At 68.3% G+C, this 55,377-nt stretch carries 52 protein-coding genes and 1 pseudogene (2 of these 53 cut by a window edge); 20 read left to right on the forward strand and 33 right to left on the reverse strand.

The genetic code is table 11. The features are described from left to right. Positions 1-621 (forward strand): annotated as a pseudogene (locus ACF8NF_RS08885) (hypothetical protein); its annotated part reaches 336 nt to the left of the window's first position; the annotation flags it as partial. Positions 622-734: 113 nt separating this feature from the next. Here ACF8NF_RS08885 and ACF8NF_RS08890 read toward each other — a convergent pair. Together ACF8NF_RS08890 and hrpA are read right to left on the reverse strand one after the other, a co-directional pair. After that, a complete protein-coding gene (locus tag ACF8NF_RS08890; protein ID WP_338500411.1) occupies positions 735-1,385 on the reverse strand; it encodes a cysteine hydrolase family protein in 651 nt (216 codons plus the stop codon). Between the two features lie 266 nt (positions 1,386-1,651). After that, positions 1,652-5,740 (reverse strand): ATP-dependent RNA helicase HrpA, encoded by a 4,089-nt coding sequence (gene hrpA / locus ACF8NF_RS08895; RefSeq protein ID WP_343740406.1) that lies wholly within the window; start codon positions 5,738-5,740, stop codon positions 1,652-1,654. Positions 5,741-5,954: 214 nt separating this feature from the next. On the opposite strand from hrpA, the gene ACF8NF_RS08900 reads away from it, so the two are divergent. Then, a complete protein-coding gene (locus tag ACF8NF_RS08900; protein ID WP_343740407.1) occupies positions 5,955-7,121 on the forward strand; it encodes a metallophosphoesterase in 1,167 nt (388 codons plus the stop codon). A 3-nt stretch (positions 7,122-7,124) separates the two neighbouring features. On the opposite strand, the gene ACF8NF_RS08905 is transcribed toward ACF8NF_RS08900, so the two are convergent. The 4 genes from ACF8NF_RS08905 to ACF8NF_RS08920 all read right to left on the reverse strand — a co-directional run bounded on the left by ACF8NF_RS08905 (position 7,125) and on the right by ACF8NF_RS08920 (position 11,251). After that, positions 7,125-7,856, reverse strand: a complete 732-nt coding sequence (locus ACF8NF_RS08905) for an ABC transporter substrate-binding protein (protein ID WP_126312069.1) — start codon at positions 7,854-7,856, stop codon at positions 7,125-7,127. A 90-nt stretch (positions 7,857-7,946) separates the two neighbouring features. Next, a complete protein-coding gene (locus ACF8NF_RS08910; RefSeq protein WP_392450469.1) occupies positions 7,947-9,092 on the reverse strand; it encodes an AAA family ATPase in 1,146 nt (381 codons plus the stop codon). Between the two features lie 35 nt (positions 9,093-9,127). Beyond that, positions 9,128-9,982: an RNA ligase family protein gene (locus tag ACF8NF_RS08915; RefSeq protein ID WP_016448233.1), complete on the reverse strand. Its 855-nt coding sequence runs from the start codon at positions 9,980-9,982 to the stop codon at positions 9,128-9,130. A 411-nt stretch (positions 9,983-10,393) separates the two neighbouring features. Beyond that, positions 10,394-11,251, reverse strand: coding sequence for a LysR family transcriptional regulator (locus tag ACF8NF_RS08920; protein ID WP_392450470.1), 858 nt, complete (start codon positions 11,249-11,251; stop codon positions 10,394-10,396). Positions 11,252-11,366: 115 nt separating this feature from the next. Here ACF8NF_RS08920 and ACF8NF_RS08925 point away from each other — a divergent pair, with 115 nt between their 5' ends. Beyond that, positions 11,367-11,750 carry a tautomerase family protein gene (locus ACF8NF_RS08925; protein WP_016448235.1) on the forward strand — a complete coding sequence of 128 codons (384 nt, stop codon included), beginning with the start codon at positions 11,367-11,369 and terminating at the stop codon, positions 11,748-11,750. A 50-nt stretch (positions 11,751-11,800) separates the two neighbouring features. Here ACF8NF_RS08925 and ACF8NF_RS08930 read toward each other — a convergent pair whose 3' ends face one another. Then, positions 11,801-12,685 carry a LysR family transcriptional regulator gene (locus tag ACF8NF_RS08930; RefSeq protein WP_016448236.1) on the reverse strand — a complete coding sequence of 295 codons (885 nt, stop codon included), beginning with the start codon at positions 12,683-12,685 and terminating at the stop codon, positions 11,801-11,803. 132 nt (positions 12,686-12,817) lie between these two features. On the opposite strand from ACF8NF_RS08930, the gene ACF8NF_RS08935 reads away from it, so the two are divergent. Then, a complete protein-coding gene (locus ACF8NF_RS08935) occupies positions 12,818-13,807 on the forward strand; it encodes a tripartite tricarboxylate transporter substrate binding protein (protein WP_013801719.1) in 990 nt (329 codons plus the stop codon). Between the two features lie 13 nt (positions 13,808-13,820). Further along, the gene (locus ACF8NF_RS08940) at positions 13,821-15,452 is read left to right on the forward strand and encodes a gamma-glutamyltransferase family protein (protein ID WP_288898576.1); all 1,632 of its coding nucleotides are present in this window, start codon (positions 13,821-13,823) and stop codon (positions 15,450-15,452) included. 23 nt (positions 15,453-15,475) lie between these two features. Here ACF8NF_RS08940 and ACF8NF_RS08945 read toward each other — a convergent pair whose 3' ends face one another. Both ACF8NF_RS08945 and ACF8NF_RS08950 read right to left on the reverse strand, forming a co-directional pair. After that, positions 15,476-16,471 carry a tripartite tricarboxylate transporter substrate binding protein gene (locus ACF8NF_RS08945; protein ID WP_392450471.1) on the reverse strand — a complete coding sequence of 332 codons (996 nt, stop codon included), beginning with the start codon at positions 16,469-16,471 and terminating at the stop codon, positions 15,476-15,478. Positions 16,472-16,497: 26 nt separating this feature from the next. Continuing rightward, entirely contained in the window at positions 16,498-17,382 is an 885-nt protein-coding gene (locus ACF8NF_RS08950) for an amidohydrolase family protein (protein ID WP_343740411.1), read from the reverse strand. A 76-nt stretch (positions 17,383-17,458) separates the two neighbouring features. Here ACF8NF_RS08950 and ACF8NF_RS08955 point away from each other — a divergent pair, with 76 nt between their 5' ends. The 4 genes from ACF8NF_RS08955 (at position 17,459) to ACF8NF_RS08970 (ending at position 20,433) form a co-directional block, all read left to right on the forward strand. Next, complete coding sequence (locus ACF8NF_RS08955) at positions 17,459-18,430, forward strand: LysR family transcriptional regulator (RefSeq protein WP_034367441.1); 972 nt, start codon at positions 17,459-17,461, stop codon at positions 18,428-18,430. A gap of 24 nt (positions 18,431-18,454) precedes the next feature. Further along, positions 18,455-18,721 carry an antitoxin gene (locus ACF8NF_RS08960; protein ID WP_016453264.1) on the forward strand — a complete coding sequence of 89 codons (267 nt, stop codon included), beginning with the start codon at positions 18,455-18,457 and terminating at the stop codon, positions 18,719-18,721. After that, the gene (locus tag ACF8NF_RS08965; protein ID WP_034367439.1) at positions 18,718-19,164 is read left to right on the forward strand and encodes a type II toxin-antitoxin system VapC family toxin; all 447 of its coding nucleotides are present in this window, start codon (positions 18,718-18,720) and stop codon (positions 19,162-19,164) included. Before ACF8NF_RS08960 ends, ACF8NF_RS08965 begins: the two co-directional genes overlap by 4 nt. A 63-nt stretch (positions 19,165-19,227) precedes the next feature. Beyond that, a complete protein-coding gene (locus tag ACF8NF_RS08970; RefSeq protein WP_074923495.1) occupies positions 19,228-20,433 on the forward strand; it encodes an MFS transporter in 1,206 nt (401 codons plus the stop codon). Between the two features lie 12 nt (positions 20,434-20,445). On the opposite strand, the gene ACF8NF_RS08975 is transcribed toward ACF8NF_RS08970, so the two are convergent. From ACF8NF_RS08975 to ACF8NF_RS08990, 4 genes are read right to left on the reverse strand one after another with little or no spacing between them, the layout of a single operon-like run. After that, the gene (locus ACF8NF_RS08975; RefSeq protein ID WP_074923494.1) at positions 20,446-21,579 is read right to left on the reverse strand and encodes an ABC transporter permease; all 1,134 of its coding nucleotides are present in this window, start codon (positions 21,577-21,579) and stop codon (positions 20,446-20,448) included. A gap of 1 nt (position 21,580) precedes the next feature. Beyond that, positions 21,581-22,795, reverse strand: coding sequence for an ABC transporter permease (locus tag ACF8NF_RS08980; protein ID WP_017406195.1), 1,215 nt, complete (start codon positions 22,793-22,795; stop codon positions 21,581-21,583). A 13-nt stretch (positions 22,796-22,808) separates the two neighbouring features. Continuing rightward, entirely contained in the window at positions 22,809-23,858 is a 1,050-nt protein-coding gene (locus ACF8NF_RS08985; protein ID WP_074923492.1) for an HlyD family secretion protein, read from the reverse strand. After that, complete coding sequence (locus ACF8NF_RS08990) at positions 23,855-25,306, reverse strand: TolC family protein (protein WP_392450472.1); 1,452 nt, start codon at positions 25,304-25,306, stop codon at positions 23,855-23,857. Before ACF8NF_RS08990 ends, ACF8NF_RS08985 begins: the two co-directional genes overlap by 4 nt. 283 nt (positions 25,307-25,589) lie before the next feature. Between ACF8NF_RS08990 and argA the strand changes: the two genes are divergently transcribed. Further along, on the forward strand, positions 25,590-26,936 hold the full coding sequence (gene argA / locus ACF8NF_RS08995) for an amino-acid N-acetyltransferase (protein ID WP_012206372.1): 1,347 nt from the start codon (positions 25,590-25,592) through the stop codon (positions 26,934-26,936). A gap of 172 nt (positions 26,937-27,108) precedes the next feature. On the opposite strand, the gene bla is transcribed toward argA, so the two are convergent. Continuing rightward, the gene (bla, locus tag ACF8NF_RS09000; protein ID WP_034367430.1) at positions 27,109-28,020 is read right to left on the reverse strand and encodes a class A beta-lactamase; all 912 of its coding nucleotides are present in this window, start codon (positions 28,018-28,020) and stop codon (positions 27,109-27,111) included. A gap of 109 nt (positions 28,021-28,129) precedes the next feature. Between bla and ACF8NF_RS09005 the strand changes: the two genes are divergently transcribed. The 3 genes from ACF8NF_RS09005 to ACF8NF_RS09015 all read left to right on the forward strand — a co-directional run bounded on the left by ACF8NF_RS09005 (position 28,130) and on the right by ACF8NF_RS09015 (position 30,506). Then, entirely contained in the window at positions 28,130-28,987 is an 858-nt protein-coding gene (locus ACF8NF_RS09005) for a LysR family transcriptional regulator (protein ID WP_016448249.1), read from the forward strand. 93 nt (positions 28,988-29,080) lie between these two features. After that, on the forward strand, positions 29,081-29,752 hold the full coding sequence (locus tag ACF8NF_RS09010) for a glutathione S-transferase (RefSeq protein ID WP_016453271.1): 672 nt from the start codon (positions 29,081-29,083) through the stop codon (positions 29,750-29,752). A gap of 106 nt (positions 29,753-29,858) precedes the next feature. Beyond that, entirely contained in the window at positions 29,859-30,506 is a 648-nt protein-coding gene (locus ACF8NF_RS09015) for a LysE family translocator (protein ID WP_013801705.1), read from the forward strand. A 33-nt stretch (positions 30,507-30,539) separates the two neighbouring features. On the opposite strand, the gene ACF8NF_RS09020 is transcribed toward ACF8NF_RS09015, so the two are convergent. From ACF8NF_RS09020 to rpiB, 7 genes are all read right to left on the reverse strand, one after another. Then, positions 30,540-31,496 carry a sugar-binding transcriptional regulator gene (locus ACF8NF_RS09020; protein WP_012206377.1) on the reverse strand — a complete coding sequence of 319 codons (957 nt, stop codon included), beginning with the start codon at positions 31,494-31,496 and terminating at the stop codon, positions 30,540-30,542. A gap of 45 nt (positions 31,497-31,541) precedes the next feature. After that, positions 31,542-32,663, reverse strand: a complete 1,122-nt coding sequence (locus ACF8NF_RS09025) for an erythritol/L-threitol dehydrogenase (RefSeq protein WP_012206378.1) — start codon at positions 32,661-32,663, stop codon at positions 31,542-31,544. Between the two features lie 48 nt (positions 32,664-32,711). Beyond that, entirely contained in the window at positions 32,712-33,692 is a 981-nt protein-coding gene (locus ACF8NF_RS09030) for an ABC transporter permease (protein WP_016448253.1), read from the reverse strand. A gap of 48 nt (positions 33,693-33,740) precedes the next feature. Then, entirely contained in the window at positions 33,741-34,505 is a 765-nt protein-coding gene (locus ACF8NF_RS09035; protein ID WP_209802807.1) for a GolD/DthD family dehydrogenase, read from the reverse strand. Beyond that, the gene (locus ACF8NF_RS09040; RefSeq protein WP_392450473.1) at positions 34,502-35,557 is read right to left on the reverse strand and encodes a substrate-binding domain-containing protein; all 1,056 of its coding nucleotides are present in this window, start codon (positions 35,555-35,557) and stop codon (positions 34,502-34,504) included. Before ACF8NF_RS09040 ends, ACF8NF_RS09035 begins: the two co-directional genes overlap by 4 nt. A 63-nt stretch (positions 35,558-35,620) precedes the next feature. After that, entirely contained in the window at positions 35,621-37,123 is a 1,503-nt protein-coding gene (locus ACF8NF_RS09045; protein WP_392450474.1) for a sugar ABC transporter ATP-binding protein, read from the reverse strand. Positions 37,124-37,125: 2 nt separating this feature from the next. After that, positions 37,126-37,599, reverse strand: coding sequence for a ribose 5-phosphate isomerase B (gene rpiB / locus ACF8NF_RS09050; protein WP_012206383.1), 474 nt, complete (start codon positions 37,597-37,599; stop codon positions 37,126-37,128). A 294-nt stretch (positions 37,600-37,893) separates the two neighbouring features. Between rpiB and dhaL the strand changes: the two genes are divergently transcribed. Continuing rightward, positions 37,894-39,690 carry a dihydroxyacetone kinase subunit DhaL gene (gene dhaL / locus ACF8NF_RS09055; RefSeq protein ID WP_392450475.1) on the forward strand — a complete coding sequence of 599 codons (1,797 nt, stop codon included), beginning with the start codon at positions 37,894-37,896 and terminating at the stop codon, positions 39,688-39,690. Positions 39,691-39,693: 3 nt separating this feature from the next. On the opposite strand, the gene ACF8NF_RS09060 is transcribed toward dhaL, so the two are convergent. The 7 genes from ACF8NF_RS09060 to ACF8NF_RS09090 all read right to left on the reverse strand — a co-directional run bounded on the left by ACF8NF_RS09060 (position 39,694) and on the right by ACF8NF_RS09090 (position 46,276). Beyond that, positions 39,694-40,200, reverse strand: a complete 507-nt coding sequence (locus ACF8NF_RS09060) for a disulfide bond formation protein B (protein ID WP_016453280.1) — start codon at positions 40,198-40,200, stop codon at positions 39,694-39,696. 98 nt (positions 40,201-40,298) lie between these two features. Continuing rightward, positions 40,299-41,426 (reverse strand): sulfate/molybdate ABC transporter ATP-binding protein, encoded by a 1,128-nt coding sequence (locus ACF8NF_RS09065; RefSeq protein ID WP_016448258.1) that lies wholly within the window; start codon positions 41,424-41,426, stop codon positions 40,299-40,301. 36 nt (positions 41,427-41,462) lie between these two features. Further along, positions 41,463-42,461: a sulfate ABC transporter permease subunit CysW gene (gene cysW / locus ACF8NF_RS09070; RefSeq protein WP_016453281.1), complete on the reverse strand. Its 999-nt coding sequence runs from the start codon at positions 42,459-42,461 to the stop codon at positions 41,463-41,465. A 1-nt stretch (position 42,462) separates the two neighbouring features. Next, entirely contained in the window at positions 42,463-43,368 is a 906-nt protein-coding gene (gene cysT / locus ACF8NF_RS09075) for a sulfate ABC transporter permease subunit CysT (protein WP_013801696.1), read from the reverse strand. A 73-nt stretch (positions 43,369-43,441) separates the two neighbouring features. Then, the gene (locus tag ACF8NF_RS09080; protein ID WP_026062880.1) at positions 43,442-44,443 is read right to left on the reverse strand and encodes a sulfate ABC transporter substrate-binding protein; all 1,002 of its coding nucleotides are present in this window, start codon (positions 44,441-44,443) and stop codon (positions 43,442-43,444) included. Positions 44,444-44,600: 157 nt separating this feature from the next. Further along, complete coding sequence (locus tag ACF8NF_RS09085; RefSeq protein WP_016448261.1) at positions 44,601-45,236, reverse strand: alpha/beta hydrolase; 636 nt, start codon at positions 45,234-45,236, stop codon at positions 44,601-44,603. A gap of 110 nt (positions 45,237-45,346) precedes the next feature. Then, entirely contained in the window at positions 45,347-46,276 is a 930-nt protein-coding gene (locus ACF8NF_RS09090; RefSeq protein ID WP_016448262.1) for a LysR family transcriptional regulator, read from the reverse strand. Between the two features lie 175 nt (positions 46,277-46,451). On the opposite strand from ACF8NF_RS09090, the gene ACF8NF_RS09095 reads away from it, so the two are divergent. Next, entirely contained in the window at positions 46,452-47,090 is a 639-nt protein-coding gene (locus ACF8NF_RS09095) for an FMN-dependent NADH-azoreductase (RefSeq protein ID WP_016448263.1), read from the forward strand. A gap of 87 nt (positions 47,091-47,177) precedes the next feature. Here ACF8NF_RS09095 and ACF8NF_RS09100 read toward each other — a convergent pair whose 3' ends face one another. Beyond that, positions 47,178-48,293, reverse strand: coding sequence for a hypothetical protein (locus tag ACF8NF_RS09100; protein WP_026062879.1), 1,116 nt, complete (start codon positions 48,291-48,293; stop codon positions 47,178-47,180). 341 nt (positions 48,294-48,634) lie between these two features. On the opposite strand from ACF8NF_RS09100, the gene ACF8NF_RS09105 reads away from it, so the two are divergent. Further along, complete coding sequence (locus ACF8NF_RS09105; protein ID WP_227472554.1) at positions 48,635-49,039, forward strand: hypothetical protein; 405 nt, start codon at positions 48,635-48,637, stop codon at positions 49,037-49,039. 89 nt (positions 49,040-49,128) lie between these two features. Here the strand turns inward: ACF8NF_RS09105 and ACF8NF_RS09110 are convergent, their stop codons facing one another. The 4 genes from ACF8NF_RS09110 to ACF8NF_RS09125 form a co-directional block, all read right to left on the reverse strand. Continuing rightward, positions 49,129-49,677 carry an NADPH-dependent FMN reductase gene (locus ACF8NF_RS09110; RefSeq protein ID WP_016453285.1) on the reverse strand — a complete coding sequence of 183 codons (549 nt, stop codon included), beginning with the start codon at positions 49,675-49,677 and terminating at the stop codon, positions 49,129-49,131. Positions 49,678-49,761: 84 nt separating this feature from the next. Further along, complete coding sequence (locus ACF8NF_RS09115) at positions 49,762-50,592, reverse strand: MetQ/NlpA family ABC transporter substrate-binding protein (protein WP_017407338.1); 831 nt, start codon at positions 50,590-50,592, stop codon at positions 49,762-49,764. Positions 50,593-50,654: 62 nt separating this feature from the next. Then, positions 50,655-51,320 (reverse strand): methionine ABC transporter permease, encoded by a 666-nt coding sequence (locus ACF8NF_RS09120; RefSeq protein WP_012206396.1) that lies wholly within the window; start codon positions 51,318-51,320, stop codon positions 50,655-50,657. 50 nt (positions 51,321-51,370) lie between these two features. Then, positions 51,371-52,252, reverse strand: coding sequence for a methionine ABC transporter ATP-binding protein (locus ACF8NF_RS09125; protein ID WP_016448267.1), 882 nt, complete (start codon positions 52,250-52,252; stop codon positions 51,371-51,373). Positions 52,253-52,638: 386 nt separating this feature from the next. Here ACF8NF_RS09125 and ACF8NF_RS09130 point away from each other — a divergent pair, with 386 nt between their 5' ends. From ACF8NF_RS09130 to ACF8NF_RS09145, 4 genes are all read left to right on the forward strand, one after another. After that, positions 52,639-53,379 carry an energy-coupling factor ABC transporter ATP-binding protein gene (locus tag ACF8NF_RS09130; protein ID WP_392450476.1) on the forward strand — a complete coding sequence of 247 codons (741 nt, stop codon included), beginning with the start codon at positions 52,639-52,641 and terminating at the stop codon, positions 53,377-53,379. A 17-nt stretch (positions 53,380-53,396) separates the two neighbouring features. Continuing rightward, complete coding sequence (locus tag ACF8NF_RS09135) at positions 53,397-53,990, forward strand: energy-coupling factor transporter transmembrane protein EcfT (protein WP_016453289.1); 594 nt, start codon at positions 53,397-53,399, stop codon at positions 53,988-53,990. A gap of 74 nt (positions 53,991-54,064) precedes the next feature. After that, positions 54,065-54,658 (forward strand): biotin transporter BioY, encoded by a 594-nt coding sequence (locus ACF8NF_RS09140; RefSeq protein ID WP_016448270.1) that lies wholly within the window; start codon positions 54,065-54,067, stop codon positions 54,656-54,658. Next, positions 54,651-55,377: the 5' portion of an AMP-binding protein gene (locus ACF8NF_RS09145; RefSeq protein WP_392450477.1), read on the forward strand. Its footprint extends 788 nt past the window's final position; 727 of the gene's 1,515 nt are visible here — the first part of the coding sequence; it begins with the start codon at positions 54,651-54,653; the stop codon falls past the right edge of the window. The genes ACF8NF_RS09140 and ACF8NF_RS09145 overlap by 8 nt, the downstream gene beginning before the upstream one ends.

Raw genomic sequence — 55,377 nt, forward strand, 5'->3', positions numbered from 1 at the left:
GATTTGCGAGGACATCTTGTTACAGGAAGACCATTTAATAATAATAGCGGCATTGGAATATTATCTGGTGGAGAGGTAGTTTTCAATCTAAGAGTTCATAATGGAATAATAGAAACTCCAGGTCTATCGGGTATTGGCGTAGAACTTTCTCCTAAATTGGGTGCACGCAATAGAATTGAGAAACTGGAGGAAGACTTTCCTGTAATAGAAAATTCCAGATGGAACATCGAAACCCAAAAATTCAATAAAATCCCTTGGGATTATTTCCCTCCCACCTTCTACACCGCAGAAAACCTCCAAATCAAATCCGGCGGCCGCGCCATCATCATGGCGGGCTCCGACAACGTGGTGCGCAACAACACCATCGAGGTCGATGGCCGCACCGCCGTCTACCTGTACGGCCCGCGCTCGCTGGTGGAGGGCAACACCTTCATCGTGCACATGGATCTGCGCGATAAGGCGCCGCTGCCCGCCATCCTCAAGCTGCGCGATGCCGATGGTTCCATCATCCGCAACAACCGCTTCATCGTGAAGCGCAGCGGGCTGTTCAGGAAGAAGGAAGAGGAACCCCAGGCCGGCATCAACCTGCTGGAGTCCAAAGGCGTAGTGATCGAGGGCAATGTGTTCGAGCAGGTCGCATTGCCGGTGCGCAAGGATGCGGCCAGCACCACGACGGAGTACGGCAACGCCGTGGATTCTCGCTAGGAGACGATGCGCGGGTCCTGCCTGCAGGCTCAGCGCAGGGGCAGCTGCACCACATGCGCGGTGGGCAGCACATCGCCGAACACATCCTCGATCTCGGCCAGCGCGGCACGGTGCAGGCTGTCGGCGTCCACGGATTCGCCGTTGCTGCGCGTGATGGCACGTGTGGCCACGGCGTCGCTGGCCACGACGACCTCGAAGCCCAGCGGCGCGGCATCGCGTGCGGCGCCGGCCACGCAGGCGTGCGTCATGAGGCCGCAGATGACCACGGTGGTGATGCCACGCGCGCGCAGCTGGTCGGCCAGGTCGGTGCCGACGAAGGCGCTGACGCTGCGCTTTTGCACCACGGTGTCGCCCGCGCGCGGCTGCAGGCCGGGGTGGAACTGGACGGTGCTGCCATTGACGGCGAACACGGGTGCACCTTCCGGGGCAATGTGCTGGATGTGGAACACGGCAACCTGCCCGGCATCGGCCCATTGCAGCAGGCGCCGTGCCTGTTCCAAGGCCTGCGGGCCGCGCGGGATGGGCAGGCGGCCGCTGAAGTACTCGTTCTGGAAGTCGATGACCAGCAGCGCCGTGGCACCCCGTGGCAACTGGCTGCGCCCCGGCGCGCCTGACAGGGCGCGGAGGGTGGGATGGCTGGTGGATTGGGTGGCCTGGCTGGCCTGTTCTGCGAGGGACATGCAGTGCTCCTGGAAACGGGAAGTGGTTGATGCCTGCAGTCTAGAAACGCACAGGGCCCGCCGCAACGCCATGGAGCGGCCAGCATCTGTGCAGTTTCTGCACAGATCGCCCGTGCTTTGAAAAATACCCCATCTCTGTGATGGCGCATACGGCCTTGGGCCTTGCATCGCTCCGACCGGCTGCGTGCCGGTGAAGGTGGCGATGCCGCGTTGAACCATGGCCTGCGGCCCTCCCGATCACGGAAGGGCCGCAGGCCGGCACGGCGCTAGTTCTGCAGCTGCTGCCAGACCTTGTCCAGCCGCTTGATGCTGACCGGGTAAGGCGTGCGCAGCTCCTGGGCGAAGAAGCTCACGCGCAGCTCCTCCAGCATCCAGCGGTACTCCTGCATGCGCGCATCGATGTGGCCCTTGCGCTCGGCCACCAGGCGCCAGTAGCGCTGCTCCAGCGGGCGCAGCTCGGCCAGGCGGCTGGCGTCGCGCGCAGGGTCGGCGCGGTACTTGTCCAGCCGGCTGGTGATGGCCTTGAGGTAGCGCGCATAGTGCTGCAGCTGGGTCCAGGGCGCGGCCGCGATGAAGTTCTTGGGCACCAGGCGCTGCAGTTGCTGGGCGGCGTCGGCCGTGGCGTCAGGCGCGTTCTTGGTGTCCTTGATCTTGCGCTGGGCCGCCGCGTACTCGACCAGGATGGTGGAGGCCATGCGCGCCACCTCGTTGGCGATCAGCGTCAGCCGGCCGCGTCCGTCCTGCACGCGCTGCTTGAACTGCGTGTCGTTGGTGGGCAGCGGCTCCTGCAGGAAGGCGCGGTCTATGGCCACGTCGATGATCTGCTCGCGCAGTTCCTCCTGCGTGCCCAGCGGCATGTAGGCAACGGCCATCTTCTGCAGGTCTGGAATGTTCTTTTCCAGGTACTTGAGCGCGTCGCGGATCTGCAGCGCGAACAGGCGGCGCAGGCCCACGCGGTGGCGTGCGGCCGCAACCTCGGGCTCGTCGAAGACCTCGATGCCGACGGCATCGCCATGGTCGATCAGCGCAGGGAAGCCGATCAGCGTCTGCCCGCCCCGGCCGATCTCCATCAGCTCGGGCAGCTCGCCAAAGCTCCATTCCTTGTAGCGGCTGTCGGCGGGCTGGCTGGGCCTGGCGTTGCTGGCGGGCTTGGCCTGGTCCGCCTTTTCAGGCTTTGCTGTCTTGTCCGGCTTGGCGCCAGATTCCGCCTTCTTGCCGGCTTCGGACGCGGCGGCAGGTGGGGCCGCAGCCTCGGTGACCGAAGCCACCTTCAGCGCGGCCAGCGCCTGGAAGGCGCCGCGCGCCTTGGCGCCCAGTTCGGCCTTGAGCGCGCCCAGGTTGCGGCCCTGGCCCAGCTGGCGTCCATGCTCGTCCGTGATGCGGAAGTTCATGAACAGGTGCGGGCTGAGCATGTCCAGCTTGAAGTCGGCGCGCTTGACGTCCAGCGAGGTCTCGTCGCGCACCTGCTTGAGCAGGGCATCGATGAGCGATCCCTGGCCCCAGCGCTCGGGCGTGGTGAAGAGTTCGGCCAGGCGCTGGGCACTTTCGGGCAGGGGCACGAAGCGGCTGCGCGGGCGCTGCGGAAGGCTCTTGAGCAGGGCCTGGAGCTTGTCCTTGAGCATGCCGGGCACCAGCCATTCCACGCGCTCGTCGCTGACCTGGTTGAGCACGAACAGCGGCACGGTGACGGTGATGCCGTCGCGCGCGTCGCCCGGGCTGTGCAGGTAGCTGGCCGTGCAGTCCACGCCGCCGAGCTTGACCACCTTGGGAAAGGCCTGGGTGGTGATGCCGGCAGCCTCGTGGCGCATCAGTTCGTCGCGCGACAGGCGCAGCAGGTCGGCGTTTTCTTTGGCCGCCTCGCGGAACCAATGGTCGAAGGTGGCGCCGCTGAACACGTCCTTGGGGATCTGCTGGTCGTAGAAGGCGTAGATCAGCTCGTCATCGACCAGCACGTCCTGGCGGCGGCTCTTGTGCTCCAGCTCCTCGACCTTGCGCACCAGCTTGAGGTTGGCGGGCAGGAAGTGCCAGCGCGTGTCCCACTGACCCTCCACCAGGGCCTGGCGGATGAAGATCTCGCGCGCGGACTGCGGATCGATGCGGCCATAGCTCATGCGCCGGCCGTTGTAGACCACCAGGCCGTAGAGCGTGGCGCGCTCCAGCGCCACCACATCGGCCTGGTTCTTGGACCAGTGCGGATCGAGCAGCTGCTTCTTGAGCAGGTGGGCGCCGACTTCCTCCAGCCACTGCGGATCGATGGCGGCGATGCCCCGGCCGTACAGGCGCGAGGTCTCCACCAGCTCGGCCGCAACGATCCAGCGCCCGGGTTTCTTGGACAGGTGGGCGCCCGGGTGCGGATGGAAGCGGATGCCGCGCGCGCCCAGGTAGGCGTCGCTTTCATCGCCCTTGTAGCCCAGGTTGCCCAGCAGGCCGGACAGCATGGACAGGTGCACGGCGTCGTAGCCCGCGGGCTCGGTGTTGACCTTCCACTTGTGCTCGTTGACCACGGTCAGCAGCTGCGAGTGGATGTCGCGCCATTCGCGCACGCGGCGGATGTTGATGAAGTTCTGGCGCAGCAGCTGCTCCCACTGGCGGTTGCTGAGCTTGTGCGAGGGCTCGTCATCCGTGCCGGGACCGGTGTCCTGCGGATGGAAGGCCGCCAACGCCTCGGCCGCCGGGGCGGCCACGCTCTGCCCGCCGCTGCGCTGGGCCACGGGCAGGAAGGCGGCATTGCGCGCCGATGGCTTGGCGGCCGGTGCCTGGGCCGTGGCCATTTCCTTGCGGCTCTTGGCCACCACCTTGCCGCCGCGCGCATCCTGCAGCCATTTCCACAGGCGCAGGTAGCCGCTGAATTCGCTTTTCTCGTCATCGAACTTGGCGTGCTGCTGGTCGGCCTGCTGCTGGGCCTCCAGCGGCCGGTCGCGCACGTCCTGCACGGACAGGGCCGAGGCGATGACCAGCACCTCGGCCACGGCGCCGCGCGTGCGCGCCTCCAGGATCATGCGGCCCACGCGCGGGTCCAGCGGCAGGCGCGACAGCTCGCGGCCCATGGGCAGCAGCTCGCCGCGCTCGTCCACGGCGCCCAGCTCGCCCAGCAGCTGGTAGCCGTCGGCAATGGCACGGCCCGAGGGCGCTTCGAGGAAGGGAAAGTTCACCACGTCGCCCAGGCCCAGCGACTTCATGCGCAGGATGACGCCGGCCAGCGAGGAGCGCAGGATTTCAGGGTCGGTGAAGCGCGCGCGCGTGCCGAAGTCGGCCTCGTCGTACAGGCGGATGCAGATGCCGTTGGCCACGCGGCCGCAGCGGCCGGCGCGCTGGTTGGCCGCTGCCTGGCTGATGGGCTCGACCAGCAGCTGCTCGACCTTGCTGCGGAAGGAATAGCGCTTGACGCGCGCCGTGCCCGCATCGATCACATAGCGGATGCCGGGCACGGTCAGCGAGGTCTCGGCCACGTTGGTGGCCAGCACGATGCGCCGGCCCGTGTGGCTGTCGAAGATGCGGTCCTGCTCGGCCTGCGACAGGCGCGAGAACAGCGGCAGCACCTCGGCATGGCGCAGCACGGGCTGCTGTGCCAGGTGCTTGCGCAGGTGGTCGGCGGCCTCGCGGATCTCGCGCTCGCCGGGCAGGAAGACCAGGATGTCGCCACCCGCGCCGCCGGCCCACAGCTCGTCCACGCCTTCGGCGATGGCGTCGTTGAGGTCATGGTCGCGCTTTTCCTCGAACGGGCGCCAGCGCATCTCCACGGGGTAGGTGCGGCCCGAGACCATGATCACCGGCGCAGGCCCCTTGGGGCCTTCGAAATGCCTGGCAAATCGCTCGGCATCGATGGTGGCCGATGTCACCACCACCTTGAGGTCGGGGCGCCGGGGCAGGATCTGCTTGATGTAGCCCAGCAGGAAGTCGATGTTGAGGCTGCGCTCGTGGGCCTCGTCGATGATCAGCGTGTCGTAGGCCTTGAGCAGCGGGTCGGTCTGCGTCTCGGCCAGCAGGATGCCGTCCGTCATCAGCTTGACCGAGGCGTCCTTGGACAGCCGGTCCTGGAAACGCACCTTGTAGCCCACCACATCGCCCAGCGGCGTGTTCAGCTCCTCGGCAATGCGCTTGGCCACCGAGCTGGCGGCAATGCGGCGCGGCTGCGTGTGGCCGATCAGGTGGCCGCGCACCTGGCCCTTGTCGTCGGGCGTGGCGTTGACCTTGCCCCGGCCCAGCGCCAGCGCGATCTTGGGCAGCTGCGTGGTCTTGCCCGAGCCCGTCTCGCCGCACACGATGATGACCTGGTGCCGGTCCATGGCCTCCATGATTTCCTCACGGCGGGCGGATACGGGCAGGGATTCAGGGAAGCTGATCTTCAAAGGCATAAGGGGCTGGATTATCCCCGCGCCATGCCGGCGGCGCCACGCGGCTGCAGATTTCCATACGCCGGCCCTGTGCCGCCCGCATGAAAACCCCCGCATGCCAGGGCCTTCGCCAAGTCAGGCCAGCGGCATGCAAGGCATTGCGCACAATCGGCGCTCGCCTTGCCGCCCGCTCCCGGCGCTGGCCGCCTCACCCGCCTTCCTCGATCTGCTCCCCATGGTTACTCTTGCCGCCCTCGTCATCCCGCTACTGGCCCTGTGGCTGTGGTGGCCCGTCCGCCTGATGCCGCGCCGCGCCCGCCTGATGGCGGCCGTCGCCACGGCGGCCCTGGGCTGCACGCCCGCCCTGCTGCTGGTGCTGCTGCGCGAGGGCACGGTCGAGTACCGCACGCTGGCCTATCTGCAGGTGCCGGGCGGCTGGGTGCTGGCCCTGCTGCTGATGCTGGCCGTCTTCATCGTGCTGCGCGACGGCCTCTGGGCGCTGGCCGCCGTGGCCCGGCGCGAGGACTGGAAGCAGCGCCTCCACGCCCCGCTGCTCACGTCCGGCGCACTGGCCCTGGCAGGCCTGCTGTCGGCCTGGGGCGTGACCAATGCGCTGCGCCCGCCCGAGGTGCACGAACGCACGCTGCGCCTGCCCGGCCTGCCCGCCGGCCTGGAAGGCCTGCGCGTGGCCGTGCTGGCCGACATCCACGCCAGCCCCATCAACGACGCACGCTATGTGCAGACCATCGTGGACCGCACGCTGGAGGCGCGGCCCGACCTCATCGTGCTGCCCGGCGACATGGTGGACGGCGACGTGGACAGCGGCCGCGCCAACATCGCGCCGCTGGCGCAGCTCAAGGCACGCCACGGCGTCTGGGCGGCGCCCGGCAACCATGAGTACTACAGCGGCTACGACGCCTGGATGGCCGAATTCCGCCGCCTGGGCCTGAACCTGCTGGAAAACCGCATGCAGCTGATCGATGTGCAGGGCGCGCGCCTGGCGCTGTCGGGCATCGGCGATCCGGCCTATGGCCGCCTGTCGCGCCAGAACACCGACCCGTCCGTGGCCGAAGGCGTGCCGCCCGACATCGACACCGTGGCCCGCCAGGCCAAAGAGGCCGGTGCGCAATACCACCTGCTGCTGGCCCACCAGCCCAAGACCGCCCGCGACAACGCGGCCCACGGCGTGGGCCTGCAGCTGTCGGGCCATACGCACGGCGGCCTGATCCTGGGCATGGACCAATGGCTGGTGGCGCCCGCCAATGACGGCTTTGTGCGCGGCGAGTACGAGGTCGGCGCCATGAAGCTCTTCGTCAGCGCCGGCGCAGGCCTGTGGGCCGGCTTTGCCGTGCGCCTGGGCGTGCCGGCCAGCATCGACCTGCTGGTGCTGCGCGGCGCCTGACCTTCAGGCCGCAGGCGCAACCGCTGCGCCCTGGATGCCGTGGCGCTGCAGTGCCTCGGCCACAAAGCCCGAGGCCTTGGCCTCTTCCACAAAGGCCGCCAGCACGCGCAGGGCCTCATCGCCCCGCCCCTTGGGCAGGCCCATGGCCTGCTGGATCACCATGAAGCGGCCCGGCAGCAGGCGCAGGCCGGGCAGGCGGGCGGCATCGGCCTCCAATTGCTGCTTGACGCCGGCGGCCACGTCGGCCGTCGATTCCACAAAGGTCTGCACCACGGCGGGCGAGGACACGGCGCGCTCTATCTGCGCATGCTTGAGCTCGCGGCTCAGGTACAGGTCATAGGCGCTGCCCTTGCCGACCACGACCGTGTGCCCGGCCCGGTCCACCTGGGCGTTGTCGGTCAGCGGCGAATCCTGGCGCACCAGGTAGCTGCCCTCGATCAGCACATAGGGTGCCGTGAAGCCGATGCCCGCGCCACGCACGGGGTCCACGGCAAAGAAGCCGAAGTCGGCCTCCTCGCGCGTGACGGCATCCACCGACTTGGCGGCCGTGTCGAAGACCACCAGTTCCAGCTCCAACCCCAGCTGCTGCGCAAAGCGCCGGGCCAGGTCGATGGACACGCCCGCAGGCCGGCCGTCGGCATCCAGCCGCGCAAGAATGGGATTGCCGGTGTTGATGGAGGCGCGGATGCGGCCAAGCGGCGCGAGGGTGGACAGCAGCTGGGAAGACGGTGTCATGGTTCGGTCCCGTGGTTGAAATCCGCCGCAGTATCGCACTGCCAGCGGCCGCCTCCCACGCCCTATCCACCCTCTCACGGCGCCCCTCCCCTACCCCTCATTGACCACCAACGACAGCGCATGCGCCTCGGTAGGCAAAGGCACATCCCAGCGCTGCAGCAGGCCGAGCAGGGCCGCGTTGGTCAGCGTGGTGTCGCGCGCGCGGTTGCGGGCCAGCAGGGTTGGGCGGCTGGCTTCCAGGTGCACGAGCTCCACGCGGGCGCCGTAGGCCAGGCACAGGTCCACGGTCTTGCCGCGCATCTGGCGCGACAGGTGGGTGGCGTTCCAGACGAAGGGCTGGCCCGCGCGCAGCAGGGCCTTGGCCTTGTCCACGGCGTGGTGGGTGGCCGCGCCCTCGTTCTGGCCGTGGCGCAGGCCCAGCTCCGTACGCGCATCGTCGAAGGAGACCACGGGCAGGTCGCCATGGTGGGCGGCCACCCAGGTGTTCTTGCCGCTGGCCGGCAGGCCGCACATGACGATGGCGCGCGAGCCGGCCTGCTCGTGCAGCGCATAGTCGGGATGCAGCTGCGCGCCCCGGAAGTAGCGCACCGCCGTCTCGTCCGAGGCAAAGCGGCGCGGCGTGCGCAGGCAGCCCTCTTCCAGCGCGAACTCGCGCACCAGCTCGATGTTGACCAGCACGGACGCAATGTCCGGGCAGATGCGCCCGCGCATGTCGGCCCGCGCCAGCAGGGTGAGCAGGTGCAGGTCCACCTGCCAGGACAGCTCGCGCACGATGAACTCGGGCGAGAGGCCGCGCCGCGAATCGGCAAAGGCGAAGAACGGCACCTGGTGCACGGCGATCAGCCGGCAGATGGCCTCGCGCTGGTCCACGGGCGCGCCGGCTTCCCAGAGCATGAGCCGCGCATCCAGCGCACCCCGGCGCGAGTGGCCGGGCTGGCCGATGCGGCCGTCCTCGCCCACCACGGTGGTCGAGCACTTGGCCACGTCGTGCAGCAGCGCGGCCAGGAAGACCGTCTCGCGCTCGGTGGCGGTGAGTGCCGCATGGCCGGGGTCGGCCAGCAGCTCGCGTACCACCATCTGCGTGTGTGTCCAGACATCGCCTTCGGCGTGGTAGACCGGGTCCTGCGGCGTGGTTTTGGCCTGCTCCAGCAGGGGGAAGGCGGCCAGGCAGGCCGCGAAGTCGGGGTCGGCGCCGGGCTGCGGCACCAGGGACTGGATCTGTTTCCAGTTCGTCATGGCAATCTCCTTGCGATGGGTCTGCGCTGCAGGCCTCACCAGCTTTTTGAAATGTCGGCCGCAAAGATGTCTGCGCCTTCGCGCAGCCCGTTGGGGACGATGGGCCGCTCGCTGTGGTGCGAGCCCGAGTCGAGGATGACCTGCACGAAGTCCGGCCGCACGAACTTGTAGCGCGCCACGGTCTGGCCGTCCTCCTCCACCTTGAGGTAGAGGCCTTCGGCCAGCTCGGAGCCGTCGGTCTGCCGCCAGCACAGCGGCAGGTCCAGCTTCTGGCGGGCCACCACCTGCTCGAAGGCCTGGCGCCAGCGCGCGCTGCGGCCCAGCGAGGGGGCCAGCAGCGCCAGCAGGTCCTGCATGCGCCGGGGCGCCACCCCGCGGTAGAGCACGGGCACCGAGACCACGGGCACGCCGGCCAGCAGAGCATGGCGGCGCGGCGTGTCCAGGAAGCACTGCGCCGAGCGGTCCCAGATGTCGAACTCGCAGAACCAGTGCGGCAGCGCGTCGTAGAACAGCGAGTGCTTGGCATACATCCACTCTCCGAACACCTGGTAGCGGTCGTCCAGCAGGGACAGCAGCGCGCCCTCGTGGGCCTGGGCCCATTGCTTGAAGAGGTTGAACTGGCGCTCGCGCCCGCCGGGCCGCTCGCTGTCCAGGTAGTGGCCGCGCGACTGCAGCAGCAGCTGGCCGTCGCCGGCAAAGCTCAGCGCGGCGTTGGCGCCGTCGAGCTTTTCCTCGACGACGATGTGCCGGCCGGCCAGCCGCTCATAGGGCACGGCGTCGTCCTGGTCACCGGCCTGCAGGCGCGAGCCGCGCAGGTGCGGCGTACGGGGGTACTTGAGGATCTCGATGCTCGAAAGAAAACGAGGGCCTGGAGAAATGGATGGGGTCATGTCGTGCTTTCCAAAAGCGATGCAACACCCCACGGCGACATGCCGTGGAGCGGGAAAAGCCGACGACGACGCCAGGCGCCGCAATGCAGGGGATGCAGCGACAGCGCGGCCTGGCCCGTGGTGGCCGGGCCGGCAGGCTGTCGAAGGGGAAGATGGCAGGACTGTCGGGGCCGTCCGCAAACCGGACGGTCAGCCGCAAGCCTTCAAAAGGCCACGCACCGCAGCGCACACGCAAAAGACATCCGGGGCAAGGCCAGGATCAGCGTGTGACGAAGTCGTTCAGCAGGAAGCTGTGCGGCGGGGCATGGTGCACCTCGAAAGGGTGAGGGTGGATGGGAGGGGTGCGAGTCTATCGCCCGTTGCCCCGCAGGCACAAGCGGCTGCGCGCCATGCCGGGCCGATTGTTGGCTGCTAGCCACGCACGGCGGACTTGAAGGCGGCGCCCAGCGCATCCAGCGCCGCGCGCGGCCGGCCTTCGCGCACGCGGGTGTGCAGCAGCACGGGCAGGCGCGGCAGCGTGGGCAGGCCCAGGCGCGGGCCCACGTCCACGGCGCCCAGGGCCAGCATGCGCGGCGCCAGCGCAGCCACGCCCAGCCCCGCCATGACGGCGGCCGAGACAGCGGCTACGCCGCCGCCCACGAACACCTCGGTCCACGGCATGCGCGCCGTATCCAGCAGTTGCCCGGCCATGGCGCGCACGCCGCAGGGCTCGGCCAGCGTGGCCAGCGGCAGGGGCTCGCCCGCGCGGTGCTGCCAGCCGGGCGCGGCAAACCAGCCGAAGGGCTCCTCGGCCAGCAGCTCGCCGTCGTCACGCCCGGCATGCGTGCGAACGATCACCGTGTCGTACTCGCGCCGGTCGAACCCCTGCAGCAGCGGGCCGGACGATGCAATGCGGATGTCGATCAGCAGCTGCGGGTCCTGCGCATTCATGCGGGCGATCAGGGCCGGCAGCTCAGGCCCGGCCACGTGGTCGCTGATGCCGATGGTCAGCCGCTGGCGTGTGCTGACGGCCAGCGCCAGTGCGCGCTCATGGGCCTGCAGCAGTTCGCGCGCATGGGGCAGGAAGTCGGCACCCAGCGCCGACAGCTGCACGTGGCGCGGCGTGCGCTCGACCAGCCGGCAGCCCAGCCTCTGCTCCAGCCGCTTGAGCTTGAGGCTGACGGCGGCCTGCGTGGTCTGCATGGCTTCGGCCGCGCGCGTGAAGCTGCCCAGCTCCGCGATGTGCAGGAAGCTCTGCACGGCATCCAGGTCGAGAGGTCGTTGAATCATTGCAATTCATTATTACTGATATCAGCAATCATGGCTTTTCAAAATAGCTGGCGCGGCCTACCTTCGAGGCTCCCACAACGCAAAGCAACGCAACTCAACGCAAAGGAGCCACACCATGCCCATGACCCGGATCAACATGCGCGCCGGCAAGTCGCCCGCCTACCGCCAGGCCATCTGCGACAGCCTCTACCGCGCCATGCGCGAGACCTTCAACGTGCCGGAGGACGACCAGTTCATGACCATCACCGAGCATGACGGCGACAACTTCCGCTACAGCGCCTCCTACCTGGGCGTGGCGCGCAGCGACGATCTGGTGCTGGTGCAGCTCACGGTCAGCAACACCCGCAGCCTGGAGCAGAAGATGGCGCTGTTTAGCCGCATCGCCGAGCTGCTGGTCGAAAGCCCCGGCCTGCGGCCCGAGGACGTGTTCGTCAACCTGGTCGAGGTGGACAAGGAGAACTGGTCCATGGGCCACGGGCTCGCGCAATACGCAACTTAAGACACGCGGATCGGCGCAACACCCACAGCGGCGCGCTCAGTCCGGCACACTCAGTCCGGCACAGCCAGCGCCGCCACGAATTGCTGGCCCACGGCGGTGATGATCTCGGCGCGCGCCGCCGTGCGCAGCTGCACCAGGGCGATCTGGCGGCTCTCGGCGGTCTGGGCAAGGGGCAGCACGCGCAGGCGCGGGTCGCCCTCCCAGCCATGCCGCGCCAGGTTGGGCAGCATGGCCACGCCCATGCCATCGCGCACCAGCTCCACGATGGTCTCGATGGAGTTGAGCTCCAGGAACTCCTGGGGCTTGGCGCGCAGGCGGCGCAGCGTGCGCTCCACCAGCTCGCCCGTGTGCTCGGTGCGGTCGAAGCGGATGAAGGGATAGCGCTCCACCATGTCGGCAGGCGCCGCGGGCCGGGCGGCGCGCGGCGCCAGCAGCACCATGGGCTCGGCGTACAGCGGCGTCCACACCAGCGAGGGGCGCTTGATGGCCGGGTTGTAGACCACCACGGCCGCATCCAGCTCATGGTTCTCCACCTGGGCGATCAGCCGGTTGGACTTGCCCGAGACCACATGCAGGTCCACCGCCGGATGGTGGCGCTTGAGCTCCAGCGTGGCGCGCACCAGCTGGCTCAGCGCCGAGACGATGGAGCCGAACTGCACGGTGCCGGCCAGCGGTGCGTCGGCCCGCGTGCCGTGCTTGGCCTGCTCGTACAGCGCCACCAGCTGGGTGGCAATGGGCACCAGCGCCCTGCCCTGCTCGTTGAGCGTGACCAGCTTGCCCTGGCGCGCGAACAGCTTGCGCTTGAGGTCGTTTTCCAGCGTGCGCATCTGCAGCCCCACGGCCACCTGGGTCAGCGCCACGCGCTGGCCTGCCGCAGTGAAGGAGCCCTCGGCCGCCACGGCGAGGAAAGTGCGAAGAATGCGCAGGCTTGGCATAAAATATTTACTTTCAAGATTCGTAAGAAATTCCAGCTTTCACCAAACAGTTTCTATCATCAAAATCGCTGGCAACCGATAGCCGATCGTCCTGATCACACCCTCCCACTTCCCGGATTTCTGGAGATCTCCATGCCTGCACCCGTGTCCCGCCGCCTGCTCGTCTGCTGCGCCGCCCTGTTGACCTGCGCCACGCCCGGCTGGGCCGCGCCCGCCGCCGATGCCTGGCCCTCGCAGCCGCTGAAGATCATGGTGGGCTTTGCCGCCGGCGGCGCCAACGACATCGTGGCCCGCATCCTGGCCAAGGAGCTGCAGCAGCGCCTGGGCCAGAGCGTGGTGGTGGAGAACCGCGGCGGCGCGGGCGGCCTGATCGCCAGCGAAGTGGTGGCCAAGGCGCCCAAGAACGGCTACACGCTGCTGCTGGGCTCCATCGGTAGCAACACCGTGGCGCCCGTGCTGGCCAAGAAGCTGTCGTTCGACCCGCGCAAGGACCTGGAGCCCATCACCCTGGTGGCCGAGTCCGGCAACGCGCTGCTGGTGAACGCCGCCCTGCCCTACAAGACGGTGCAGGAAATGATCGAGGCCGCGCGCAAGGCGCCGGGCAGCATCAACTACGCATCGTCGGGCAACGGCTCCACCCTGCACCTGGCCGGCGCGCTGTTCGCGCAGCAGGCCGGCGTGAACCTGGTGCACGTGCCCTACCGCGGCAACGGCCCGGCCATCACCGATGTGTCGGGCGGCCAGGTGCAGGCCATTTTCTCGGGCATTCCGCCCGCCATCACCTCGGCCAAGACCGGCCAGACCCGCATCCTGGCCGTGACCACGAAGCAGCGCGTCAAGAACCTGCCCAACGTGCCCACCGTCGCCGAGGCCGGCCTGCCCGGCTATGCCTTCACGTCCTGGTACGGCCTGTTCACCACGGGCGGCACGGACCCGGCCATCGTCGAGCGGCTGGCCCAGGAAGTGCGCAAGATCATGGAGCGCCCCGAAGTGCAGGCCCAGTTCGAGGCCCAGGGCCTGGACCCCGAGACCAGCGACCCCAAGTCCTTCAAGCAGCAGATCGACCGCGAGCTGACGCGCTGGAGCCGCGACGTGAAGACCATGGGCATCACCGCCGACTGAGGCAGGTTCTTTCATGCACGCCTCTTCCTCTCCCTTCACTCCCGGCAACCCCTACGACTCCAGGCGGGTGCCCGTGTTCGCGCGCAATGCCGTGTCCACCTCCCACCCGCTGGCGGCGCAGGCCGGCCTGCGCATGCTGTGGGCAGGCGGCAACGCGGTGGACGCGGCCATTGCGGCGGCGGCGGCCATGACCATCGTCGAGCCGGTGAGCAACGGCCTGGGCTCGGACGCCTTCTGCATCCTCTGGGATGGCAAGGAGCTGCACGGACTCAACGCCAGCGGCCGCGCACCGCAGGGCTGGGCGCCCGAGTACTTCCACCAGCGCTACGGCCGCCAGGACAAGCCGCCGCGCCGGGGCGTGGACTCCATCACCGTGCCGGGCGCCGTCAGCGCCTGGGTGGCCCTGCACGAGCGCTTCGGCAAGCTGCCCTTTGACGCGCTGATGGAGCCGGCCGCCGAGATCGCCGAGCGCGGCTACCTGGTGCCGCCCGTGGTCCAGCAGAAATGGGCCGCAGGCGCGCCCGAGCTGCAATCGCAGCCGGGGTTCAGGGAAAGCTTCCTGCCCCGGGGCCGCGCGCCTGAGGTGGGCGAGCTGTTTTGCTTTCCCGCTGCAGCGCGCGCCCTGCGCGCCATTGGTGCCACGCGCGGCAAGGCCTTCTATGAAGGCGAGATTGCCCGGGCCGTGACCTCGTTCGTGCAGCAGCACGGCGGCTGCCTGGGCATGGCCGACATGGCCGCGCACGAGGTGCAATGGGTGCAGCCGCTGGCCAAGGACTACCGCGGCCACACGCTGCACGAGATACCGCCGGGCGGGCAAGGCATTGCCGCGCAGATTGCGCTGGGCATTCTGTCCAACTTCGACCTGGCCAGCCTGCCCGTGGATGGCGTGGCCTCCCAGCATCTGCAGATCGAGGCCATGAAGCTGGCCTTTGCCGACATCTACCGCTACGTGGCCGATGCGGACATGGAGGTGACGCCCGCACAGATGCTCGACGACGCCTACCTGGCCTCGCGCGCCAGGCTCATCGATCCGCGCCGTGCGCAGGACTTCAAGGCCGGCAACCCCGTGCGCGGCGGCACCATCTACCTGACGGCAGCCGACGAGAACGGCATGATGGTCAGCTTCATCCAGAGCAACTTCTCGGGCTTTGGCTCGGGCGTGGTGGAGCCGAGCTTCGGCATCAGCCTGCAAAACCGCGGCCACGGCTTCGGCACCGACCCCCAGCACCCCAACCGCGCCAACCTGGTGGGCCCGGGCAAGCGCCCCTTCCACACCATCATTCCGGCCTTCCTGACCCGCGACGGCCAGCCCGTGATGAGCTTCGGCGTCATGGGCGGCAACATGCAGCCCCAGGGCCACATGCAGACTGTGGTGCGTATGCTGGACTACCGCCAGTCGCCCCAGGCGGCCTGCGATGCGCCGCGCTGGCGCGTCAACGAAGGCCTGTCCATCAACGTGGAAGGCGGCATGGACCCGTCCACCATCGCCGGCCTGCAGGCGCTGGGCCACCAGGTGGAGGTCATCCACGACCCCTACCAGGACTTCGGCGCCGGCCAGTTCATCTGGCGCATGGGCGATCCCGCCGTGGAGGGCTACCAGATCGCCAGCGACCCGCGCCGCGACGGGCTGGCGGCCGGGTTCTGAAGCGTGCTCCAACCCGCCTGTGGCTACTCCGCGCGCAGACGCCCCTGCCGGGTCAGCCGCGCCGCCAGCGCGGCTTCTTCGCTGACCAGGCGCTGCAGCACGGCCGCGCTGGCCGGGAAGGGCTCGCTGCCCAGCTCGCGGATCAGGCGGCTGAACTCCGGGTCGGCCACAGACTGGGAGATCCAGCCATACAGGCTGTCCACGCTGGCCGTGGGCGCACCCTTGGGCGCGAACACGCCCACGAAGGTGGTGGCATCGAACACCGGCAGGCCCAGCTGGGCCAGGTCGGGCACATCGGCCAGCCCGCCCCCGGCGCGCGGCCCCAGCACGAGCAGCGCGCGCAGGGCGCCGCTCTTGATATGCGGCGTGGAGCTGGTGATCTGGTCCACCACGGCATCGATCTGCCCGCCGATCAGATCGACCAGGGCCGGCCCCGATCCCTTGTAGGGCACGGGATTGACGCGCACCTTCACCGCATCTTCCAGCTGCAGCACAGCCAGGTGATTGGGCGAGCCCGGGCCGGCATGGCCCACGGTCACGCTGCCATCCTTGGCCTTCATCGCCTTGATGAAATCGGCAGCGGTCTTGAAGCGCGCGTCGTTGGCGCGCACCACCACGACCACGGGCGTGCGGCTGACCACGGCAATGGGCGCAAAGCTGTCGGCGCGGTAGGGCAGCTTGATCATCTCGGGCAAGGTGCCCAACTGGCCCGGCGTGGCCACCAGCAGCGTATGCCCGTCCGGCTCGGCGCGCGCCACCCAGCCCGAGCCCACGGCACCACCGCCGCCCGCACGGTTGTCCACGATCACGGACTGCCCCGCATGCCGGGCCAGCGGAATGCCCAGCGTGCGGGCCACGATGTCCACGTTGCCGCCCGGAGCAAAGGGCACGACCAGCGTGAGCGGCTTGGCCGGAAATGCGCGCGCCTGCACTGCCGATGCAGCCGATGCCGCAGCCAGCGCCGCGAAAGATACCGCCGTGCGGATAAAGCCTCTGCGGCCCGATGTGATTCGATTCATTTTCTCTGTCTCCTGCTATTTGAAAATCAATGACCCCAATACAGGCGCGCGGGGTTATCGACCAATACCGTGTGCCTGTATTCCTCTGGAACCCAATCCATCAATGCCTGCGCCAATTCGCCAGCAGAATTCGAACGGGCCTTTATTCCGGGATGCGGCCAGTCTGACCCCCATACGATCCGGTGCGGATTGGCCTGCACCAGGGCATGTGCAATGGGAGTCACGGCCGGGTCCACGGCCGATGCCGTTGCCGATATCCGGTAGGCGCCCGAGAACTTCACCCAGGCCCGCCCTTCCTTCATCAGCGCCTGCAGGTTGCAGCTGCCCGGCCCGCCGGCGCCCAGCTGGCGCGACGGGTGGCCGAAGTGATCCACCACCACGGCCACGCCCATGTCGGCCACGCGCTGCGCCAGGCCAGGGTCTTCATCCACGTTCACCAGCAATTGCACATGCCAGCCCAGGCCCCGGATGCGGTCGGCCACGGTCCGCAGGCTGGAGACCGAGACCCCGCCCGAAAACAGCGCATTGCACCGAGCGCCCCGCACGCCCAGGGCGTGCAGCGCTTCGATCTCTGTATCCGGCGTGTCCTCGTAGATCACGGCCACGCCCCGCATACGGCCCGCCTCGGCATGGCGCAGCGTCTGCTTGAGCAGGCCGTGATCGCGGCCATACACGCTGGGCTGGACCAGAACGCAGCGGCCCACGCCCAATGGGCGAAAGGCTTTCCAATAATCGTCCATGGACGCAACGGCCGGTGTATAGGCGCTTTCCGCAATCAACGGAAAATCATCGGAACGACCAAATACATGGAAATGGGTATCGCAGGAATTTTCCGGAAACAGATATTGTTCCGCTGGATTTTCGACTGCGTCGCAATCAACGGCACAGCGGTTGAAACTGGGTGAATTCATGGGCATTCATTTCAAAGCTGGTGCATTGTCGTGACGCACGTAAAATTCAGTCAAGCTCATCTTTGTCATCATCAAAATGAACAGCATTCAACATGCAGACGGCGCGCCTCGGGCTCCGGTCAACCTGCGCAGCATCGACCTCAACCTGCTGGTGATCTTCGAGGCCCTGGTGGAAGAACGCAGCGTGGGCAAGGCCGCCGCGCGGCTGGGCATCACCTCCTCGGCCGTCAGCCATGCGCTGCGCCGGCTGCGCACCCAGTTCAACGACCCGCTGCTGCTGCGCACGGCCGAAGGCATGTCGCCCACGCCCGAGGCCGTGCGCCTGGCGCGCAGCTTCCGCAAGGCCTTCAGCGAGATCGAAAGCGCCATCGAGGTCAGCAAGGGCTTCGATCCGGCCACGGCGCGGCGCAATTTCCACCTGCGCCTGTCCGACTACGTGGGCGTGCTGCTGCTGCCGCAGCTGTGCATCCATCTGCGCGCCGTGGCGCCGGGCATCAGCCTGTCGGTGCAGTCCTTCGACGGCCGCCAGCCCTCGGACCGTGTCGAGTACGAAGGCGTGGAGATACGGCTGTCCGTCTCGCGCGGTCGCTCGGTGCTGTCGGCGTCACGCCGCCTGCTAGACGACCAGTGGATGGTGCTGATGCGCAAGGACCATCCGGCCGCCGCCTCCCCGCTCACGCTGGAAAAATACCTGGAGCAGGGCCACCTGAAGGTCACGGGCGTGGGCAGCAGCATCGTGGACGAGCTCCTGGCCGAGCGCGGGCTGGCGCGGCGCGTGATGTTCCAGGTGCCCACCTGGCTGGGCATGGTGCCCGTCATCGAATCCACCGACCTGGTGGCCGCCATGCCCGCGCACTGGATGCACAGCGTGCTGTCCGGCTCCAACTGCGTGGCGCGCCCCATGCCCCTGCCCGAGCTGGCCCTGTCCATCGACGCCGTCTGGCATCCGCGCAACGACCATGACGCGGGGCACAAATGGTTCAGGGAGCTGATCCACCAGATCTTCCAGGAGGCGTACAGCAAGTCACAGTGCGGATATATACTTTGATACATACCAGCAGGAGGAATCACCGTGACGCAGACTGCCAAGCTTTTCACCACCGGTCGCAGCCAGGCCGTGCGCCTTCCCTATGAATTCCGGTTCGAGGAAAAAGAGGTCTACATACGTCGCGACCCCGTCACGGGCGACGTGATCCTGTCGCGCCGTCCCGACTCATGGCAAGAGTTCTTTGCGCTCGACGCCACCACCGACGTGCCGGCCGATTTCATGGACACCGCTGACCGAGCGCAGCCAGAGTCAGGCCGCGATCCGTTTGCCGACGAAGGCAGTGCGCGATGACACGCTACCTGCTGGACACCAACATCGCCAGCCACATCATCAAAGGCGATATCCCTGCCGTGCGCGAACAGCTGGTTCGCGTACCCATGCACCAGATCGCAGTGTCGGCGGTCACGCAGGCCGAACTGATGTACGGGGTCGCCAAGCGCGGCCACCCTGCCGGGCTGTCGCTGCGGGTGACAGGGTTCCTGGCCCGCGTCGAGGTGCTGCCCTGGACGGCCCAGGTGGCCGATGCCTACGGCCACCTGCGCGCCGCTTGCGAGGCGGCCGGCATCACGCTGGCCTCCATGGACATGATGATTGCCGCGCACGCCCTGCTCCTGCAGCAGCAGGCCGCGCAGGCGGGCGAGCGCTCGGTGCTGGTCACAAGAGACCGGGTGTTCAGCCGCATTCCCGAACCCGGACTGGCCATCGCGGACTGGACCACCGGCCCGGCTGGCTGAATCGGCGCTTAACCCAGCCCTCATGATTTTCGGTGAAGATGCGGTCTTTCCGCCGCACAAGCCATGACACCAGAACAACACACTCCAGCGCTGCAGCGCCGCAACCTCGGCCTGCTCGTGGCCGCGCAATCGCTGGGGGGCGCGTCGCCGCCCATCATCATTTCGCTGGGCGGCCTGGTCGGCCAGCAGCTGTCCACCAATCCCACGGCCACCACGCTGCCGGTCAGCATCTACCAGCTGGGCCTGGCGCTGTCCACGCTGCCTGCGGCCTGGCTGATGCAGCGCATGGGGCGGCGCACGGCCTATGTGCTGGGCGCCATCCTGGGCGTGGTCTCGGGCGTGATCGCGGCCCAGGGCATTGCGCACTCCGATTTCGTGACCTTCTGCATCGGCACGGCGCTGGCGGGCTTTTACGCGGCCTGCGTGCAGAGCTACCGCTTCGCGGCCACCGACGCCATGACCGCCCCCGCCGAGCAGGCGCGCGCCATCTCGCGCGTGATGATCGGCGGGCTGATCGCGGCCATCATCGGCCCGCAGGTGGTGATCTGGACGCGCGACGCCCTGCCCATGACGCCGTTCGCCGGCAGCTTCTACAGCCAGGCCGTGCTCGCCCTGCTGGCCCTGCCGCTGCTGCTGGGCCTGAAGCTGCCGCCGCCCCAGGCCCGCGCCGTGGCGGGCGAGGCCCGGCCGCTGGCCGAGATTGCGCGCACGCCGCAGTTCATCGTGGCGGCTTCGGCCGGCGTGGTCAGCTACGGCCTCATGGCCTTTCTGATGACGGCCGCGCCCATGGCCATGGTGGGCTGCGGCCACACGGTGGGCGAGGCGGCGCTGGGCATCCAGTGGCATGTGCTGGCCATGTTCGCGCCCAGCTTCGTCACGGGCCGGCTGATCGCGCGCTTCGGCAAGCGCCGCATCACGGCGCTGGGGCTGGTGATGATCGCCGCCTCGGCCCTGATGGCGCTGATGGGGCTGGAGCTGCTGCACTTCTGGGGCTCCCTGGTGCTGCTGGGCGTGGGCTGGAACTTCGGCTTCATCGGCGCCACCGCCATGGTCACCGAGTGCTACCGGCCCGCAGAGCGCGCCAAGGTGCAGGCGCTCAACGATTTCCTGGTCTTCGGCACCGTGGCCGTGGCCTCGTTCGGCTCGGGCCAGCTGCTGCACACGGCCGGCTGGGACGGCATCAACACCTGGCTGCTGCCCATCGTGGGCGTGGTGCTGCTGATGCTGGCCATGCAGGGACGGGGTCGCGGCGCGGGCGCGCCGGCCTGAAGCCCCGACCGGTCAATCGCCAGGGTCCGCACGGCGGCTGCCCAGCCAGAGCACGGCCACCCAGCCCAGCAGCGCCAGGGCCAGCAGCACGGACAGATGCCATAGCGCCGCCTCCAGCGGCGCGCCGGCCTGGTTCAGTCGCAGCGAGGCCTGGATGGCGGCCGTGCTGGGCGACAGCCAGCGCAGCGCCTGCAGCAGTTGCGGCAGGGCTTCGGCCGGCCAGCTGAAGCCGCCGACGAAGGCCAGCGGGATGGAGGTGAACAGCACCACCTGCATGGCACGCTCGCGGTTGGCCAGCCACCAGCCCAGCAGCGCCGCCGCCCCCGCCACGGCCGGGACGAAGACGGCCAGCAGCGCCAGCGCGCCCCAGGGATTGCCGCCGCGCGGATAGTCGTGCCAGACGAAGATCCAGCCGAAGTAGTACAGGCCCGAGAGCCAGCCCAGCGTGCACAGCGCCAGCAGCCGCGCCAGCCAGGTGCGTGCCGGCGCCCTGTCCAATCCCTGCTCGCGCCAGGTTCCCACCAGCAGCGCGCCGCCCATGAGCAGTGTCTGCTGCAGGATGATGATGGCCACGGCGGCGACGACGAAGCTGCCGTAGCCTTCCGTCGGATTGAACAGGGCCTGCATCTGCAGGTTGACGGGCGAGCGGCTGACCTGGGCCTGCAGTGCGCTCTGTCCGCCGGCCGTCAGGCGCCGCAGCTCCACGCCTGCCGAGACCGTGCCAAAGGCCTCGGCAAAGCCGTACTGCACCTGCTTGGCGGCCAGCGGGTAGGCACCGTTGGCATAGACGGGGACCACGGCCTCTTCGCTGCGCACCACGCGGCGCTTGAGGTCGCGCGGCAGCAGCGCGTAGCCCATGACGCGGCCATCCAGCAGGGCCTGCTGCGCCTGGGCCTCGTCGCCCGTGACCAGGGTCACCTCGATGCGCGGGCTGGCCTGGGCAAAGCGCAGCATCTGGCGTGCCAGGCCGCTGCCGTCGTGCTGCACCACGGCCACGGGCACGCGCTGCACGACCTCCTGCCCATAGAACCAGGGATAGAAGAAGCCGTAGAGCACGGGCGCGCCCACCAGCAGCATGAGCACGCCCACGTCGCCGAACACGGCACGCAGGGCGTTGATGAAGTCATGCGCAAAGCCCCTGGCCATCTCAGCGCCCTCCCCATTTGTCGGGGCGGGAAAGGCCGCGCGCCAGGCCTGCCGTGGCCAGCAGCAGCAACACCAGCGCGGCCAGCAATAGCCCGGCCACCACGGGCAGGCTCTGCACGATGGGCGCGCCCATCTGCAACTGCTCTATCTGCAGCCGCGCATAGTGGGTATAGGGCATGGACAGGGCCCAGGCACGCGCCGAATCCGGCATAGCCAGCAGCGGAAAGCCCACGCCGCTGAACGCAAAGGCCGGCGCCGACAGCAGGCCCGCCCCCGAAAGCGCCGTGCGCAGCGACAGCGTGAGCGCCGCCAGCAGCGCCCCCGCCGCCAGGCTCACGGCGATCAGCAGCAGCAGGGCCAGCGCCACCCAGGCCAGGCTGGCAGCGCCCTGCCCCGGATGCCAGCCCCGTCCGGCCGTGAGCCACAGCATGGCCAGCGTACCGCCCAGGCCCAGGCTGGCCCAGGACAGCGCCAGCTTGCCTGCCAAGGCGCCCGCAATGGCGCTCCAGCCGGGCTTTGCCGGGCCCGCAGCCTCGGCCATCCACTGGCCCAGCGTGCGGTCGCGCAGCTCGCGCCCCACGGACCAGGCGCCGGCCGTCATGCCCAGGATGTGCAGCAGCGCGGGAATCAGCGCCGCCGCCAGGAACTGTTCGTAATTGGTGGAGATGTTGAACAGCGACACCAGGTTGGTGCGTATGGGCTCCATGCGCACGCGCAGCGCCTGGGCCGGGTCGCCGCGCTTGGCACGGGCCTGCATTTCCACGCCGGCCGACAGCGTTCCCACCACCTGGCGCAGGTCGCGCTGGATCAGGCTGGAATGCGTGGCCAGCTGGGCGTTGTGCATGAGCACCACGTCGGCCCCCTGGCCCCGCTTGATGTCGCGCGCAAAGCCGGGCGGGATCTGCACCACGGCGTAGGCATTCATGGACTGCAGCGCCCATTGCGCCTCCGAGGCATTGAGCGCCTGCGACTGCACGGCCAGGCCCGGCGTGGCGTCCAGCATGCGCACCAGTTGGCGCGACAGGGCGCTGTGGTCCTGGTCCCAGACGGCGACGGGCAGGCGCTGGACCAGGCCTGCCGAGAAGATCCAGACCATGAGCAGCAGCGCCAGCAGCGGCACCCAGCTGACCATGGCCAGGTCCCAGGGCCGTCCGCGCAGCAGACGCCATTCGCGCCGCAGGCTGGCGGCAAAGGCCGTGGGCGGGTTCGCGCTCACTGCCGCCGGCCGCTCAACGGCCGCCTTCCACGACCACGCTCATGCCGGGCCGCGCGCCTGCAATGGGCTGCTGCGGCCGCGCGCGGACCTCGAAGGTGCGCGCATCGAAGCCTTGGCCGGCGCGCGTGGCGCGCCAGGTGGCGAAGTCGGGCAGCACCCCCAGGTAGTAGACCTCGAAGCCGGCCTCGCGGTTGTCCAGGCCCGGCAGGCGGCCGGTGAAACGGCTGCCCTGGGCAAAGCGTGCAAGCTGGTCCTCGCGCACATTGAGCACCACCCACTGGTCGGTCAGGTCCACCACGGTGACCACGGCCACGCCCTGCGGGGACAGCTCGCCCTGGCGGGCCAGCACCTGGACCACCTCGCCGCCCACGGGGCTGCGCAGCTCGGTCTCGGCACGCGCGGCCTCCACCTCGGCGACCACGCCCTGCACCTGGCGTGCCTGGGCCTGGGCAGCGCTGCGATCCTCCTGGCGCGCGCCCGAAGCCGCCATTTCATATTGCGCGCGCGCGGCCAGCGCCTGGTCGCGCGAGGCGCGCCAGTTGGCATCGGCTTCATCGCGTTTCTGGGCCGCAACCAGTCCCTGGTCGAAGAGGCTTTGCACGCGGCGCAGCGAGGTCTGGGCCAGGTCGGCGGCCGTCTGGGCGCGCTGCCAGTTCAGGCGCGCCATCTGCACTTCCTGCGGGCGTGCGCCGGCCTGCGCCTTGTCGGCCTGGGCCTGGGCGGCATCGCGCGCGGCCTCGGCCTGGGCCAGCTTGGCGCGCACCTCGGGGCTGTCCATCTCCACCAGCAGATCACCGGGCTGGATCTTCTGGCCTTCGGTGACGCGCACCTTGGCGATGCGCGCCGTGACCTTGGGCGCGATGTCGGTCTCGCGCGCCTCCATCTGGCCCTGGAAATACAGGGGGGCGGGCTGCGCCGCACGCCAAAAGCCCCAGGCCACGAGCAGCAGCACGGCCAGCACGATGGCCAGGGCCAGCCAGGGGCGCCTGCGCCCCGGCGGCACGGGCGCGGGGCCGGGTGCTTCGGTGGCGCTGCGGGGATGGTCGGGCGTGGCTGTGCTCATGGTGCGTCGGGTGGGATCTGTATGTCGGCCTGGGCCATGAATCGGTCGAATTCCTCGCTCTGGCCCGTGCTCTCCAGCAGTGCGGCCAGGGCCTGCACATACTGGTTGGCCAGTTCGGCACGCTGGGTCTGGACCTTGGCGAGATTGAGGCTGGCATCGATCAGGTCCAGCGTGGTGCTGGTGCCTTCCCGCAGGCCGGCCTCGCGCAGCCGCAGCAGCTCGCGAGCAAGATCCTCCTGGGCCTGCTGGGCCTGGTACTGGCGGCGTGCCTGCTCCACGCCCAGCCAGTTCTTCTCGACCAGCAGCGCGATGTCGCTGAGCGCCTGGGCTTGGGTCAGCTCGGCCTGCTCGATCTTGCGCTGCGAGGAGGCGGCCAGCGCATCGCGGTCGATGCTGTCCCACAGCGTCCAGCGCACAGCCACGCCTGCCACCCAGTTGGGCTTGCCGCTGGTGTTGACCTCGCGCGAACCGAAGGCCAGCAGCTGCGGCCGGCGCAGCGCCTCCTGGGCGTCGTGCAGGGACTCGGCCTGGCGCTTCTTGGCCTGGACCTTGTCCAGACCCGGATGGTGCGACTGGGCCGCGGCGACGAAGCCGTCCAGCGGCGGCAAAGGCCGGCTGCTGACGAACAGCGGCGTACTGGGCAGCACCTGCCGCTGCGCCTTGACCGTGCGCGCCAGCGCCGCTGCGGCCAGGTCTGCGTCGTCGCGCGATTTGCGCGCCTGCTGCTCGGCGTCGGCCAGCGCGGCACGGGCCTGCAGGCGCTCCAGCCGGGAGATCACGCCCGCCTTGAGCATGCTTTGCGCGGCCGCGTCATGCACGCGCACGCCCTCAAGCGCACGCTCACGCAGCCGTGCGGCCCGCTCGGCCAGCTGGGCGCCGAAGTAGCGCTGCACCAGCAGCGAATGCAGGGCGTGGCTGCTGCTGGCCGCATCGGCCAGGGCTTCGTCGGTGGCAGCGTCCAGGCCACTGCGCACCGCATCGGACAGGCCGCCCAGGTACAGCGGCCAGACCAGGGACAGGCTGGCCGAGGCGTTCGTGCTCTTGCGCTGCAAGGCATAGGAGGTGGGCAGTTGCGGCAGCGAGGGAATGGCCGGCCCCACCGAGGGCGGCAGCTGGCCGAGGACGCCGTCCAGGGTGCGCCGCGCAGGATCGAGATCGATGTCGGCATTGGCCGAGTAGCGGTAGCCCAGGCCCGTGATGGCCACGGAAGGCCCGCCCAGCCCCTGCGTACCCTGGCGTCTGAGCCGCGCGCTTTCCACGGCCTTGGCCGAGGCGGCCAGTTGGTCGGAGCCCTCCAGCAGCGCCTGGCGGGCCTGCACGAAGCTCATCGCGGCGGCGGCCTGGGAGGCCGGAGCCTCCCCTGCAGCCTGGGCCGCCCCTGCGACCATGCCCAGCGCCGCCAGCCACGGCACAAAGCGCGCGGGCCGCGCAAGCAACGGAAAAAACATGGAAGCGCTCAATGGCATGAATGGGGGCGCCTTGCGTGGTTCACCGATGGTGGCGAAGCTTACACGGGCTTGCAGGCGGGCCCCCGTCGGACAAGGTCCTGTGCCTTGTGCCCCCGGCACCGTGCAGCAGGGCCGATTTGCGTGGCGTTCCATCCCATTTCTGTGCGCAGGTGCCGCGCCATGCCGCTACACTGGCGCCTGCCTGCGCGAGCATGTCCTGGCGGACCTGTCCGCAGGCCTTTTTTTTCTGCCCGGCATCGGCCCGATGCCCCGACTGACCACCATGTCCACCGTCTTCAACTTCACCTTCGTCCCCTGGTTCCGGTCCGTGGCTCCCTATATCCACAAGTTCCGACACCAGACCTTTGTGGTGGGACTGACGGGCGAGGCCATCGCATCGGGCAAGCTCAGCTCCATCGTCCAGGACCTGGCCATGATCCAGGCCATGGGCGTGAAGATCGTGCTGGTCCATGGCTTCCGTCCCCAGGTCAACGAGCAGCTTGCCGCCAAGGGCCATGAGGCCCAGTACTCGCGCGGCGTGCGCATCACCGACTCCGTGGCGCTGGACTGCGCCCAGGAAGCCGCTGGCCAGCTGCGCTATGAGATCGAGGCCGCCTTCAGCCAGGGCCTGCCCAATACGCCCATGGCCGGCGCACGGGTGCGGGTGATCTCGGGCAACTTCCTCACGGCGCGGCCCGTGGGCATCGTGGACGGCGTGGATTTCAAGCATTCGGGCCTGGTGCGCAAGGTCGATGTCAGCGGCATCCGCAGCGCCCTGGACATGGATGCCATGGTGCTGATGTCGCCCTTCGGCTTCTCGCCCACCGGCGAGGCCTTCAATCTGAGCATGGAAGAGGTGGCCACGCGCGTGGCCATCGAGCTGAAGGCCGACAAGCTGATCTTCATGACCGAGGTGCCGGGCATCCGCATGGACCCTACGGGTCCGGCCGACGAGACCAACCCCATCGACACCGAGCTGCCGCTGGCCACGGCCCGCCGCATGCTGGCCGAGCTGCCCACGCCCGAGCAGCCCACGGACACGGGCTTTTACCTGCAGCACTGCGTGCATGCCTGCGAGCACGGCGTGGAGCGCAGCCACATCCTGCCCTTCGCCATCGACGGCGCGCTGCTGCTGGAGATCTATGTGCACGACGGCATCGGCACCATGATCATCGACGAGAAGCTGGAAGAGCTGCGCGAGGCCACGCCCGACGACGTGGCCGGCATCATCCAGCTGATCGAGCCCTTCGAGAAGGACGGCACCCTGGTCAAGCGCAGCCGCACCGAGATCGAGCGCGACATCGCCCACTACACCATCATCGAACACGATGGCGTGATCTTCGGCTGCGCCGCGCTCTACCCCTATCCCAGCGCCCGGACGGCCGAGATGGCGGCCGTCACCGTCTCGCCCAAGAGCCAGGGCACGGGCGATGGCGAGAAGCTGCTCAAGCGCATAGAGCAGCGCGCCAAGGCCCAGGGCCTGGACAGCCTGTTCGTGCTGACCACGCGCACCATGCACTGGTTCATCAAGCGCGGCTTCCAGCCCGTGGACCCCGACTGGCTGCCCGAGGCGCGCAAGGCCAAGTACAACTGGGACCGCAAAAGTCAGGTCCTGGTCAAGAAGCTGTAACCCCCTGAGGCGCTGTGCGCCTTCCCCCTCACGAGGGGGGCATACGGGCGGCCGGCGACACCCTCGGTGCGGGGGCGGCGCGGCCGGCCCAGGCCCTTCCTCGGTGTCTCTCGTCTTCAGGCCGCGCCAATTTTTTTGAAATCGCCCAAATCAAGCGACATGGTGGCGCAACTCAGCCTTGCACTGCTGCCTGCCAGCGTGCGGCCGCCTTGCCGGCCGCTGCCAGCGCCGCATCGCGCTGCGGCGCGTCGGCCGGGCATTCGGTGAGGTAGCCCGTCACCAGCAGCGGTGCGCTTTGCGGCGTGGGCCAGGCGATGACGGCATCGTTGGCCGTGCCGCGATCGCCGGTGCCCGTCTTTCCACCCACACGCCAGCCGGCCGGCATGCCCGCGCGCAGGCGCTTGTCGCCCGTGCGGCTGGCCACCAGCCACTGCTGCAGCAGCGCGCGGCCATGGCCGTCCAGCACCGATCCCAGCAGCAGGCGCTGCATGCTTTGCACCATGGCCAGGGGCGTGGTGGTGTCGCGCTCGTCGCCGGGCAGGCCTTCGTTGAGCTCGGGCTCCATGCGGTCCAGGCGCGTGGTCTCGTCGCCGCTGGCGCGCAGCCACTGCGTCAGCGCCTGCGGGCCGCCGCTGGCGTCCAGCAGCAGGTTGGCGGCCGTGTTGTCGCTGAGCACCACGGCGGCCTCGCACAGCTCGGAGATGGTCATGCCGCCGCCGTCACCGGCACGCGGGCCGCTGGCCGGCGAGTAGGGAACCAGCCGGGAGCTGGCGTAGTGCACGCGGCGCGACAGGCGCTCATCGCCCTGCTGCACGCGGTCCAACACCTGGGCGGCCAGCAGCAGCTTGAAGGTGCTGCACATGACAAAGCGCTCGTCGCCGCGGTGGTCCACGCTGGCGCCCGACTCCACCTCCAGCACGGCCACGCCGAGCCGGCCGCCCACACTTTTCTCGATGCGCGCCAGCTCGGTCCTGAAGGCCTGGTCGGCAGCCCCCTGTTTTTTTGATGGCAGGGCGCAGCCGGCCAGCCCGGCCGCCATCCAGGCGGCCGCGCCGCCCGTCATCAGAAAATCGCGTCTTTGCATTGTTTTTCCTTTTCAGTTGCAGATCGACAACCGCAACGATAGCGCCGCGCCCAATCTGCGACCAGCGTGAATAATTGGCAGCATCCCTTAGAAAAACTATTGGCTCACCATGCAACTGCCCCTCAATGCCCTGCGCATGTTCGACGCGGCCGCGCGCCATCTCAACCTGACGCGGGCGGCCGACGAGCTGTGCGTGACCCAGGCCGCCGTCAGCCAGCACATCCGCAACCTGGAGGAGCGCCTGGGCAAGCCGCTGTTCCGGCGCCTGCCGCGCGGCCTGGCGCTGACCGACGAGGGCCATGCGCTGTGGCCTGCCGTGGCCGAGAGCTTTGCGCGCATAGAGCATTCGCTGCAGCAGGTGGCCGAACCGCGCCCGCGCGAGATCCTCACCGTGGGCGTGGTCGGCACCTTCGCCATCGGCTGGCTGATTCCCAGGCTGGGCCAGTTCCAGCAGCAGCACCCCTACATCGACCTGCGACTGCTCACGCACAACAACCGCGTGGACCTGGCCGGCGAAGGGCTGGATGCGGCCGTGCGCTTTGGCGACGGCGCCTGGCAGGGCACGCGCGCCGAGCTGCTGCTGCGCGCGCCGCTGACGCCCATGTGCACCCCGGCCCTGGCCCAGCGCCTGCGCCAGCCGGCCGACCTGGCCGGGCAGACGCTGCTGCGCTCGTACCGCCTGCAGGAGTGGGAGAGCTGGTTTGCCACGCTGGACCAGAGCGCGCCGCTGGCGCGCGGCGCCATGTTCGACTCCTCGCTGACGCTGGCCGAGGCGGCCGCCCAGGGCGCGGGCGTGGCCCTGCTGCCGGCGCGCATGTTCCAGCACCTGCTGCAGCAGGGCCGGCTGGTGCGCCCCTTCGAGCAGGAGGTGGACACGGGCGCCTACTGGCTGACCCACCTGCGCTCGCGCGCACCCAGCGCGGCGCTCAAGACCTTCAGGCAATGGCTGCTGGCGCAGCTGCAATAGCCACGGACGCCCGCGGCAAGACCCGCAGGCCGCCCGACTTTGGCCCCGGCGCTATCATCTGCCGCTTTTGGCCCCTAGCCCCGTTCCCGCTCCATGACCCAGACCCTGCCGGTTCTCTACTCGTTTCGCCGCTGCCCCTACGCCATTCGCGCCCGTCTGGCGCTGGCCCATGCCGGCCTGGCCTGCGAGCTGCGCGAAATCAACCTGCGCAACAAGCCGCAGGCGCTGCTCGATGCATCGCCCAAGGGCACGGTGCCCGTGCTGGTGCTGGAGGACGGCCGCGTGATCGAGCAGAGCCTGGATGTCATGCTGCACGCGCTGCGCGCCAATGACCCGGACGGCTGGCTGGCACCGACCAGCGGCTCGCTGCAGGACATGCTGGCGCTGATCGAGCGCAACGACGGCTTTTTCAAGCACGCCCTGGACCGCTGCAAGTACCCCGAGCGCTATACGGCCGAGGAGGTCAACCACGCCCAGGCCGATGCCCTGACCTGGCTGGCCGAGCTGGACGACCAGCTGGAGGCCACCGGCTACCTGTTCGGCCAGAACCCCAGCCTGGCCGACATGGCGCTGCGCCCCTTCGTGCGCCAGTACGCGCGCATCGACGAGTCGCAATGGAACGAGCAGCCCTGGCCGCACCTGCAGGCCTGGCTGCAGCGCTGGATCGACTCGGCCCTGTTCGCCGAAGTGATGGAAACCTACCCGGGCTGGGTGCCCGGCACGCGCGGCCCGGTCTTTGCCGCCGGCGGCGTGGGCAGCGACTGACGCCTGCCCGCCCCGTGTGCCCTGCCCCGGGTCGGCAGGGGCTGCGCAAGGCAGGCAAAGCTGGCACAGTGGCAGGCTGTTGCCAACCGCATGAGCCTTCGCCGACATGACCCTCGCCACCCTGCTCGTCTTCTCCCTGGTCGCGCTGATCGCGATCATCACCCCCGGTCCCACCGTGCTGCTGGCCCTGGCCAATGGCTCGCGCCACGGCGTGCGCCGCGCCCTGCCCGGCATGCTGGGCGCCGTGCTGTCGGACTTCGTGCTGGTCGGCGCTGTCGCGCTGGGCCTGGGCGCGCTGCTGGCGGCTTCGGAGTTCTGGTTCTCGGTGGTCAAGTGGGCGGGAGCGGCCTACCTGGCCTGGCTGGGCCTGCGCATGCTGCGCAGCCAGGGCGGATCGCTGTCGGCACCCCAGGGTGACGGCAAGGCAGAGGCCGGTGCCGACGGCTACAGCGCCCGTACCGTGCTGTTCAAATCGTTCCTGGTCGCCGTGACCAATCCCAAGGGCTACCTGTTCTGCTCGGCCCTGCTGCCCCAGTTCATCGACCCGGCGGCCGCCCAGGCGCCGCAGTACATCGCCATTGCGCTGGTGTTCGCGCTCATCGATTTCCTGGTGATGCTGGCCTATGCCTTCGCCGGATCACGCGCCGCGCGGCTGCTGCGCGGGCGGGCCGTGATGTGGCTGGACCGCCTGTGCGGCGGCATGCTGCTGGCGCTGGCAGGCTCGCTGGCCTTCTACCGCCGCGCGTCGAACTAGGCGCGCCGCCCAAGAGCCGCGCCCCCCGCTGCGTCAGCGCGTCGTCCCCATGACATCGTCCAGCTGCAGCACGGCAGCGGCGTTGGCCGTGGTGGTGGCCAGGGTGTCGATGGCGCCGGTGCGCAGGGCTCCCAGGATGGCCGTGACCTTGCTGGATTCGGCCGCCACGGCGATGACGTTGGGTATGCGCAGCAGGTCCTCGCGGCTCAGGCCGATGACGCGGTCCTGCATGGGGGTTGCGGCCGGCTGGCCGTGGATGTCGATGAAGTCGTAGCCCATCATGTCGCCCACCGTGCCCGCGCGGCGGGCGTCCGAGATCTCCTGCGCGGAAAACCAGCCCATGCGGGCCATGTTGCTGTCCACGCTGACATCGCCCACGCCGATGAGGGCGATGTCGGCGCGGCGCGCCTTGTCCAGGGTGTGCCTGACGGTGTCGTTGTCCAGCAGCGCCTTGCGCAGTTGCGGATCGCCCACCAGGGCCGGCGCATAGAGCGATTCGGACTTGCCGCCAAAACGCGCGGCCAGGCGGCGCGCGATGTGGTCGGCGTTCATCGCCTCCCCGCCACGGTAGGAGCCGCCGATGGCGCTGACGAAGTGGCACTCCCGCCGTGTGGCGGACAGGGCGTGCTCGGAGACCGAGGACACGTTGCGCCCCATGCCCACGGCCACGATGGAGCCGTCGACCAGGATGCGCTCCAGCTCGCTGGCCACCAGCCCTGCCAGCAGTTCGCGCTGCCGGTCGGCATCCTTGTGGTCCACCGCGATCAGCGCGCGCTTGATGTGAAAGCGCTCGGTCAGCTGCCGCTCCAGGTCGGCGGACACCAGCGAATGCGGCCGCACGCGGATCTCGACAATGCCCTCTTCCTGCGCGCGGCGCAGCAGCCGCCCGACGGTGGCGCGCGAGATGCCGAACTCCTTGGACAGTTGGTCCTGCGTGCATCCATCGACGTAGTACAGGGTCGCCAGTCGCGTCAGGTCGCTTTCAGTCAAGGGTGCCTCCAAGGGTGCCGGGAAAGGCGCGCAGTGTAGCGCCGCTCACCGGGCCTCGCCAGCGTGGGGCAGCAGCAGGACCTTGACCGAGTCCATGGAATCGGCCACCCGGATGGCGCTCTCCCACTCCGACAGCGCATAGCGGTGGGTGACGATGCCCTCGGAGGTGACCAGCCCGCGCGCCAGCAGGTCGATGGCGATGGGGTAGCAATGGGCGCTGAGGTGGGCGCCGCGCAGGTCCAGTTCCTTTTCCTCGCCGATGATGGACCAGTCCACCGTGGTCTCGCGCCCGAAGACGCTGAACTCCACGAAGCGGCCGAGCTTGCGCACCAGGTCCAGCCCCTGCGTCACGCCCGAGGGCGCGCCCGTGGTCTCTATGTACACATCGCAGCCATAGCCGTCGGTCAGTGCGTGCACGATGGCACGGGCATCCTCGCGCGCGGGGTTGATGGTCACGTCGGCGCCGCAGCGGCGTGCCAGCGCCAGGCGCTGGTCCGACAGGTCCATGACCACCAGCCGGCGCGGCGTCTTCAGGCGCGCCACCTGGGCCATGAGCAGGCCCAGCGTGCCCGCGCCAGCGATGACCACCACATCATCGAGCTGGATGTCGCCGCGGTTGACGGCATGGATGGCGCAGGACAGCGGCTCGGTGATGGCCGCATCCTCGAAGGCCACGCTCTCGGGAATCCGGTGCACCACGGCGCGGGCGGACAGGCGCATGTACTCGGCCATGCCGCCATCGGCCACCTGGCCCTGGAAGCCGTAGACGTCGTGCACCTCGCACATCCAGCGAAAGCCGGTCCTGCAATAGCGGCAGGCATGGCAGGGCACGATCTGCTCGGCGATCACCCGGTCACCCAGCTGCACGCCGTGGTGCTCCTGCGCGCCCTCGCCCACCTGCACCACATGGCCCCAGAACTCGTGGCCCGCGATCACCGGCGGGCGCACATAGGCGGGGCGGCCTTTTTCCGGATCTCCCCAAAAGCGCGGCGCGCCAGCCCAGCATTTGCAGTCGCCCGCGCAAATGCCGCAGGAAGCCACGCGGATGACCAGCTCGCGCGGCCCGGCCTGCGGACGTGCGACGCGTTCGAGCCGGTAATCCCTGGGGCCGTGGCAGACCACGGCCAGCATGTTCGTATCGGCGGCGTCAGGCAGGGTGTTTTGCATGGAACTCTCCCGGGTTGCAGGTTGTGGACAGGACGTGGGCGCAGCGCTTCATGCCCTGCGGCGTGAACTGTCGAGCAGCACGGCGCCGACGATGATCACGCCCTTGATCAGCTGCTGGTAGTACGAGGACACGCCCAGCAGGTTCAGCCCGTTGTTGATCACGCCGATGAGCAGGGCGCCGACGACCGTGCCGCCCAGGCTGCCCGTGCCGCCCGACAGGCTGGTGCCGCCGATCACCACGGCCGCGATGGCGTCCAGCTCGTAGGACACGCCGGCCTGCGGCAGCGCCGCCGTGGTGCGCGACGCCAGCAAAATGCCGGCCAGCCCCGCGAGCAGGCCGCTGACCACATAGACCAGCAGCACGATGGCGCGGGTGTTGATGCCACTGGTCTTGGCGCTGCGCAGGTTGCCGCCCACGGCGTAGATATAGCGGCCATACACGGTGTAGCGCAGCACGAAGGCGAACACCGCGACGGCAACGGCAAAGATCACGATGGGCATGGGCACGGGTCCCAGCTGGCCGGCGCCGATGGCAAGAAAGCCGTCGGGCAGCTCGGACACCGGCATGCCGTCGTTGTAGATGTAGGTCAGGCCACGCGCCGCACTGAGCATGCCCAGCGTGGCCACGAAGGGCGGCACCGCGAACCAGGCCACCAGCAGGCCGTTGACGCCGCCCAGCAGCATGCCCACGCCCAGCCCGGCGCCCACGCTCACCGCCAGCCCCTGGCCATCGGCCGCCAGCCAGGCGCCGACCATGCCGGCCAGCGCCAGGATGGCGCCCACCGACAGGTCGATGCCCGCCGTCAGCACCACGCACGTCATGCCGATGGCCAGGATGCCGTTGATGGAGGTCTGGCGCAGGATGTCGGCCCAGTTGCCCCAGGTCATGAAATGGGGGTTGGCCAGCGCCAGCGCCGCGCACAGTGCAACCAGCGCGATGACCACGCCGTAGCGCTCGCGCAGGCTGCGCAGGTCCAGCGCGCGCCGCCCCAAGAGCGGCGGCGAAGATGCGGCTTGAAGATTCGTCATGGAGGACTCCCGCGTTGATGGAAGAAAGGCGTGGGGCCGGCAGGCCGCTCACTGGATGGAGTAGCCCCCGTCGATGACGATGTTCTCGCCCGTCAGCATGCCGGCGTGCGTACCGGCCAGGAACACGGCCAGCCGCGCCACCTCCTCGGGCTGCGCAAAGCGGCCCGTGGGGATGAGTGCCCGCATGGCCTCCCCCACCTGCCCGGCCCAGGCCTTGCGGCCCAGCGGCGTGTCCACCACGGTCGGCGAGATGGCGTTGACGGTAATGCCGTCCGTCGCCCACTCCAGCGCCAGCACGCGCGTCAGCCCCACCAGGCCCGCCTTGCTGGCGCAATAGGCGGCATGGCGCCGGAGCGCGACCACGCTGGCCTGCGAGGCCAGGTTGATGATGCGGCCGTGGCGCTGGCGGCGCATGGCCGGGGCCACCGCCTGGGCCAGCAGCAGCGGCGCCGTGAGGTTGACCGCCAGCGTGCGCTCCCACGCCGCCTCGCTGATTTCGCCGGCCGGCTCCAGCAGCGCCACGCCGGCGCTGTTGACCAGGATGTCGATGCGGCCCGTGGCCTCCAGCACCGTGGCCACCGCCTGCTCCACGCCCTCGGGCCTGGTCACATCCACCGCCAGCGCCAGGTGGCGCCGGGGCTCCGCCAGGCTGGCAGCGGCCACGTCCAGTGCCTGCCGCTCCAGGTCCACCAGAACGACACGCGCACCGCCTTGGGCGAGCTGCCGGGCAATCGCCAGGCCGATGCCGCCCGCGCCGCCGGTGACCAGGGCCGTGCGGCCGTCGAAGTCCCGCTCCAGGCCGGCGGCGCTCATTTGCGCACCTTCTGCAAGAAGGCGTCGGCATTGGCGGGCACGATGGCGGTCCAGGGCACCTCGTAGGATTTGGCCGTGCCATCGCCCCAGGGCATGGCCTGGGCATACTCGCTCCATACCACCGAGCGCGGCCGGTAGGACGGGCCGACTAGCTGGCGCAGCAGCACATCCAGCGCGCCCTGCGCCTGGGCCTGGGCATCCTGGAAATTGGTGGTCATCTCGCCGCGCTTGACGGCCGTGATGGCGGCGGCCACACCGTCCACACCCACCACCGGGATGGTCTTGATATCGATGCCCTTGGTCTTGATGGCCTGCACCGCGCCCAGGGCCTCGTCGTCGTTCTGGGCGATCACGCCCTGGATCTGGCCCGGGAATGCGGTCAGCCAGTTCTCCATCAGTCCCATGGACTCGGCACGCGACCAGTTGGCGGTCTTGCGCGCCAGCACCTTCACGTCCTTGTGGCGGGCCAGCACCTCGTCATTGCCGCGCGCCCGCTCGATCTGTGCCGACTGGCCTATGGGCCCCTCGATGACGACGATATTGCCCTTGCCGCCGATGGCCTTCATCAATGCCTCGGCCTGCATGCGGCCGGCCACCACATCGTCATTGCCCACGTAGGAGGTCAGCACATCGCCCTGCACGCGCGTGTTGGAGCCCACCACGGGAATGCCGGCCTTCACCGCCTTGTGCACGGGCGCCGCGCCCGCCTTCAGGTCGATGGGCACGAAGAGGATGCCGTCGTACTTCTGCGTGATCATGGTGTCGAACTGGTTGCTCTGCGTCAGCGCGTCGTAGTTGCCGTCGAACACGGTGATCTGCACCGTGCCGTCCTTCACGGCCGGATGCGCCTTCAGCTCCTTGGTCCACATCTGCATGAACTCGCCCTTGAGCCCATAGACGGCCGCGCCTATGCGGTAGGGCTTGGCCGGTGCGTGTACTGGTGCTGGTGCCGACAGCGGGGCCGGAGCCTGGGCCCGGACCTGCGCTGCGGCCAGGAACAGCCCACCGGCAAGCGCGGCGGCAAGCACGGTGGTGAAGCGGAAAAACGGCATGGTCATGTCTCCTGTGTGTTGTGAAAGGCAAGGGGAAAAACGCTGCATGGGCATCGCCCGGGCTCAGGAAGCGAGGTGCATCAGCGCCTCCTGCGTGATGCCGTGGCCGGCCACCACGCGGTCAAGCCGGCCTTTGCGGAAGATGGCAATGCGGTCGCTCAGCTCCAGCAGTTCCGGCGCCTCGGACGACACCACCACCACGGCATGGCCCTGCGCGGCCAGCGAGGCCAGAAAGGCGTACACCTCGCGCTTGGCGCCTTCGTCGATGCCGCGCGTGGGCTCGTCGCACAGCAGGCAGACGGGATTGGTGGCCATGCAACGGGCCAGCACCACCTTCTGCTGGTTGCCGCCGCTCAGGCCCGAGACCGGCATGGCCGGGCTGGCCAGCTTCACGCGCAGGCGCTGCAGCAGGCCGCCCACCAGCACGCGCTCTGCCGCGCCATCCACCACCCCGGCGCGCTGCAGGCCTGGCAGTGCGGGCAAGCTGGCGTTGAAGCGCACCGAGGAACTGATCACCAGCCCCGTGGCCTTGCGGTCCTCGGTCACCAGGGCCAGGCCCGCCTTGATCGACGCCGCCGGATTGCCGCGCGGCAGGGGCCGTCCGCCCAGGCTCGCCTGCCCCTGGTCGGCGCGCGTGAGGCCGTACAGGCAGTTGAGGAATTCGCTGCGGCCCGATCCCATCAGTCCGTAGATGCCCAGCACCTCGCCGGGGGCGACGTCCAGGCTGATGTCCTCGAACTCGCCCCGGCGCGTGAGCCCCTGCACCGACAGCAGCGGCTCGCCCGGCGCCGCAGCCCTGCGCTCGCTGGCAGCAGCGCGGACTTCCCGGCCCACGATGAGCTTCACCAACTGCCGCCGGTCGATATCGGCCAGCGCGCCGGTCTGCACGAAGCCGCCATCGCGGAACACCGTGTAGCTGTCGGCAATGGTGAAGATCTCCGTCAGGCGGTGCGACACGTAGAGGATGCCGGCGCCCTGCGCGGTCACGCGGCGTATCGCGTCGAAGAGGATGGCGGTCTCGCTTTCGCCAATGGCCGAGGTGGGCTCGTCCATGATGATCAGCTCGCTTTGCCGGCTCAGGGCCTTGGCAATCTCCACCAGCTGGGTCTGCGCCAGGCTCAGGCGGCCCATCTGCGCACGCGGATCGATATCGAAGCCCAGCTGCCTGAGCAGCGCATCCGCCTGCTCCAGCAGCGCGGTATGGCGGACCACCATTCCGGCGCGCCGGGGCTCGCGGCCCAGGAAGATGTTCTCGGCCACGCTCATGCCCGGGATGGGCGACAGCTCCTGCGTGATGATGGACAGGCGGTGCGCCAGCGCCTCGTGCGGCGTGGCGAAATCCACCGGCCGGCCCTTGAGCAATATCTCGCCGGCATCGCGCCGCAACAGGCCCATCACGATGTTCAGGAAGGTGGATTTGCCTGCGCCATTGCCGCCGCACAGCGCGTGCACGCTGCCGGCCTGCAGCTCAAGGCAGCCGTTGCGCAGCGCAGGCACGCCGCCAAAGCTCTTGGCCACGCCGCGCGCCTGCAGCAGTGCGGTGCCGGTGCTGGTGCCGGTGTCCATGGTCACGCGCCCTGCCCGCGCCCGGCCGCGGCGGCCTGCGAGCGTTCGAAGCCGGTGATGGCATCCACCTTCAGGGCCGAGCTGCCGCCATCGAAGCGCGATGCGAGGAAGCGGTCCACGATGGCCTTGGCCAGCTCCACCCCGATCACGCGCGAGCCCAGCGTGATGATCTGCGCGTCGTTGCTGCGGCTGGCGCGCTCGGCCGAATAGGTGTCATGGGCCTGCGCGGCGCGGATGCCCGCCACCTTGTTGGCCGCAATGGCCATGCCTATGCCCGTGCCGCACAGGAGAACGCCGCGCTCATGGCGGCCCTGGACGATGGCCTGCGCCACCGCGATGCCGATGTCGGGGTAGAGCACCGGCTCGCCGTCGTGCGTGCCGAAGTCGGCCACTTCGTGGCCCTGGGCCAGCAGATGCTGCTTCACGGCGTTCTTGAGGTCGCAGGCGGCTTCGTCGCAGCCGATGGCCAGCTTCATGGCATCCCCTTCATTACAAAAGACCATCACATGATCATTTGATCAATGTTTTACCAGAGTCTTCTCAATAGAAGAGCAGTTGTCAAACAACGATAGCTATGTGAACCGGCAAAATGAATACGTAAACCGTTGAATTTTCTACGAAATTCATCAAATCCTATCGTTTTCCCTTGGCTATTGAATAGCCAAAAGGCATTGACATGCCAATTTCAACAAATCAAAAATGACCACTCAATGATCATATGAACAGTCTTCGGCACACCCGCCGGGACTGCACCTGGAGGAGACAACGGCATGACGACCAACCGCGTGATCAACGACCCCGACCGGGTGGTGGAGGACATGCTCCAGGGATGGATCGCCGCCCATGGCGACACCCTGCGCATCGACGAAGGCAACCCCCGCGTCGTGCGCCTGCATGGCGCGCCACGCAGGGGCAAGGTGGGCATCGTGACGGGCGGCGGGTCGGGACACGAACCGGCCTTTCTGGGCTATGTGGGCGCAGGCCTGTGCGACGCCGCCGCCGTGGGCGAGGTCTTCTCGTCCCCCACGGCCAGAAGCTTCTACGACGCCATGCGCGCGGCCGATGGCGGCGCCGGCGTGGCCTGCCTGTATGGCAACTACGCAGGCGACAACATGAATGTGGCCATGGCCGTGCAGATGGCGACAGCCGAAGGCATGGCGGTCAGGACCGTGGTGGCCAACGACGACGTGCCTTCTGCCACGCGGGGCGACGAGGCCAGCCGCCGCGGCGTGGCCGGCGAGATCCTGATGTGGAAGGTGGCGGGCGCCCGGGCAGCCATGGGCGCCAGCCTCGACGAAGTGATCGCCCTCGCCCGGCACGCCATGGCCCGCACGCGCAGCATCGGCATCGGCCTGTCGGCATGCACCATTCCCGCCGTGGGCAAGGCCAATTTCCATATCGAGCGCGGCAGCATGGAGGTGGGCATAGGCCACCATGGCGAGCCCGGCATGTCCGTGCACCGCACGGCCACGGCGGCCGATATGGCCGAGCGCATGCTGGACACCCTGCTGCCCGACCTACCCTTCTCCCCGGGCGACCGCGTGGCCGTGCTGCTGTCCGGCCTGGGCGCCACGCCGCTGATGGAGCAGTACATCCTCTATGGCGAGGTCGCCCGGCGCCTGCAAGAACGCGGCATTCATGTGGCCTTCCGGCTGGTGGGCAATCTCTTCACCTCGCTGGAGATGATGGGCATCACACTCACGCTGATGCAGCTGGACGACGAGCTGCTGGCCTGCCTCGAGGCGCCCTGCCAGTCGGTCGCCCTGACCCTGGCCGGCGGGCTGCCGTCCCAGCCGCAGGACGCCATTCCAACGCCGCCCTCTGCTCCGGCACGGACGTCGGCACAGGCCCAGGAACAGGCACAAACCGCCCGCCCCCAAGCCGCAAGGCGCACCAGCCAAGGGCCGGCCATCGCGCTCGATGGCGCGGGCAGCATCGTGCGTGAACTGATCACGGCCATCGTCGGCCACCGGGAGTTCCTGAGCGAGATCGACGGCCTGATCGGCGATGGCGATCACGGCATCAACATGGCCAAGGGCTTTTCCGGCTGCGGCGCACGGCTCGATGCCATGGACGCCGGCCAGGCGGCGCAGCTGCCTGCGGCGCTGCAGCAGCTGTCCCAGGCCTTGATGGACGATATCGGCGGCTCCATGGGCCCGCTGTACGGCAGCTTCTTCCAGGGCTTTGCCGATGTTCTTGGGCCGGAGCAGGAGATGGATGCCGCCCTGTTCGGCCAGGCGCTGGCGCGGGCCGTCGCCGATGTGCAGGAGATGGGCAAGGCCCGGGTGGGCGACAAAACCCTCATCGACACGCTGGCCCCGGCCCTGCAGGCCTACCGGCAATCGCTGCAGGCCGGCGCCGGTTTCCGCGAGGCGCTGCAGGCCATGGAGGCCGCGGCCGAGGCAGGGAAGGAATCCACGCGCCACCTGCAGGCCCGCATCGGGCGCTCGGCCCGGCTGGGGCCGCGCTCCATCGGCGTGCTGGACGCGGGCGCCACGTCCTGCTGGCTGATTCTGAGCACCCTGGCGCAGTCGCTGCAGCGGCGACTGGCGCAAGCCTCAGCCTAGGGCTCAGCGCCTGCGGGCAGCGCCGCGCACCAGCAGCACCAAGACGGCCACGCTCATGATGGCGAAGCAGATGAAGGACCAGTTGGCGATGGAGCCGCCCAGGAAGCTCCAGTCCACGGCAACGCAGTCACCCGAGCCACGGAAGATCATGGGCACGGCACGGCTGATGGAGTAGTTCTCGATCATTCCGTAGAAGTCGCGGCCGCAGGTGGCGAACTCGGGCGGATACCACTGCAGCCAGCTCTGGCGCGCGGCGACGAAGGCGCCAAAGCCTGCGGCGACCAGCGCCGCGATGCCCCAACCCATCAGCCAGCCGCGCCCGCCGCGTGCGCTGCCCAGGCCCGCGAAGATGGCCACGCCGATCAGCGCGTAGCGCTGCACGATGCACATCGGGCAGGGCTCCAGCCCGACCACATGCTGCAGATACATGCCGAAGGCCAGCATGGCCACGCAGGCCAGGCTGATGAGCGCCAGGATGCGGCGCGGAGCGTTGTCAAACCATTGAAGCATTCTTGTCTTTCGTCACCCGGTTGAATGAAATCAGGGCTGCGGCGCCGGCCCGGCGCTGCAGCCCTGTTCAGCGGGTGCAGGAAACCGTTGCCGCGCCGTCAGATGCCAGCCGCCTCGTCCAGGAACACCTTGGCGCGGCGCGGTGTCACCACCAGGGTTTCCCCCTCGCGCAGCGCCATGTCCCTGAACTGCTGCGCAGGAATCTGCGCCTCGATCAGGCCACCCTCTTCGGCATTGTCCGTGCTTTCGGTGCTCTCCGATGGAATAAGTTCCAGGCGCGCAATGGGCCCCACGACGATGGCGCGGGCCAGCTGCACGACGATGCCCGTGGGCCGTCCCTGGACGTCCAGGTTCTGTCCTGGCGAGTAGCGCTCCACCTCCAGATCATGCGGGCGCACATAGGCGAAGGCCTTGCTGTCGCTGGCGCCCTTGGCGTCGTGGCTGTCCAGCTGGGTGCCGTCATCCAGGTAGACGCGGCCATCGCTGGCTCGGCCCTTGAAGAGGTTGACGTCGCCCAGGAAGCCGTAGACGAAGGGCGTGGCCGGGTTGTCCCAGACCTGCTGGGGCGTGCCTTCCTGCTCGATGCGGCCCTGGTTGATGACGACCACGCGGTCGGCCACTTCCAGTGCCTCTTCCTGGTCGTGGGTCACGAAGATGGAGGTCACATGCAGCTCGTCATGCAGGTGGCGCAACCAGCGGCGCAGCTCCTTGCGCACCTTGGCATCCAAGGCGCCGAAGGGCTCGTCAAGCAGCAGCACCTTGGGCTCCACCGCCAGGGCGCGGGCCAGCGCGATGCGCTGGCGCTGGCCACCCGACAGCTGGGACGGAAAGCGGTCCGCGATCCAGTCCAGCTGCACCAGCTTGAGCAGGCTCATCACCTTGTCGCGGATCTGGGCTTCGCTGGGGCGCTGGCTGCGGGGCTTCACGCGCAGGCCGAAGGCCACGTTCTCGAACACCGTCATGTGGCGGAACAGCGCGTAGTGCTGGAACACGAATCCCACGTTGCGCTCGCGCACATGGACGTCGGTCGTGTCCTCGCCGCTGAAGTGGATGCTGCCCACGTCGGGCGTCTCCAGGCCCGCGATGATGCGCAGCAGCGTGGTCTTGCCGCAGCCCGAGGGGCCGAGCAGCGCGATGAGTTCGCCGGACTGGATGTCCAGGCTCACATCGCGCAGGGCCTGGAAATCGCCGAACTGCTTGCTGACGTTGCGTATTTCAATGCTCATGGTCTTGCTCTTGCTCTTTTCTGGTCGGGGCGGGCCTCAGGACACCTGCGGCACACGGGATGCCTGGGAAGCCGGCGTGGGGCGCTCGGGAGGCAGCTCGGCTGCGGCCTTGGCCTGGTGCTCGGCACGCCACTCGGCCACCGACTTGATGACCAGGGTCACCAGGGCCAGCAAAGCCAGCAGCGATGCGGCAGCGAATGCGGCAACGGACTGGTACTCGTTGTAGAGGATCTCCACATGCAGCGGAATGGTGTTGGTCTGGCCACGGATGTGGCCCGAGACCACCGACACCGCTCCGAACTCGCCCATGGCACGCGCATTGCACAGGATCACGCCGTACAGCAGGCCCCACTTGATGTTGGGCACGGTGACCTTCCAGAAGGTCTGCCAGCCCGTGGCGCCCAGCACGATGGCGGCCTGCTCCTCGTCGCTGCCCTGCGCCTGCATCAGCGGGATCAGCTCGCGCGCGATGAAGGGGAAGGTCACGAAGATGGTGGCCAGCACGATGCCGGGCACGGCGAAGATGATCTTGATGTCATGCTCGGCCAGCCAGGGGCCGAACCAGCCGTGGGCGCCGAACACCAGCACGTACATCAGGCCCGCCACCACGGGCGAGATCGAGAACGGCAGGTCGATCAGCGTGATCAGAAAGGCCTTGCCCCGGAACTGGAACTTGGCAATGCACCAGGCCGCCGCCACGCCGAACACCAGGTTCACCGGCACGGCGATCAGCGCCGTGATCAGCGTCAGCTTGATGGCTGACCAGGCATCGGGCTCCTGCAGGCCGGCGACATAGGCATCCCAGCCCTTGCGCAGCGCCTCGGTGAACACGGCCGCCAGTGGCAGCACCAGGAACAGGCCGATGAAGGTCAGCGCAATGCCCGTGAGAATCCAGCGCACAGCGCGCGGCTCGGTGGTGGAGAGCTTTTCACGCCGGCCCTTCGGGGGCGCCGTGAGCCTGTACAGCACCAGCACGGCGACCAGCACCGCGCCAATGATCTTGAGAAGCAATGCTTCCTGTGGAGACAACGCCATCTCAAGCCCCTCCCGAATGCTTGCGCTGCCATGCCTGCAGCGCGTTGATGACCAGCAGCATCACGAAGGAGAACAGCAGCATCACCACAGCCACGGCCGTGGCGCCTGCGTAGTCGTATTGCTCCAGCTTGCCGATGATGATCAGCGGTGTGATCTCGGAAATCATGGGCATGTTGCCCGCGATGAAGATGACCGAGCCGTACTCGCCGATGGCGCGCGCGAAGGCCATGGCAAAGCCCGTGAGCAGCGCGGGCGTGATGGCCGGCAGGATCACCTTGTAGAAGATCTGCCAGCGCGAGGCGCCCAGGCTGGTGGCGGCCTCCTCCAGCTCCTTCTCCGAATCCTCCAGCACAGGCTGCACCGTGCGCACGACAAAGGGCAGGCCGATGAAGATCAGCGCAATCACCACGCCGTTCGGATTGAAGGCCAGCTGGATGCCGTAGGGCTCCAGGTACTGGCCCACCCAGCCATTGCCGGCCAGCAAGGCGGTCAGCGAAATGCCGGCCACGGCCGTGGGCAGGGCAAAGGGCAGATCGACGAGCGCATCGACGATCTTCTTGCCCGGGAACTTGTAGCGCACCAGCACCCAGGCGATCAGCAGGCCGAACACCAGGTTCACGCAGGCCGCCGCGAACGAGGCGCCAAACGTCAGCCGGTACGAGGCCAGCACGCGCGGCGAGGCCACGGCCTCCCAGAACTGGGGCCAGGTGAGCGAGAAGGTCTTGAACAGCAGTGCCGACAGCGGGATCAGCACGATCAGGCTCAGATAAAACAGCGTATAGCCCAAGGTCAGCCCGAAGCCGGGCAAAACGCGCTTGGCGCCGCGCCCCTTGCGCGCCGCACCGGACGGTGCGGGCACAGGAGCGTCGGCGCCAGGCCTTGGGCTGGTCGGAACGGCAGACACCATGTTGGATTCCAAATCAGCCAGTGTGGGGAGGGGCCTCAGGCGGACTTCGCCGCCTTCATGCCTGCTTGCGTGCTTACTTGCCGGGGACGTAGATCTTGTCGAACTGTCCGCCGTCGTTGAAGTGCACCTTCTGGGCTTCGGACAGCGAGCCGAAGTACTTGGCCACGGTGAACTGCTTGATGGGCTTGAACACGTCGGCGTGCTTCTTGAGCACGGCCTCGGAGCGGGGGCGCAGCGCGTGCTGTGCGGCGATTTCCTGGGCTTCGTCGGAGTACAGCCAGGCCAGGTAGTCGTGCGCCAGCTGGCCCGTGCCCTTCTTGGCCACGGTGCGCTCGACCACGGCCACGGGGTTCTCGGCCACGATGGACACCGAGGGATGGACGGCATCGACCTTGCCCTTGCCGAATTCGCGCTCCACGGAAACCACTTCGGACTCGAACGTGATCAGCACGTCGCCGATGTTGCGTTGCAGGAAGATGCTGGTCGCATCGCGACCGCCCTTGCCCAGCACGGGCACGTTCTTGTAGAGCTGCTGCACGAACTCGGCCGCCTGCGCATCGGTGCCGCCCTTCTCGCGCACCGAACCCCAGGCCGCCAGGTAGGCGTAGCGGCCATTGCCGCCCGTCTTGGGATTGACCACCACGACCTTCACGTCGGGACGGGTCAGATCGCTCCAGTCCTTGATGTTCTTGGGGTTGCCGTTGCGCACCAGGAACAGCATGGTCGAGGTGGTGGGCGATGCGTCATTGGGGAATTTCTTGGCCCAGTCCTTGGCGACCACGCCGCTGTCGGCCAGGAACTGCACGTCGGTCGTGGTGTTGAAGGTCACCACATCGGCAGCCAGGCCGTCGTTGACGGCGCGCGCCTGGGCGCTGGAGCCGCCGTGCGACTGGTCCACCTTGATGTCCACGCCCTTGGTCTTCTTGTAGTGGGCGACGAAGGCGGCGTTGTAGTCCTTGTAGAACTCGCGCGCCACGTCGTAGGAGACGTTGAGCAGCTGGTTCTGCGCCGATACGGTTCCTGCGGCGGCCAGCGCCAGGGTGGCCAACAAAGTCTTGAGCTTCAAAGAATGCATGGTTCGCTGCCTTTTATTAGTGGACATCTCTGCGGTGGATTCACAGACAGTCACATTGTGCGAACGCTGGCTTAAAACTCAAAAGAATATATTTTTGTTTGTTAATGGCCTGCTTCCATATAAGAAGCCTGGCCCACCGTCTTCGCCAGCCGCCACCTCACAGCCCGGCGGCCCAGGGGGCGCCCGCGCCTGCCGGCACCGCTGCCCGTGCACCGGCAACGCGCGGCGCACGCACGGCAGGCCGGGGTTGCGCGGGCTGCCAGCTGTCGCCCTGCATCAACGACTGCAGCAGCGCCAGGCCCAGGGGCCAGTCGCCGAAACCCGATTCGACATTGATGTGCCCCGCGTTCTGCAGCCGCACGAACTCGCTTCCCCAGGCCCGCGCATAGGCGCCGGCCCGGCGGATCGGACAGTAGGGATCGTTGCTGCTGGCCACCAGCACGCTGCGGTAGGGCAGCGGCGCATAGGGCACGGGCGCAAAGTCGGCCAGCTGGGCACGGCGCTCGGGATCGGCCGGCGCCACCAGCAGCGCACCCTGCACGCGGGCGCTGGCCTCGGGCCCCATGTGCGCGGCCGTGATGCAGCCCAGGCTGTGGGCGGCCAGCACCACGGGCTCGGGCCGGGACAGCACCAGTTGCTCCAGCGCGGCCACCCAGGGATCGCGGTGCGGCACGAGCCAGTCGTCCTGCTCCACCCGCTCGGCATGCGGCAGCTGCTGTGCCCACAGGCTTTGCCAGTGGTCAGGGCCGGAGTTGCGCCAGCCGGGCACGATGATGATGCGGTGGGGATTCATGGGTTCTCCTGGACTGTCCATTGCTGGACATGGGCCCCGATTGTGGAGAACGCCGCCGACGATCCCAACGAACGATTTGTTGTTTTCTTATGGCATGGCGGGGTGCAGCCTCAGCGCGCCACCGGCTCGCGCGTGGCGTGGCTGTTGCGCCCCGGCACGGTCTCTCCCAGGAAGTCCAGGAAATGCCGCACGGCCGGCGCCAGGCCGCGCCGCGAGGGGAAGACCGCATGCACGATGCCCTGCGGCGGCTCCCAGCCCGGCAGCAGATGGACCAGCCGGCCTTCGGCCAGTTCCTCATGGCACATGTAGTCGGGCAGCCAGCACATGCCGCTGCCGGCCAGCGCCGCGAATTTCAGCGTCAGCAGGTCATCCACCACATAGCGCGGCTGCAGCTGCAGGCGTTGCTCGCGGCCTTCGGGGCCGACCAGCAGCAGGCTGGACTGGCCATCCACCGCCGACATGGACATGCTGTCCAGGTGCTGCAGGTCGGCCAGTGCACGCGGCGTGCCCTGGCGCTCCAGCAGCTCCGGGCTGGCAACGAGGATCTGGCGCGCCACATCCAGCCGCTTGACGACCATGGAGCCGCTGTCCTCCAGACTGGGGCGCACGCGCAGCGCCACGTCGATGCCCTCCTCCACCAGGTTCACGGGCCGGTTGGTCACCTGCATTTCCACATGCACCAGCGGGCAGCGCTGCAGGAACTGGGGCATGAGCTCGCCCAGCACGGTCTGGGCCAGGGTGACGGGGCAGCTCACGCGGATGGTGCCGCGCGGCTCGGTCTGCACCTCGGCCACGGTGTCGGCGGCGGCCAGGGCCGCATCGCGCATGGCCTGGCAATGGCGCAGATAGGCCTCGCCCACCTGGGTCAGCGAGAGCTTGCGCGTGGTGCGCTGCAGCAGGCGCACTCCGAGCCGGGCCTCCAGTTCGGCCACGCGCCGCGACAGCCTGGACTTGGGTATGCCCAGCGCCCGCCCGGCAGAGGCGAAGCCGCCGCGCTCCACGACCTCGGCGAAGTACAGCATGTCGTTGAGATCCATCATGTCGCTCGTCCCTCCCTGTGCTCATTGGCTGCAAATTCAGGACAATCTATCGCAATTTCTGCGGCTTATCAAAGACTCTGTCCAAATTCACAATTGATCCCATCGTCGGCCCTACAAGCTTTCCCGAATGGCCGATCCCAACCGCGATCCCAACCGACATCCCAGGAGCTTTTTCATGCAAGTTCTGCACATCGACTCTTCCATCACCGGCGCCGCTTCGGTGTCCCGCCAGCTGACCGCCCAGACCGTGGCCGCCCTGGTGGCCGCCAATCCCGGCGCCAAGGTCGAATACCTGGATCTGGCCGTGAACGCCCCCGACCACCTGAACGCAGTGTCCATGGGCTTTCGCACCGGCCAGGCCGCCACGACGGAAGCCGAGCGCGCACAGAACGCCATCTCCGAAGCCCTGGTGAGCCAGTTCCTGGCGGCCGATGTGGTCGTGGTCGGCGCTCCGTTCTACAACTTCACCATCTCCAGCCAGCTCAAGGCCTGGATCGACCGCATCGCCCAGGGCGGCCGCACCTTCCGCTACACCGCAGCCGGCCCCGAAGGCCTGGCCAAGGGCAAGAAGGTCATCGTGGCCTCCACGCGCGGCGGTGTGTACTCCACCAGCGAAATGGGCCAGGCCCTGGAGCACCAGGAAAGCTACCTGAAGACGGTGTTCGGCTTCCTGGGCATCACCGATGTGAGCATCGTGCGCGCAGAAGGCGTGGCCATGGGCGATGAGTCCAAGGCCAAGGCCCTGGAATCGGCCCGCAACGACATCGTGCGTGCAGCGGCTGCCGCCAATCAGGAAGCGGCCATCGCCGCCTGAGCTCGGTCTTGCGCATAAAAAAGCGCAGGCACCCTGACCGGGGCGCCTGCGCTTTTTGCTGGCCGCCGAGCCTGGCAGCCGTCGCAATCAGCGCACCAGCGGACTGGTGCGAACGACGGCGTACGCGCCGGCGATCAACAAGCGGTCCTGGCGGTCGAAAGCAATGGCTTTGACGTGCAGCAGCTTGCCAGGCAGCGGCCCCAGCTCGTATGCCAGGGGTGCGCTGTCCACACGTCCTGCCACGATGCTGAGCTGCCCGCTATCCGAAAGTTTTTGGACCAGGGTGCTGCGGTTGCTGGTCACAACGTAGATGCCATTCCTGCTGTCCAGGGCCATGGAAGTCACGTTGTCATCCAGCCTAGCCAGCGTTTGGCCTGTCGTGTAGTTGAGGATTTCTCCACCACGGGCCACCAGCAGTTGCCCATTGCTGGCGACGGCGAGCGCGTTGAAACCTTCGCCTGGCAACGTGGTGACCTCACCATCGGCCGTGACCTGGCGCAGCCTGTTCCCATCCAGCACGAACAGCCGGCCATCGGGCGTACGTCGCATGGCATGGGGGCCGGAAAAAATCGCTGCAGCGCCAACGCCATCCTTAGGGCCGCTTGAATTGGGCCCACCACCGGCCAGCGCCCGCACTGCGCCCGATGCCTGCTGCACCCAGACTCCCATGCCATTGCGGGGCATGCCTCCACTGAAGACAGCGCACTCTGCACAGGTCAGGCCATCCGCAACAAAGACCTCGCCACTGCCACCTGCTGCAATAGCGCGCGGATACAGATAGTTGCGGGGCTCGCCCCAGTCGCGGTCACCCCCTGTGGAGAAGGTGGACACCACACCTTCCCCCGCAATCCGGCGAATGCGAGAGCGCTCGGGTGTGGGGCAAGGCGGCTGCGGTGATACAGGCGGATAAACATCTTCCGACACATAAATGTCGCCAAGCGGCGAAAGGGCGAGATCGGTGATTCTCGAAAACCGCGCCTGCGCGCCCACGCCGTTGACCTGACCACAGTGGTCCTGAGCCAGTGCGTCGGGCTTGCTTGCAAGCGAACCCGCCAGCAGCGACATCTGCACAGGCGCCGGCTGCGGCTCGACAACTGAGCCATTGCCATCGCCTCCCCCACCGCCGCACGCCGCCAATACGGTCACCAATGCCACGCTCAGCGCGGCGCCCCTGCACAGATTTTTCCAGCCCTTTTTTTGCATCTTGTCTCGCCCTTATGGATGAATGCCGTCATGAACGTCACGCCAGCAGTCTAGTGGGCGTTACCAAACAAAACAGGTATCCGCTTTTTCCGCTTCTTTGAAAAATCCAATGCCTGCCTGGCCTTGCACGACACACGAAGCTGTTAGGCTGAACCATCACCGCCATATTCGCGGCTTTGTCCGACACGAACCGTCTGTATTTCAGAAAGTCGGCGGACCTGCCGATATCCAGGCAGCCTCATTGCATTCACTGCCTTCCATCCATGCCAGCCACAAGTCCCCGCCCCCATGTCCGGCCCCGCGGCCCTGTCCATGCCCGCCCTCCGTCCGATGAAAACCTGGTGATCACGGTGATCGCCGTGTCCCTGCTGGCCATCACCGTGGTGGGCATTGGCGTCTACCAGTTCCTGCAGTACCAGCGCGAGCAGGATCAGGAGCAGCTCAATTCCCGCGTGTACCGCAGCTATGTGCGCAACACCGACGAGGCACCTGCGCCCGAGGAGCCCGAGCAGCCCGCCGCAGCGCCCACCCCCGCCAAGCCCAGCCAGCAGCAGCTGAACCAGGAAATGACGCGCAAGCTGCTGGCCCATCCCGGCGTGACGCCCGGTGCCGGCTTTTCGGCGCCCGGTGTCAAGTCGACCGGCGTGGTGATCATCGATGCCATCGACCAGGCCCAGGCGCGCGAGAAGGCATCGTCCGCCGCGCGCCCTGCTGCGGCGATTGCCAACCCGTCTCCCGCTTCCTGACGCTGCCTGAGCTCTGCGCTCGCAGGCCCCCCAACGCAAAAGCCCGGCATTGCCGGGCATTTGCGTCTTGAGCGGCCTTGCCGCACCGCTCACTGGTGCTTGCGCGCCCAGGCCGCGAACTTCTGCACGAAGCCGTTCACGAAGTCGCGGCTGCCGGCGCCAATGGAGCCGTCTTCGGCAAACAGGCCGTCCTTGGCCTGGATGAAGATTTCGGGCTGGGCCAGCGTGGGCATGTCCAGGTAGGCCAGCACATTGCGCAGGTGCTGCTGCGCCAGCGCCGTGCCGATGGCACCCACGGAGACGCCGGCCACGGCAGCGGGCTTGCCGGCCCAGACGCTCTTGCCGTAGGGGCGCGAGCCCTGGTCCAGCGCGTTCTTGAGCACGCCGGGAATCGAGCGGTTGTACTCGGGTGTCAGGAACAGCACGGCCTGAGCCGACTGGATCTGGGCGCGGAACTGCTTGACCACGTCCGCCTCATTGCCGTCATGGTCCTGGTTGTACAGCGGCAGTGCATCGATGGCGACCTGCTCGAAGACCAGGCCTTCGGGTGCCAGGCGCGCAATGGCGTCGGCAAATTTGCGGTTGAAGGAATCCTTGCGCAGGCTGCCCACGATGACAGCGACCTTGATCTGGCTCATGCATTGCTCCTGGAGGAAGTGGCGAAAAACGGGTGGGAGGCGTACCTCCCGCAGGCAGCCATTATGTAGCTGCCTGCACGGCGCTTACTGTAGGAAAGTGGGCTTGGCATAGCCCTGGAACTTGCTGTCCACCACGGCCTTGAACTCCGCTGAACGGTAGACCTCGGCCAGGTCCTTGGCCCATGCCGCGCCCTGGTCCTTCTTCTTGATGGCCACGACGTTCAGGTAGTGGTCGGGGGTCTTTTCCAGCGAGACGGCCTCGGTCAGCTTCAGGCCCGAGGAAATGGCGAAGTTGCCGTTGATGATGGCGTATTCGGTATCGCCCAGCGAGCGCGGCAGCTGCGCGGCTTCCAGCGGGATGAACTTGAGCTTGCGCGGGTTCTCGGCCAGGTCCTTTTCGGACACGCGCAGCGGGTCGATGCCGGGCTTGGCCTTGATCAGGCCGGCCTGCTCCAGCAGCACCAGCGCGCGAGCCAGGTTGCTCGGGTCGTTGGGCAGGGTCACGCGGTCGCCTTCCTTGGCCTCGGCCAGGGTCTTGCGGGTCTTGGAATACACGCCCAGGGGGGCAATGGGGCCTTGCACCAGTTCCACCAGGTCCAGCTTCTGGTCGGCCGCGAACTTCTGCAGGTAGACACGGTGCTGGAAGAAGTTGGCATCCAGCGAGCCCTGGGCCAGCGCCAGGTTGGGCTGCACGTAGTCGTTGAACTCCACCAGCTTGACCTGGTAGCCCTTCTTTTGCAGCAGCGGCACGATGCCCTGCTTGAGCTGGTCGATGTTGGAGCCTGCCGTGCCGCCGATCACCAGCTGCTTCTTGTCGGCCTGGGCATGGGCGGGCAGCGCCAGCACGCTGACGGCGGCAAGGGCGGCGGCCGAGGCCAGCAGGTGGCGGCGCACGAAGGAAAGGGATGCGGTCATGTCGGAATCCTTTTTTTGGGAGGGAGCGGGAAGAAAGAAGAAAGCGGGTCTGGACAGCGCACTCAGCCGCGCTTGTCCAGGCGGCGGGCCGCCGTGTTGCCCACGAACTGGATGACCTGGACCATGGCCACGAGGATGGTCACGGTGAGCACCATCACATCGGTCTGGAAGCGGTAGTAGCCGTAGCGGATGGCCAGATCGCCAATGCCACCGCCGCCCACCACGCCGGCAATGGCCGAGTACGACAGAAAGCTCACGGCCAGCACGGTCAGCGCCAGCACCAGGCCCGAACGCGCCTCGACGATGAGCACGCGCCAGACGATCTGCAGCTCCGAGGCGCCCATGGCGTGCGCGGCCTCGATCACGCCGCGCGGCACATCGCGCAGGCACTGGTCCACCAGGCGTGCCAGGTAGGGAATGGCCGCCACGGACAGCGGCACGGCCGCAGCCAGCGGGCCGATGGAGGTGCCGGCCAGCCAGCGCGTGAAGGGCACCAGCGCGACCAGCAAGATGATGAAGGGGAAGGACCGCACGGTGTTGACCGTCCAGTTCAGCACGGCGAAGGCCGGGCGGTTGTCCAGCGACTGGCCGGGGCCCAGCAGGAACAGCAGCACGCCCAGCGGGCCACCGATCAGCACGGCGGCCGACAGGCCGATGCCCAGCATCAAAAGGGTCTGGCCCATGGCCAGCCACAGCTCGGGCAGGATTTCGACGATGTTTTCAGACATGGGAATGCGGAAGCTAAAAGAAGAGGAAAACGGGACCGGGCGAAAGCCCGTCAGTGCTCGGAGCCGCCCACGGCGCGCAGCACCACGGGGCGGGTGGCGCCGCGCTCGCGCAGGGCCTTGTCGGCGCGCTCCACGCGCAGGGCCTCGAGTTCGCTGCCCAGCAGCGTGGCGCGCTGCGGCGCCTCGTAGGCACGACCCTGCGGCAGGGCGGGCAGCGTGAAGCGTTCGGCCACCTGGCCCTGTTCGATGATGGCCACTTCACTGCACAGCGCATCGACCACGGCCAGCTCGTGCGTGACGATGACGATGGTCACGCCCAGGCGGCTGTTGATGTCCGCCAGCGTAGCCAGGATGGAGCGCGTGGTCTCGCTGTCCAGCGCCGAGGTGGGCTCGTCGCACAGCAGCACCTGCGGGCGCGGCGCCAGGGCGCGCGCAATCGCCACGCGCTGCTTCTGACCTCCGGACAACTGGGCCGGATAGCTGCCGGCCTTGTCGGCCAGGCCCACGATGTCCAGGCATTCGCGCACACGCTGCTCGATCTGGGCGCGCGAGTGGCCGCCATGGATGCGCAGCGGAAAGGCCACGTTCTCGAACACGCTGGCGTTCTGCAGCAGGTTGAACTGCTGAAAAATCATGCCGATGTTCTGGCGCGCCTCGCGCAGCGCGCGGCGGCCCAGATCGGTCAGGCGCTGGCCTGCCACCACCACCTCGCCGCTGTCGGGGCGCTCCAGCAGGTTGATCAGGCGCAGCAGCGTTGACTTGCCCGCACCGCTCTTGCCGATCAGGCCGAAGACCGTGCCCTGGCCAATGTCCAACGACACCGAACGCACGGCATCGAAGTGCTTGCCATCGGCTGTTACAAATTTCTTTTGCAGGTCGCGCAGGCGGATCAGCGCGTTTTCCGGGGCGAAATCGGCGGTCTGGACGGTCATGGAGTCTCGGTTCGGCAGTGAAAACGGTCCTGGGATCGGCAACGGCAGCCTTTGCACCGCCATCTCCAGGCAATGGCGCGCAATTTCCGGGCCCTGTGCTGCGCAGTTGGACGCAGTTGCAAGCCGATGGGCATGCGTTGTCTTGCGTCGTCGCCAAGCACAGGCGAATCCCCAGGATCTGCCGTCATTAGTGTTCTAACGAGTGTGTTGCAAAACGTTGTTCAAACAAAAGAATAAAAAATACGGTGCTTATATCGATTGCCGTCTTTCAAGCCTTGATGTACGGCCTGGACGGCATTGCTAGAATCCGCCCCCGACAGGCCTGTACAACGGCAAGATTCCTTGTGGTTGCGTGCATTACAGGTAAGTACCCGCTTTCATTCGCCATGCCTGAATCCTCCCGAACTGCCGACTGCCCCGCCTGCGCCGCCAGCCTGCGCGTGGAAGCGGTGCGCCTGCGGCGTGGCATCACAACCGTCTTTGATGGCCTGGACCTGCAGCTGGACGAGCCGCGCGTGGGAATCATCGGCGACAACGGCGCGGGCAAGACCAGTCTGTTCCGGCTGCTGTGCGGCCTGGATGCGCCGCAGGCCGGGCGCGTGCTGCTGGACGGCACCGAACTGCACGAGGCCCGCGCCAGGCGGCCGGGCCAGGTCGGGCTGATGTTCCAGAACCCCGACGACCAGATCATCTTCCCCACCGTGGAGGAAGAGCTGGCCCTGGGATTGCGCCCTTCGGGCATCTCGCGGCGCGAGGCCACGGAGCGCGCCCGCGCCCTGCTGAGCAGCCGCGGCCTGGCCGACTGGGCACCGCGCGCCGTGGCCGGACTCAGCCAGGGCCAGCGCCAGCAGGTGTGCTGGCTGGCCCTGCTCATTGCCGCGCCGCGCGTGCTGCTGCTGGACGAGCCCTTCGCCAGCCTGGACCTGCCGGGCCAGGCGCGGCTGGCCAGGGACATCGCGGCCGCCGAGCAGCAGGTGCTGGTCTCCACCCATGTGCTGGACCATGTGCGCAGCTTTGGCCGCGTGCTCTGGCTGGAGCGCGGTCAGGTGCGCGCAGACGGCCCCGGCCACGCGGTCTGCGCAGCCTATGAAGCCGACGTGGCCCGCCGGCTGCAGACGCAGCCCTGACGCAGGAGCCGGCCGCCATGGGAAGCCTCTACAGCGAATACACCAGCTGGCTCCATGCCTGGAGTGCGGGCCGCAAGCTGCTGCTCATGGCGCTGCTGGGAACGGGCCTGTTCCTCATCGATTCACCGTGGCTGCTGGCCATGGCCGGCGCCGCCTGCGGCCTGCTGTGGCTGTCGCTGGGCCGCGCCACCGAGGGCGCACGGCGGCTCATGCTGTCGGTCACCGTGGCCGCCCTGCTGGTGGCTGCCTTCCATGTGTGGATGCAGCACTACGCCCTGGCCGCCGCCAGCGCGCTGCGCCTGGTCTGCGCCTCCACGCTGGGCATGGCGCTGACCGTGAGCACGCGCCCCAGCGATCTGGTCGATGTGCTGGAGCGGCTGCTGGCGCCGCTGGAGCGCATCGGCATCTCCCCCGAACAGGTGGCCCTGCAGCTGGCATTGATGCTGCGTTTCACCGAGCATTTCTTCGTGCAGTGGAAGCGCATGGACGATGCCCACCGGCTGCGCACGGGCCGCGCCGGCGGCCTGCGCCTGATTGCGCCGCTGACCATCCACATGCTGCAGGCCACGCGCCGCGTGTCCGATGCGCTGTGGGCGCGCCTGGGCCGCTGAGGCCTGCCCTGCCGATTTGCCCTTCCGATTTGCCCTGCTGAACTGCCCTTCCTGACCGACAGCGAGAACTCTCCATGACCGCTCCCTCCACCGTCTCACGCGCCTCGGCGCGCTCCATGGCCCAGGTCTCGCTGTTCGCGGCACTGATGGCCGTCATGGGCCTGATTCCCAAGATCGACCTGCCGCTGGGCGTGCCCATCACCATCCAGTCGCTGGGCGTGATGCTGGCCGGCGTGATGCTCGGCCCCTGGCGCGGCATGCAGTCCATGCTGCTGTTCCTTGCGGCCGTGGCCGTGGGCCTGCCCCTGCTGTCGGGCGGGCGCGGCGGCATTGCCGTCTTCATGGCGCCCTCGGCCGGCTACCTGCTGGGCTACCCGCTGGCGGCCTGCATTGCCGGCCTGGTCATGCGTGCGCTGCCCCAGGGCTCTCCCCGGCGCGCGGCGCTCAGCGCCTTTGCGGCCTCGGCGCTGGGCGGGCTGGTGGCCCTGCATGCCTTTGGCGTGCTGGGCCTCATGCTGATGGCCAAGCTCAGCCTGTCGCAGGCCTTCATGGCCACCTTGCTGTTCGTGCCCGGCGATCTGGTCAAGTGCGTGCTGTGCGCCCTGGTGGTGCACACGGTGGCGCGCGGCATGCCGGACTGGCCGTTCGGAGGCCGCCAGCATGGCTGAGCCATCCGCGCGTCATCCGCTGGCCGCGCCGCTGCAGCACCCGTGGACCCTGGTCCATGGCCCGCTGGAGCATTGGGCGCGGCAGCGCCCCGATGCGATGGCGCTGCAAAGCGAGGCCTGCCAATGGAGCTTTGCCGCGCTGCATGCCGCCGTGCTGCAGCGCTCGGCCGCGCTGGTGGCCGGCCAGGCGCCAGAGATGCTGCTGGTGGACACGGGCGGCAGCGCCAGCACCGTGGATGCCATCGTCGAATTCCTCGCCATCCTGCACAGCGGCCGCTGCGCCGCCGTGGCCGATCCTGATTGGCCCGATGCCGTGCGCAGCCGCATCGAGGGCTGGCTGCCCACGGCGCCCAGCGCTCTGGCCGAGGCCACGGCCACCGGCGCCTTCTACACCGGCTTCACCTCGGGCAGCACCGGGCTGCCCAAGGGCTTCATGCGCCACCACCGTTCGTGGACAGAGAGCTTTCGCGTCTGCCTGCAGGACTTCGGCGCCGTGGCCGCGCAGCGCACCATGGCGCCCGGGCGCATCTCGCATTCGCTGTTCCTGTTCGGCGTGATGCAGGGCCTGTGGTGCGGCGAAGGCGCCGTGGTGCAGGAGCGGTTCTCGGCGGCGCGCTGCCTGGCCTCGCTGGCGCGCGGCGAGGCGCCCTGCCTGGTCGCCGTGCCGAGCCAGTTGCTGCTGATGCTGCAATGGGCAGCACACCGCGCGCTGGCGCCCA

This window comes from Delftia sp. WSY_22 (genome assembly GCF_043104185.1).
Classification (GTDB): Bacteria; Pseudomonadota; Gammaproteobacteria; order Burkholderiales; family Burkholderiaceae_C; genus Comamonas; species Comamonas tsuruhatensis.

Coding starts and splice junctions, on each gene's coding strand:
- ACF8NF_RS08890 (WP_338500411.1), bottom strand. CDS start 1,385: ATGTCCCTCGCAGAACAGGCCAGCCAGGCCACCCAATCCACCAGCCAT.
- hrpA (WP_343740406.1), bottom strand. CDS start 5,740: ATGCCTTTGAAGATCAGCTTCCCTGAATCCCTGCCCGTATCCGCCCGC.
- ACF8NF_RS08900 (WP_343740407.1), top strand. CDS start 5,955: ATGGTTACTCTTGCCGCCCTCGTCATCCCGCTACTGGCCCTGTGGCTG.
- ACF8NF_RS08905 (WP_126312069.1), bottom strand. CDS start 7,856: ATGACACCGTCTTCCCAGCTGCTGTCCACCCTCGCGCCGCTTGGCCGC.
- ACF8NF_RS08910 (WP_392450469.1), bottom strand. CDS start 9,092: ATGACGAACTGGAAACAGATCCAGTCCCTGGTGCCGCAGCCCGGCGCC.
- ACF8NF_RS08915 (WP_016448233.1), bottom strand. CDS start 9,982: ATGACCCCATCCATTTCTCCAGGCCCTCGTTTTCTTTCGAGCATCGAG.
- ACF8NF_RS08920 (WP_392450470.1), bottom strand. CDS start 11,251: ATGATTCAACGACCTCTCGACCTGGATGCCGTGCAGAGCTTCCTGCAC.
- ACF8NF_RS08925 (WP_016448235.1), top strand. CDS start 11,367: ATGCCCATGACCCGGATCAACATGCGCGCCGGCAAGTCGCCCGCCTAC.
- ACF8NF_RS08930 (WP_016448236.1), bottom strand. CDS start 12,685: ATGCCAAGCCTGCGCATTCTTCGCACTTTCCTCGCCGTGGCGGCCGAG.
- ACF8NF_RS08935 (WP_013801719.1), top strand. CDS start 12,818: ATGCCTGCACCCGTGTCCCGCCGCCTGCTCGTCTGCTGCGCCGCCCTG.
- ACF8NF_RS08940 (WP_288898576.1), top strand. CDS start 13,821: ATGCACGCCTCTTCCTCTCCCTTCACTCCCGGCAACCCCTACGACTCC.
- ACF8NF_RS08945 (WP_392450471.1), bottom strand. CDS start 16,471: ATGAATCGAATCACATCGGGCCGCAGAGGCTTTATCCGCACGGCGGTA.
- ACF8NF_RS08950 (WP_343740411.1), bottom strand. CDS start 17,382: ATGAATTCACCCAGTTTCAACCGCTGTGCCGTTGATTGCGACGCAGTC.
- ACF8NF_RS08955 (WP_034367441.1), top strand. CDS start 17,459: ATGAACAGCATTCAACATGCAGACGGCGCGCCTCGGGCTCCGGTCAAC.
- ACF8NF_RS08965 (WP_034367439.1), top strand. CDS start 18,718: ATGACACGCTACCTGCTGGACACCAACATCGCCAGCCACATCATCAAA.
- ACF8NF_RS08970 (WP_074923495.1), top strand. CDS start 19,228: ATGACACCAGAACAACACACTCCAGCGCTGCAGCGCCGCAACCTCGGC.
- ACF8NF_RS08975 (WP_074923494.1), bottom strand. CDS start 21,579: ATGGCCAGGGGCTTTGCGCATGACTTCATCAACGCCCTGCGTGCCGTG.
- ACF8NF_RS08985 (WP_074923492.1), bottom strand. CDS start 23,858: ATGAGCACAGCCACGCCCGACCATCCCCGCAGCGCCACCGAAGCACCC.
- ACF8NF_RS08990 (WP_392450472.1), bottom strand. CDS start 25,306: ATGTTTTTTCCGTTGCTTGCGCGGCCCGCGCGCTTTGTGCCGTGGCTG.
- argA (WP_012206372.1), top strand. CDS start 25,590: ATGTCCACCGTCTTCAACTTCACCTTCGTCCCCTGGTTCCGGTCCGTG.
- bla (WP_034367430.1), bottom strand. CDS start 28,020: ATGCAAAGACGCGATTTTCTGATGACGGGCGGCGCGGCCGCCTGGATG.
- ACF8NF_RS09005 (WP_016448249.1), top strand. CDS start 28,130: ATGCAACTGCCCCTCAATGCCCTGCGCATGTTCGACGCGGCCGCGCGC.
- ACF8NF_RS09010 (WP_016453271.1), top strand. CDS start 29,081: ATGACCCAGACCCTGCCGGTTCTCTACTCGTTTCGCCGCTGCCCCTAC.
- ACF8NF_RS09015 (WP_013801705.1), top strand. CDS start 29,859: ATGACCCTCGCCACCCTGCTCGTCTTCTCCCTGGTCGCGCTGATCGCG.
- ACF8NF_RS09025 (WP_012206378.1), bottom strand. CDS start 32,663: ATGCAAAACACCCTGCCTGACGCCGCCGATACGAACATGCTGGCCGTG.
- ACF8NF_RS09030 (WP_016448253.1), bottom strand. CDS start 33,692: ATGACGAATCTTCAAGCCGCATCTTCGCCGCCGCTCTTGGGGCGGCGC.
- ACF8NF_RS09035 (WP_209802807.1), bottom strand. CDS start 34,505: ATGAGCGCCGCCGGCCTGGAGCGGGACTTCGACGGCCGCACGGCCCTG.
- ACF8NF_RS09040 (WP_392450473.1), bottom strand. CDS start 35,557: ATGCCGTTTTTCCGCTTCACCACCGTGCTTGCCGCCGCGCTTGCCGGT.
- ACF8NF_RS09045 (WP_392450474.1), bottom strand. CDS start 37,123: ATGGACACCGGCACCAGCACCGGCACCGCACTGCTGCAGGCGCGCGGC.
- rpiB (WP_012206383.1), bottom strand. CDS start 37,599: ATGAAGCTGGCCATCGGCTGCGACGAAGCCGCCTGCGACCTCAAGAAC.
- dhaL (WP_392450475.1), top strand. CDS start 37,894: ATGACGACCAACCGCGTGATCAACGACCCCGACCGGGTGGTGGAGGAC.
- ACF8NF_RS09060 (WP_016453280.1), bottom strand. CDS start 40,200: ATGCTTCAATGGTTTGACAACGCTCCGCGCCGCATCCTGGCGCTCATC.
- ACF8NF_RS09065 (WP_016448258.1), bottom strand. CDS start 41,426: ATGAGCATTGAAATACGCAACGTCAGCAAGCAGTTCGGCGATTTCCAG.
- cysW (WP_016453281.1), bottom strand. CDS start 42,461: ATGGCGTTGTCTCCACAGGAAGCATTGCTTCTCAAGATCATTGGCGCG.
- cysT (WP_013801696.1), bottom strand. CDS start 43,368: ATGGTGTCTGCCGTTCCGACCAGCCCAAGGCCTGGCGCCGACGCTCCT.
- ACF8NF_RS09080 (WP_026062880.1), bottom strand. CDS start 44,443: ATGCATTCTTTGAAGCTCAAGACTTTGTTGGCCACCCTGGCGCTGGCC.
- ACF8NF_RS09085 (WP_016448261.1), bottom strand. CDS start 45,236: ATGAATCCCCACCGCATCATCATCGTGCCCGGCTGGCGCAACTCCGGC.
- ACF8NF_RS09090 (WP_016448262.1), bottom strand. CDS start 46,276: ATGATGGATCTCAACGACATGCTGTACTTCGCCGAGGTCGTGGAGCGC.
- ACF8NF_RS09095 (WP_016448263.1), top strand. CDS start 46,452: ATGCAAGTTCTGCACATCGACTCTTCCATCACCGGCGCCGCTTCGGTG.
- ACF8NF_RS09100 (WP_026062879.1), bottom strand. CDS start 48,293: ATGCAAAAAAAGGGCTGGAAAAATCTGTGCAGGGGCGCCGCGCTGAGC.
- ACF8NF_RS09110 (WP_016453285.1), bottom strand. CDS start 49,677: ATGAGCCAGATCAAGGTCGCTGTCATCGTGGGCAGCCTGCGCAAGGAT.
- ACF8NF_RS09115 (WP_017407338.1), bottom strand. CDS start 50,592: ATGACCGCATCCCTTTCCTTCGTGCGCCGCCACCTGCTGGCCTCGGCC.
- ACF8NF_RS09120 (WP_012206396.1), bottom strand. CDS start 51,320: ATGTCTGAAAACATCGTCGAAATCCTGCCCGAGCTGTGGCTGGCCATG.
- ACF8NF_RS09125 (WP_016448267.1), bottom strand. CDS start 52,252: ATGACCGTCCAGACCGCCGATTTCGCCCCGGAAAACGCGCTGATCCGC.
- ACF8NF_RS09130 (WP_392450476.1), top strand. CDS start 52,639: ATGCCTGAATCCTCCCGAACTGCCGACTGCCCCGCCTGCGCCGCCAGC.
- ACF8NF_RS09135 (WP_016453289.1), top strand. CDS start 53,397: ATGGGAAGCCTCTACAGCGAATACACCAGCTGGCTCCATGCCTGGAGT.
- ACF8NF_RS09140 (WP_016448270.1), top strand. CDS start 54,065: ATGACCGCTCCCTCCACCGTCTCACGCGCCTCGGCGCGCTCCATGGCC.